At 58.5% G+C, this 57,671-nt stretch carries 50 protein-coding genes, 1 tRNA gene and 1 pseudogene (2 of these 52 cut by a window edge); 34 read left to right on the top strand and 18 right to left on the bottom strand.

Annotated features, from left to right (window positions below; genetic code table 11):
• The 5 genes and pseudogenes from ACR3XE_RS10000 to ACR3XE_RS09980 all read left to right on the top strand — a co-directional run.
• Positions 1 to 222, top strand: partial view of an O-acetylhomoserine aminocarboxypropyltransferase gene (locus tag ACR3XE_RS10000; RefSeq protein WP_486185697.1) — the 3' portion only. It extends 1,056 nt beyond the left edge of the window; only the last 222 of its 1,278 coding nucleotides appear in the window; the start codon falls outside the window, past its left edge; it ends in the stop codon at positions 220 to 222.
• Positions 219 to 1,229, top strand: coding sequence for a biotin synthase BioB (gene bioB / locus ACR3XE_RS09995; protein ID WP_473697794.1), 1,011 nt, complete (start codon positions 219 to 221; stop codon positions 1,227 to 1,229). The genes ACR3XE_RS10000 and bioB overlap by 4 nt, the downstream gene beginning before the upstream one ends.
• Before the next feature lie 8 nt (positions 1,230 to 1,237).
• Entirely contained in the window at positions 1,238 to 1,519 is a 282-nt protein-coding gene (locus ACR3XE_RS09990) for a hypothetical protein (protein WP_473697795.1), read from the top strand.
• An 8-nt stretch (positions 1,520 to 1,527) separates the two neighbouring features.
• A pseudogene (locus tag ACR3XE_RS09985) lies at positions 1,528 to 3,535 on the top strand (ATP-binding protein).
• A 4-nt stretch (positions 3,536 to 3,539) separates the two neighbouring features.
• Positions 3,540 to 3,911, top strand: a complete 372-nt coding sequence (locus tag ACR3XE_RS09980) for a tRNA-binding protein (protein ID WP_473697796.1) — start codon at positions 3,540 to 3,542, stop codon at positions 3,909 to 3,911.
• Here the strand turns inward: ACR3XE_RS09980 and ACR3XE_RS09975 are convergent, their stop codons facing one another.
• Complete coding sequence (locus ACR3XE_RS09975) at positions 3,912 to 5,300, bottom strand: peptide MFS transporter (protein ID WP_473697797.1); 1,389 nt, start codon at positions 5,298 to 5,300, stop codon at positions 3,912 to 3,914.
• Positions 5,301 to 5,438: 138 nt separating this feature from the next.
• Here ACR3XE_RS09975 and ACR3XE_RS09970 point away from each other — a divergent pair, with 138 nt between their 5' ends.
• Entirely contained in the window at positions 5,439 to 5,846 is a 408-nt protein-coding gene (locus ACR3XE_RS09970) for an MAPEG family protein (protein WP_473697798.1), read from the top strand.
• Between the two features lie 27 nt (positions 5,847 to 5,873).
• On the opposite strand, the gene ACR3XE_RS09965 is transcribed toward ACR3XE_RS09970, so the two are convergent.
• Positions 5,874 to 6,641 (bottom strand): cyclase family protein, encoded by a 768-nt coding sequence (locus ACR3XE_RS09965; RefSeq protein WP_473697799.1) that lies wholly within the window; start codon positions 6,639 to 6,641, stop codon positions 5,874 to 5,876.
• A 149-nt stretch (positions 6,642 to 6,790) separates the two neighbouring features.
• Between ACR3XE_RS09965 and ACR3XE_RS09960 the strand changes: the two genes are divergently transcribed.
• Both ACR3XE_RS09960 and ACR3XE_RS09955 read left to right on the top strand, forming a co-directional pair.
• Positions 6,791 to 8,404, top strand: a complete 1,614-nt coding sequence (locus ACR3XE_RS09960; RefSeq protein ID WP_486185696.1) for an MFS transporter — start codon at positions 6,791 to 6,793, stop codon at positions 8,402 to 8,404.
• 44 nt (positions 8,405 to 8,448) lie between these two features.
• A complete protein-coding gene (locus ACR3XE_RS09955) occupies positions 8,449 to 9,501 on the top strand; it encodes an alanine racemase (protein WP_473697800.1) in 1,053 nt (350 codons plus the stop codon).
• Positions 9,502 to 9,586: 85 nt separating this feature from the next.
• Here the strand turns inward: ACR3XE_RS09955 and ACR3XE_RS09950 are convergent, their stop codons facing one another.
• Positions 9,587 to 12,715, bottom strand: coding sequence for a TonB-dependent receptor domain-containing protein (locus tag ACR3XE_RS09950; RefSeq protein ID WP_473697801.1), 3,129 nt, complete (start codon positions 12,713 to 12,715; stop codon positions 9,587 to 9,589).
• A 536-nt stretch (positions 12,716 to 13,251) separates the two neighbouring features.
• Between ACR3XE_RS09950 and phaR the strand changes: the two genes are divergently transcribed.
• The 4 genes from phaR to ACR3XE_RS09930 all read left to right on the top strand — a co-directional run bounded on the left by phaR (position 13,252) and on the right by ACR3XE_RS09930 (position 19,703).
• Positions 13,252 to 13,794, top strand: coding sequence for a polyhydroxyalkanoate synthesis repressor PhaR (gene phaR, locus ACR3XE_RS09945; protein WP_473697802.1), 543 nt, complete (start codon positions 13,252 to 13,254; stop codon positions 13,792 to 13,794).
• Positions 13,795 to 13,843: 49 nt separating this feature from the next.
• Positions 13,844 to 15,370, top strand: a complete 1,527-nt coding sequence (gene proS, locus ACR3XE_RS09940) for a proline--tRNA ligase (protein ID WP_473697803.1) — start codon at positions 13,844 to 13,846, stop codon at positions 15,368 to 15,370.
• Positions 15,371 to 17,674 carry a ribonuclease R family protein gene (locus tag ACR3XE_RS09935; RefSeq protein WP_473697804.1) on the top strand — a complete coding sequence of 768 codons (2,304 nt, stop codon included), beginning with the start codon at positions 15,371 to 15,373 and terminating at the stop codon, positions 17,672 to 17,674. It begins immediately after the preceding gene.
• A 73-nt stretch (positions 17,675 to 17,747) separates the two neighbouring features.
• Positions 17,748 to 19,703, top strand: coding sequence for a CocE/NonD family hydrolase (locus ACR3XE_RS09930; protein ID WP_473697805.1), 1,956 nt, complete (start codon positions 17,748 to 17,750; stop codon positions 19,701 to 19,703).
• Between the two features lie 27 nt (positions 19,704 to 19,730).
• On the opposite strand, the gene ACR3XE_RS09925 is transcribed toward ACR3XE_RS09930, so the two are convergent.
• Complete coding sequence (locus ACR3XE_RS09925) at positions 19,731 to 20,186, bottom strand: universal stress protein (RefSeq protein ID WP_473697806.1); 456 nt, start codon at positions 20,184 to 20,186, stop codon at positions 19,731 to 19,733.
• Positions 20,187 to 20,345: 159 nt separating this feature from the next.
• Here ACR3XE_RS09925 and ACR3XE_RS09920 point away from each other — a divergent pair, with 159 nt between their 5' ends.
• The 8 genes from ACR3XE_RS09920 to ACR3XE_RS09885 all read left to right on the top strand — a co-directional run bounded on the left by ACR3XE_RS09920 (position 20,346) and on the right by ACR3XE_RS09885 (position 28,518).
• Positions 20,346 to 21,632, top strand: coding sequence for a pyruvate dehydrogenase complex dihydrolipoamide acetyltransferase (locus ACR3XE_RS09920; protein ID WP_486185695.1), 1,287 nt, complete (start codon positions 20,346 to 20,348; stop codon positions 21,630 to 21,632).
• A gap of 14 nt (positions 21,633 to 21,646) precedes the next feature.
• Positions 21,647 to 22,063 (top strand): hypothetical protein, encoded by a 417-nt coding sequence (locus ACR3XE_RS09915; RefSeq protein WP_473697807.1) that lies wholly within the window; start codon positions 21,647 to 21,649, stop codon positions 22,061 to 22,063.
• Positions 22,056 to 23,468, top strand: a complete 1,413-nt coding sequence (lpdA, locus tag ACR3XE_RS09910; RefSeq protein WP_473697808.1) for a dihydrolipoyl dehydrogenase — start codon at positions 22,056 to 22,058, stop codon at positions 23,466 to 23,468. Before ACR3XE_RS09915 ends, lpdA begins: the two co-directional genes overlap by 8 nt.
• A 13-nt stretch (positions 23,469 to 23,481) precedes the next feature.
• The gene (locus tag ACR3XE_RS09905) at positions 23,482 to 24,135 is read left to right on the top strand and encodes a phosphatase PAP2 family protein (protein ID WP_473697809.1); all 654 of its coding nucleotides are present in this window, start codon (positions 23,482 to 23,484) and stop codon (positions 24,133 to 24,135) included.
• Positions 24,136 to 24,180: 45 nt separating this feature from the next.
• A complete protein-coding gene (locus ACR3XE_RS09900) occupies positions 24,181 to 25,446 on the top strand; it encodes a Y-family DNA polymerase (RefSeq protein ID WP_473697810.1) in 1,266 nt (421 codons plus the stop codon).
• Positions 25,447 to 25,563: 117 nt separating this feature from the next.
• Positions 25,564 to 26,484, top strand: a complete 921-nt coding sequence (locus ACR3XE_RS09895) for an aminotransferase class IV (protein ID WP_486185694.1) — start codon at positions 25,564 to 25,566, stop codon at positions 26,482 to 26,484.
• On the top strand, positions 26,481 to 27,218 hold the full coding sequence (locus ACR3XE_RS09890) for a sulfotransferase-like domain-containing protein (RefSeq protein ID WP_473697813.1): 738 nt from the start codon (positions 26,481 to 26,483) through the stop codon (positions 27,216 to 27,218). The genes ACR3XE_RS09895 and ACR3XE_RS09890 overlap by 4 nt, the downstream gene beginning before the upstream one ends.
• A 10-nt stretch (positions 27,219 to 27,228) precedes the next feature.
• Complete coding sequence (locus tag ACR3XE_RS09885) at positions 27,229 to 28,518, top strand: Xaa-Pro dipeptidase (RefSeq protein WP_486185693.1); 1,290 nt, start codon at positions 27,229 to 27,231, stop codon at positions 28,516 to 28,518.
• A 20-nt stretch (positions 28,519 to 28,538) separates the two neighbouring features.
• Here the strand turns inward: ACR3XE_RS09885 and ACR3XE_RS09880 are convergent, their stop codons facing one another.
• Both ACR3XE_RS09880 and ACR3XE_RS09875 read right to left on the bottom strand, forming a co-directional pair.
• The gene (locus ACR3XE_RS09880; protein WP_473697815.1) at positions 28,539 to 29,318 is read right to left on the bottom strand and encodes a tyrosine-protein phosphatase; all 780 of its coding nucleotides are present in this window, start codon (positions 29,316 to 29,318) and stop codon (positions 28,539 to 28,541) included.
• Between the two features lie 2 nt (positions 29,319 to 29,320).
• Positions 29,321 to 30,124, bottom strand: a complete 804-nt coding sequence (locus ACR3XE_RS09875; RefSeq protein ID WP_473697816.1) for a crotonase/enoyl-CoA hydratase family protein — start codon at positions 30,122 to 30,124, stop codon at positions 29,321 to 29,323.
• A gap of 50 nt (positions 30,125 to 30,174) precedes the next feature.
• Here ACR3XE_RS09875 and ACR3XE_RS09870 point away from each other — a divergent pair, with 50 nt between their 5' ends.
• A complete protein-coding gene (locus tag ACR3XE_RS09870; protein WP_473697817.1) occupies positions 30,175 to 31,314 on the top strand; it encodes an acyl-CoA dehydrogenase family protein in 1,140 nt (379 codons plus the stop codon).
• Entirely contained in the window at positions 31,311 to 32,039 is a 729-nt protein-coding gene (locus ACR3XE_RS09865) for an acyl-CoA dehydrogenase family protein (RefSeq protein WP_473697818.1), read from the top strand. Before ACR3XE_RS09870 ends, ACR3XE_RS09865 begins: the two co-directional genes overlap by 4 nt.
• Before the next feature lies 1 nt (position 32,040).
• Here the strand turns inward: ACR3XE_RS09865 and ACR3XE_RS09860 are convergent, their stop codons facing one another.
• From ACR3XE_RS09860 to folK, 4 genes are all read right to left on the bottom strand, one after another.
• Positions 32,041 to 33,171 carry a CaiB/BaiF CoA transferase family protein gene (locus ACR3XE_RS09860; protein ID WP_473697819.1) on the bottom strand — a complete coding sequence of 377 codons (1,131 nt, stop codon included), beginning with the start codon at positions 33,169 to 33,171 and terminating at the stop codon, positions 32,041 to 32,043.
• An 89-nt stretch (positions 33,172 to 33,260) separates the two neighbouring features.
• Positions 33,261 to 34,943, bottom strand: a complete 1,683-nt coding sequence (locus ACR3XE_RS09855; RefSeq protein ID WP_473697820.1) for a tetratricopeptide repeat protein — start codon at positions 34,941 to 34,943, stop codon at positions 33,261 to 33,263.
• 212 nt (positions 34,944 to 35,155) lie between these two features.
• Positions 35,156 to 35,231: transfer RNA gene (locus ACR3XE_RS09850), tRNA-Lys, on the bottom strand.
• 39 nt (positions 35,232 to 35,270) lie between these two features.
• Positions 35,271 to 35,792: a 2-amino-4-hydroxy-6-hydroxymethyldihydropteridine diphosphokinase gene (folK, locus tag ACR3XE_RS09845; RefSeq protein WP_473697821.1), complete on the bottom strand. Its 522-nt coding sequence runs from the start codon at positions 35,790 to 35,792 to the stop codon at positions 35,271 to 35,273.
• 23 nt (positions 35,793 to 35,815) lie between these two features.
• Here folK and ACR3XE_RS09840 point away from each other — a divergent pair, with 23 nt between their 5' ends.
• Positions 35,816 to 36,505 carry a uracil-DNA glycosylase gene (locus ACR3XE_RS09840; RefSeq protein ID WP_486185692.1) on the top strand — a complete coding sequence of 230 codons (690 nt, stop codon included), beginning with the start codon at positions 35,816 to 35,818 and terminating at the stop codon, positions 36,503 to 36,505.
• Here ACR3XE_RS09840 and ACR3XE_RS09835 read toward each other — a convergent pair.
• On the bottom strand, positions 36,466 to 36,936 hold the full coding sequence (locus ACR3XE_RS09835; RefSeq protein ID WP_473697823.1) for an RNA pyrophosphohydrolase: 471 nt from the start codon (positions 36,934 to 36,936) through the stop codon (positions 36,466 to 36,468). The genes ACR3XE_RS09840 and ACR3XE_RS09835 overlap by 40 nt on opposite strands.
• Positions 36,933 to 37,880 (bottom strand): alpha/beta hydrolase, encoded by a 948-nt coding sequence (locus ACR3XE_RS09830; RefSeq protein WP_473697824.1) that lies wholly within the window; start codon positions 37,878 to 37,880, stop codon positions 36,933 to 36,935. Before ACR3XE_RS09830 ends, ACR3XE_RS09835 begins: the two co-directional genes overlap by 4 nt.
• A gap of 207 nt (positions 37,881 to 38,087) precedes the next feature.
• On the opposite strand from ACR3XE_RS09830, the gene ACR3XE_RS09825 reads away from it, so the two are divergent.
• The 5 genes from ACR3XE_RS09825 to ACR3XE_RS09805 all read left to right on the top strand — a co-directional run bounded on the left by ACR3XE_RS09825 (position 38,088) and on the right by ACR3XE_RS09805 (position 44,542).
• Positions 38,088 to 39,956, top strand: coding sequence for a 2-oxoacid:acceptor oxidoreductase subunit alpha (locus tag ACR3XE_RS09825; protein ID WP_473697825.1), 1,869 nt, complete (start codon positions 38,088 to 38,090; stop codon positions 39,954 to 39,956).
• Positions 39,953 to 40,987 carry a 2-oxoacid:ferredoxin oxidoreductase subunit beta gene (locus tag ACR3XE_RS09820; protein WP_473697826.1) on the top strand — a complete coding sequence of 345 codons (1,035 nt, stop codon included), beginning with the start codon at positions 39,953 to 39,955 and terminating at the stop codon, positions 40,985 to 40,987. Before ACR3XE_RS09825 ends, ACR3XE_RS09820 begins: the two co-directional genes overlap by 4 nt.
• Before the next feature lie 15 nt (positions 40,988 to 41,002).
• Positions 41,003 to 41,974, top strand: a complete 972-nt coding sequence (locus ACR3XE_RS09815; RefSeq protein ID WP_473697827.1) for a metal-dependent hydrolase — start codon at positions 41,003 to 41,005, stop codon at positions 41,972 to 41,974.
• 96 nt (positions 41,975 to 42,070) lie between these two features.
• Positions 42,071 to 43,351 carry a class I SAM-dependent methyltransferase gene (locus ACR3XE_RS09810; RefSeq protein ID WP_473697828.1) on the top strand — a complete coding sequence of 427 codons (1,281 nt, stop codon included), beginning with the start codon at positions 42,071 to 42,073 and terminating at the stop codon, positions 43,349 to 43,351.
• An 18-nt stretch (positions 43,352 to 43,369) separates the two neighbouring features.
• A complete protein-coding gene (locus ACR3XE_RS09805; protein WP_473697829.1) occupies positions 43,370 to 44,542 on the top strand; it encodes a serine hydrolase domain-containing protein in 1,173 nt (390 codons plus the stop codon).
• A gap of 35 nt (positions 44,543 to 44,577) precedes the next feature.
• On the opposite strand, the gene ACR3XE_RS09800 is transcribed toward ACR3XE_RS09805, so the two are convergent.
• Genes ACR3XE_RS09800 through purF form a run of 3 tightly spaced genes read right to left on the bottom strand, consistent with a single transcriptional unit; the run spans position 44,578 to position 47,229 of the window.
• Positions 44,578 to 44,973 (bottom strand): hypothetical protein, encoded by a 396-nt coding sequence (locus ACR3XE_RS09800; protein ID WP_473697830.1) that lies wholly within the window; start codon positions 44,971 to 44,973, stop codon positions 44,578 to 44,580.
• A gap of 59 nt (positions 44,974 to 45,032) precedes the next feature.
• A complete protein-coding gene (locus ACR3XE_RS09795; protein WP_473697831.1) occupies positions 45,033 to 45,767 on the bottom strand; it encodes an SDR family NAD(P)-dependent oxidoreductase in 735 nt (244 codons plus the stop codon).
• A 4-nt stretch (positions 45,768 to 45,771) separates the two neighbouring features.
• Positions 45,772 to 47,229 carry an amidophosphoribosyltransferase gene (purF, locus tag ACR3XE_RS09790; RefSeq protein WP_486185691.1) on the bottom strand — a complete coding sequence of 486 codons (1,458 nt, stop codon included), beginning with the start codon at positions 47,227 to 47,229 and terminating at the stop codon, positions 45,772 to 45,774.
• 141 nt (positions 47,230 to 47,370) lie between these two features.
• On the opposite strand from purF, the gene hisI reads away from it, so the two are divergent.
• The 5 genes from hisI to ACR3XE_RS09765 all read left to right on the top strand — a co-directional run bounded on the left by hisI (position 47,371) and on the right by ACR3XE_RS09765 (position 52,188).
• A complete protein-coding gene (gene hisI / locus ACR3XE_RS09785; protein ID WP_473697832.1) occupies positions 47,371 to 47,745 on the top strand; it encodes a phosphoribosyl-AMP cyclohydrolase in 375 nt (124 codons plus the stop codon).
• The gene (locus ACR3XE_RS09780; RefSeq protein WP_473697833.1) at positions 47,738 to 48,280 is read left to right on the top strand and encodes a hypothetical protein; all 543 of its coding nucleotides are present in this window, start codon (positions 47,738 to 47,740) and stop codon (positions 48,278 to 48,280) included. The genes hisI and ACR3XE_RS09780 overlap by 8 nt, the downstream gene beginning before the upstream one ends.
• Positions 48,281 to 48,345: 65 nt before the next feature.
• Complete coding sequence (locus ACR3XE_RS09775) at positions 48,346 to 48,777, top strand: MerR family transcriptional regulator (RefSeq protein WP_473697834.1); 432 nt, start codon at positions 48,346 to 48,348, stop codon at positions 48,775 to 48,777.
• A 54-nt stretch (positions 48,778 to 48,831) separates the two neighbouring features.
• Positions 48,832 to 50,634 (top strand): acyl-CoA dehydrogenase C-terminal domain-containing protein, encoded by a 1,803-nt coding sequence (locus tag ACR3XE_RS09770; RefSeq protein ID WP_473697835.1) that lies wholly within the window; start codon positions 48,832 to 48,834, stop codon positions 50,632 to 50,634.
• Between the two features lie 66 nt (positions 50,635 to 50,700).
• Positions 50,701 to 52,188, top strand: coding sequence for a phospholipase D-like domain-containing protein (locus tag ACR3XE_RS09765; RefSeq protein ID WP_473697836.1), 1,488 nt, complete (start codon positions 50,701 to 50,703; stop codon positions 52,186 to 52,188).
• Here ACR3XE_RS09765 and ACR3XE_RS09760 read toward each other — a convergent pair whose 3' ends face one another.
• Genes ACR3XE_RS09760 through ACR3XE_RS09750 form a run of 3 tightly spaced genes read right to left on the bottom strand, consistent with a single transcriptional unit; the run spans position 52,189 to position 56,219 of the window.
• On the bottom strand, positions 52,189 to 54,048 hold the full coding sequence (locus tag ACR3XE_RS09760; protein WP_473697837.1) for an acetyl/propionyl/methylcrotonyl-CoA carboxylase subunit alpha: 1,860 nt from the start codon (positions 54,046 to 54,048) through the stop codon (positions 52,189 to 52,191).
• Positions 54,045 to 54,578: a hypothetical protein gene (locus ACR3XE_RS09755; protein WP_473697838.1), complete on the bottom strand. Its 534-nt coding sequence runs from the start codon at positions 54,576 to 54,578 to the stop codon at positions 54,045 to 54,047. The genes ACR3XE_RS09760 and ACR3XE_RS09755 overlap by 4 nt, the downstream gene beginning before the upstream one ends.
• A 39-nt stretch (positions 54,579 to 54,617) precedes the next feature.
• Positions 54,618 to 56,219, bottom strand: a complete 1,602-nt coding sequence (locus ACR3XE_RS09750; RefSeq protein WP_486185690.1) for a carboxyl transferase domain-containing protein — start codon at positions 56,217 to 56,219, stop codon at positions 54,618 to 54,620.
• Positions 56,220 to 56,367: 148 nt separating this feature from the next.
• On the opposite strand from ACR3XE_RS09750, the gene ACR3XE_RS09745 reads away from it, so the two are divergent.
• Positions 56,368 to 57,671, top strand: the 5' portion of a protein-coding gene (locus ACR3XE_RS09745) for a M13 family metallopeptidase (protein WP_473697839.1). Its footprint extends 778 nt past the window's final position; the window shows 1,304 of its 2,082 coding nt (coding positions 1-1,304); the start codon lies at positions 56,368 to 56,370; its stop codon lies off the right edge, out of view.

Raw genomic sequence — 57,671 nt, 5'->3', positions numbered from 1 at the left:
GTCGCGCTGGTCTCGGCGGTCGAGATGTTCAGCCACCTGGCCAATCTGGGCGATACACGCTCGCTAATTATCCATCCCGCATCAACCACTCACCGCCAGTTGAGCGAGAGCGAATTGCTGGAGGCGGGCGCCGGTCCCGACGTCGTGCGGGTGTCGGTAGGGGTTGAACATATTGACGATATCATTGCCGACTTGGCGCAAGCGCTGGAGAAAATTGCATGACCGAGACGCGTACGGACTGGACCCGCGAGGAAATTGCGGAGCTGTTCGACCTGCCGTTCGATGATTTGATGTGGGAGGCGCAGGGCGTTCATCGGCGTCATCATGCGGCGGGTGAGGTGCAGCTTTGCACATTGCTGAGCATCAAGACGGGCGGTTGTGCCGAAGATTGCGGTTATTGCAGCCAGTCGGTCCATGCCGACAGCGGACTTAAAGCCACCAAGCTGATGGACGTTCGCGCGGTGCTGCAGGCGGCGGCGCAGGCCAAGGATTCAGGGTCGCAGCGTTTCTGTATGGGGGCCGCGTGGCGCAACCCCAAGGACCGCGACTTGCCCGCGATTGTCGAGATGATCGAGGGCGTGCGGCAGATGGGGATGGAAACCTGCATGACGCTGGGGATGCTCAGCAAGGAGCAGGCGCAGATATTGGGTGCCGCGGGGCTCGACTATTACAACCATAATATCGACACATCGCCGGAGAATTACGGCAATGTCATCACGACACGGACCTTCGAGGAGCGGCTCGATACGTTGGAGGAAGTGCGACAGGCGGGCATCAATGTCTGTTCGGGCGGCATTATCGGCATGGGCGAGACGCGCAGTGATCGCGTCGGATTTGTCCACGCGCTGGCGACGTTGCCCGAACATCCGGGCAGCGTGCCGATCAACGCGCTGGTGCCGGTGAAGGGCACCGTGCTCGGCGATATGCTCGCTGACACGCCACTCGCCAAGATCGACGACATCGAATTCGTCCGCACCGTCGCGGTGGCGCGCATCACGATGCCGATGAGCATGGTGCGGCTGTCGGCGGGGCGCGAGAGCATGTCGGAGGCGACGCAGGCTTTGTGCTTTATGGCGGGCGCGAACAGCATCTTTACGGGTGATAAGCTGCTGACAACGGGGAACCGTGGCGACAGCGCCGATGCGGCGTTGTTCGAGAAGCTGGGGCTCAAGCCGATGGAGAGCGAAGAGCCGATGCGGCAGCGTGAGGCTGTGGAGGCGGCGGAGTGAAATATCGCATGGCTGTAATACTGACTTTGACAATGACATTAGCTGGTTGTGGTCAAGCGTCTGAATGGAAGGGCTGGGTCTATCCGAACCGATCTGTTCTCACTGATGACGTCCCTATCGGCAGCTACGCATCATTGGAAGAATGTCGCCAATCAGCGAAAAACATTCTCGATCGCATTAACAACTACAAAGACGGTGTAAAAGTGCAAGGCGACTACGAGTGTGGCTTTAAATGCAAAGCGGACGACAAGCTCGGAAGCCTGAACGTTTGCGAGAAGACTGAACGATAGGAAAAGATGTGTTCAAGAAAATCCTTATCGCCAATCGCGGTGAAATCGCTTGCCGTGTCATGCGGACGGCCAAGAAGATGGGCATTGCGACCGTCGCGGTTTATTCGGACGCCGATGCGCGCGCGCCTTTCGTCCAGATGGCCGATGAGGCGGTGCATATCGGGCCGTCTCCGGCGTCCGATTCCTATTTGATCGCCGACAAGATCATCGCGGCGTGCAAGGCAACCGGCGCCGATGCGGTGCATCCGGGCTATGGTTTCCTGTCCGAGCGCACCAGCTTTGCCGAGGCGCTGGCCAAGGAAGGCATCGCCTTTGTCGGCCCGCCGGTGAACGCGATCGCGGCGATGGGCGACAAGATTGAATCAAAGAAGCTGGCGATGGCGGCGGGGGTCAATGTTGTTCCCGGCTTTGTCGGCGAGATTGACGATACCGAACATGCGGTGAAGATTTCCAACGAGATCGGTTATCCGGTGATGATGAAGGCGTCGGCGGGCGGCGGCGGCAAGGGGATGCGGCTGGCCTATGATGAAAAGGACGTTCGCGAAGGATTTGAGGCGACGAAGCGCGAGGGGCTGAACAGCTTTGGCGATGACCGCGTGTTCATCGAAAAATTCATCCTCAACCCGCGCCACATCGAGATCCAGATCCTCGGCGATCAGCATGGCAACATCCTTTATTTGAACGAGCGCGAATGTTCGATCCAGCGGCGGCACCAAAAAGTCGTCGAGGAAGCGCCATCCCCCTTTGTCACGCCCAAGATGCGCAAGGCGATGGGCGAGCAGTGTGTCGCGCTGTCCAAGGCGGTGGGCTATTATAGCGCGGGGACGGTCGAACTGATCGTCAGCGGCGCCGACCCGACGGGCGAGAGTTTTTACTTCCTTGAAATGAACACGCGGTTGCAGGTCGAGCATCCGGTGACCGAGGCGATCACCGGCATCGATCTGGTGGAACAGATGATACGCGTTGCGGCGGGAGAGAAGCTGAGCCTGACGCAGTCGGACATCGGCATTTCGGGCTGGGCTATCGAAAATCGCGTCTATGCCGAAGACCCCTATCGCGGCTTCCTGCCTTCGACGGGGCGGTTGGTGCGCTATCGCACTCCGGTTCCGGCGTGGGAGGGCGAGGAGCGCGGTGTGGACGGCGTGCGTGTCGACGCGGGCGTGATGGAAGGCGGCGAAGTGTCGATCTTTTACGACCCCATGATCGCCAAGCTGGTGACATGGGGCGAAACGCGCGACGAGGCCGCCGACAAGCAGATTGCGGCGCTCGACCGGTTCGAGATTGAGGGGGTTGGGCATAATATCGATTTTGTGTCGGCGATTATGCAGCACCCGCGATTCCGCAGTGGAGATCTGACCACCGGCTTTATTGCCGAGGAATATCCCGAAGGATTTCATGGCGCCCCCGGCGACCCCGCCACCAAGCGGTCTCTCGCTGGCATTGCGGCGTTTTGCAGTTGCGCGCAGGCCGACCGTGCACGGCGCGTTGATGGGCAGCTGGGACACCAGTTGGAGCCGCCCGCCGGCTGGGTCGTGCGTATCGATGAGGATGCGTATCGCGTCCATATTGATGGTGATGATCTGACCGTCGATGGCGAGGCGCTGGACTTGGCGCTGGCCTATACCCCCGGCGACCGGCTGGTGGTGGCAGAGATTGATGGCGAGGAACTGGCGGTCAAACTGAGCCGTTGGCGTTCGGGCTATAAGATGGTGACGCGCGGTCGCATCCACGAGGTGCATGTGCTGCCCGCGCTGGTCGCGCCGCTGACCCAATATATGATCGAAAAAATTCCGCCCGATCTGTCGAAATATCTGATCTGTCCCATGCCGGGACTGCTCGTCGCGCTGCACGTTGGTGCGGGCGATGCTGTCGAGGCGGGGCAGCCGCTGGCGACGGTCGAGGCGATGAAGATGGAAAATATCCTGCGCGCCGAAAAAAACCGGCGTGGTGAAAAGCGTAAACGCGGCGCAGGGCGACAGCCTGGCCGTTGATGCGGTGATTTTAGAGCTGGATTAGGACCGTGCATCTGTCTCACCGTCCCGACGCGCCGGCAGCGGATGTGATCGGCTTCGACAATTTCCTGAGCGTCGACATCCGTGTCGGAACCATCGTCGACGCCGAGCCCTTTCCCGAAGCGCGCAAGCCGGCGTTCAAACTGCGTATCGATTTTGGCGCGGGCATCGGGATCAAGAAAAGCAGCGCGCAGATTGTTGACCGTTACAGTCTCGACGAATTGCCGGGGCGGCAGGTCGCGGCGGTTGTCAATTTTCCGCCGCGCCAGATCGGCAAATTTATGTCTGAAGTGCTGACGCTGGGCTTTGCCGATGACGAAGGCGCGGTGATCCTGTTTGCGCCCGACCAGACTGTTCCGAACGGATCGCGCTTATTCTAATCAGTCTGCGGTTTCTGCTGTCCCCATCAGCCGGCTGGCAAGGAACAGCTTGAACAGCACGAACACCGCGCCCGATGCGGCGGCGAAGCCGGCATGTATCAGCCAGAAACTGGTCGTCGGCATTTCTTCGAACCAGCCGCCAACCCAGCCAACCAGCGCGTTGCCGGCAAAGAAGGCCAGATAATAAAGACCAATCACTGTGGCGTTGATCGATTTGGGCGCAAGGCGGGCGAACAGCGCAAGGCTGACCGGTAGCATATGGGCGAAGCCGATGCTGTTCACGATGTGGAACATGACCGGCCAGAACAGCCCGATTTTGCCGCCCGGAGGCATGGTCGCGGCGGCCATATAGAGGCAGAGCATACCGCCGATGGAAAAGATCGACCCAATGATGATCTTGGTCAGTTCATCGGGTTCCTGCCAGCGTTTGCCATACCAACGGTAAAACAGCGCAACGATGGCCAGAAAACTGACCGACACAATGGCGTCGAGCGTTACAAGCCAAGTGGTGGGCAGAACCGTGCTGCCCCACATCAGATTGAAATCGCGATCACCCCAGACCAGATAGGCGTTGAAAATCTGGTTGTTGGGAATAATCGCCACCGCCATCACGGGGATGAGCAAGATCAGCGCGGCCGTCGACAGCCAGTCCTGTTTTGACATCGGTGCGCGCGGTTCGGCGGTGCGGCTGGGGACGTCGAAATGGTCTTTGGGCAAATATTTTTGTCCATAGACATAGATGGCAAGAGCAATGAGCATCCCGACGCCCGCCGCGCCAAAGCCCCAATGCCAGCCCATTTTCTCGCCCAACGTGCCGACAATCAGCGGTGACGCGATGACGCCTGCGTTGATCCCGAGATAGAAGATCTGGAACGCATCGGCGCGGCGCAGGTCATCGGGCTTGTACAGTGAGCCGACCTGACTAGCGATATTGCCCTTGAACATGCCCGACCCAAGGATGAGGCAGAGCAGCGCGAGCAGGAAGGTGACGTTGAATGCCATCAGGAAATGGCCTGCGGCCATGGTGACGGCGCCAAGCAAAACGGTGCGGCGCTTGCCCAAGACCCTATCGGCAAGCCAGCCGCCTAGGATCGGAGTGAGATAAACTGTCGCAGCATAGGTGCCGAAAATGGCGCTGGCGAATTTCTGACCGTCAATGCCGCCATAAAGCGCGCGCAATTGCTCGATGCCCGCAACGCTATCGACCTCACCGGGCAGCAACAGATGCTTGGTCATATAGAGGACCAGCAGCGCCTGCATCCCATAGAAGGAGAAACGCTCCCACGCCTCTGTAAAGGCGAGATAGCCCAGCCCCTTGGGGTGACCGAGGAAGGCGCGGTCGGCGTGCGTTTCAATGTCGAGGGTCGGGGTGGCTTCGGCCAGAGTCATGCTATTTCGCTCCCACGCAATTATATTTTCCGAGGGGATAAGCGCGCGCGACGCGAGATTCCAGCAAAAAGGCGCGGGAGATAGGCAGCGACGCTGTTCGCGGCTATTGTCCGGCCATTGTTAGAGGGGGAATTTGCCATGAACTTACCAGTTACCGCTTTCGTTGCAGCCATTTGTGGGCTGCTTTTGCTTGTGACCGCCGTGATGACCGTTCGCCAGCGCCTGCGTCTGGGCGTCGGACATGGTGACGGCAATGACGCCAAACTGGTCAGCGCGATGCGCAGCCATGGCAATCTGGCCGAGCACGCGCCCATCGTCATCCTGTTGCTGGGCTTGCTAGAGAGCGTTCACGCTTGGCATCTGGGTTTGCTGGTTACCGGCGCGATCTTCCTGATTGGCCGCGTGGCCCATATTTGGGGCCTGCATATGGCAAGCGTACCGGGCAAAGCGCCGGTGCCACGCCAGATCGGCGTGATCGCCACTTGGGCGACACTGTTGGTGCTCAGCGGGTGGACCTTGTGGTTGCTGGTGACGGTGAATTTATAACGCCGTCGTCGGGGCAAGGCCGACGGTTTAGTCGATAATCGCCACGGCCCTTATCCAGCCCGCGCTGGCGCGTTCGATTTTGACGGGGAAGCAGCTTAGTTTCCAGCCGAAGGGGGGCAGGGCGTCAAGGCCGGTCAGTTTTTCGATCTGATAATAGGGCTGGATACGGCCCGCTTTATGACCCTCCCAGATGATCGACGGGTCGCGGGTTTCGGCCCAGCGGCGCGCGGTGTGGCTGAACGGCGCGTCCCAGCTCCACGCATCGGTGCCGACGACCTGCACGCCTCGCTCGGTGAGATAGAGCGTCGCTTCCTCCCCCATGCCGCAGCCCTGATCGGTGAAATTGTCGGTGCCATAAATGGCGCCCGATTGGACGAGTACGATGTCGAGTGGTTGCAGGGCATAGTCGATCCGCGCCAGCTCTGCTTCGACCTCTGTGGCAGTGATGACATGGCCGTGCGGTTTCCGGGAAAAGTCGAGTTTGACGCCGGGACGAAAGAAGAGGTCGAGCGGGGCCTCATCGATGCTGGGGGCAGGGGTGGCACCGCGATCGATGGTCGAATGGAAATGCCAGGGCGCGTCCATATGCGTGCCGTTATGCGTACTGAGAGTCACGCTTTCGACCGCCCAGCCTTCGCCATCGGGCAAGTCAGCCTTCGTTAGCCCCGGAAAGAACATCGCAATCTGCTGCCACGTGTCCTCGTGCGTCATATAGGTGATTTGCGGACGCATGACGTCGGGGTCCGACACAATGTCGTTGGTGATCGGGATCGAGAGGTCGATAAACTGGGTCATGATGCGATGCTGCCGCCACGGGCCTGCTTGTGCAAGCCAGAACAGCGACTATGACTAAGCCAACAAACAACATAGTTTGCCATGAGCTTGTCGAAGAACAGCCCTTCGACAAGCTCAGGACGAACGGCATATGGGGGATCGTCAGAGCGATGAGTGAATCTGTAGTCTATCAACCGTCCGCCAAGGACATACGCCTTGTCATCGCGGCCTCATCGGCGGGCACCATCTTTGAATGGTATGATTTCTTCATCTACGGCACCCTCGCGGGGATTATCGGCAAGACTTTTTTTCCGAGCGACAATGCGACGCTAGAGATTTTGCTGGTCTGGGCCGGCTTTGCGGTCGGGTTTGGCTTTCGCCCACTTGGCGCGGTGTTGTTCGGCTTTTTGGGTGACCGTCTCGGGCGCAAATATACGTTTCTTGTCACTGTCACCCTGATGGGTATTGCGACCGCCGGGGTTGGCCTGATCCCGTCGGCCGCCGCAATCGGGATGGCGGCTCCGGTGATTGTTATTGGGCTGCGGATTTTGCAAGGGCTGGCGCTGGGCGGCGAATATGGCGGCGCGGCCATTTATGTTGCCGAACATTCGCCACCCGGAAAGCGCGGGTTTTACACCAGTTTCATCCAGGCGAGCGTCGTTGGCGGCTTTGTGCTGAGCCTGATTGTCGTGCTGGGTTGCAAGGTGTTGATGTCCGACGCGCTGTGGAACGACTGGGGCTGGCGTGTGCCATTTGTTCTGTCGCTAGCGCTGCTGGGAATTTCGCTGTGGATGCGGCTCAAATTGTCGGAAAGCCCAGTGTTTCAGGCGATGAAGGCCGAGGGGGAGCTCGCCAAAAATCCGTTGAAGGAGAGTTTCACTTACCCCGGCAACAGACGCCGTATCTTTAGCGCGCTGTTCGGGATCGCAGCGGGGCTGACGGTCATTTGGTACACGGCGATGTTCTCTGGCCTGTCGTTCCTGAAGGGGCCGATGAAGGTTGATGATACGGCGGCAGAGATCGTTGTCGGTGTCGCAGCGGCGCTGGGTATGGGATTTTTCATCTGGGCCGGTCATATGTCCGACCGCATTGGCCGCAAAAAGCCGATCATGTGGGGCTATGGCCTCACGCTGATTATACTGTTCCCGACCTTTTGGCTGATGGGCAGCGCCGCAAACCCGGCACTGAAAGCCGCCGCAGATCGCGCGCCTATTGTCGTCACGGGCGCGCATTGCAGCTTTGACCCCTTTGCAAAGGTTCAGTCCACGGCCTGCGGGCGGACATTGGGCGAGCTTACCAAATTGGGTGTTCCCTATACCGTCGTCGATGGTGAAGGATCTGCCGATAGCGTTTCCGTCACGGTTGGCGGGCGCGAACTGGCGAGCGTCGAGCCGGAAATCTTTGAACCAGCACTTGAGGCATCGGGCTATGACTTTAACAAGCAAATCCCGAAAATCGGAGGCATTGCGGTCATTGTGCTGTCGCTGCTCGTGCTGAGCGCACTCTCTGGTTTTACATATGGTCCGGTCGCCGCGTTGTTGGCGGAAATGTTTCCGCCGCATGTGCGCTATTCGTCGCTGTCGATCCCCTATCATCTGGGGACGGGCTATTTCGGCGGATTTCTGCCGCTTATTGCGAGCTTCATCATCGCCAAGACAGGCAATGCCTATGCCGGGTTATGGTATACTTGGGGCGTTGTCGCGATGGCGTTTCTGGTCACATTGTTCTGGTTGAAAGAGCCGGTTGAGGGACAATGGGACAAGGCGCCGAAAACACCAGGCTGAGACTGGCCATTGGCGGCTTTGGCAAAGGTCGTTAGGGCGACGTTATGATCTCTATCCTTTCCCCGCTGCGCTTGCGTATCGACGCCTCAGCGCTTGTTGCAAACTGGCATTGGCTGGCTCTTACTGGCGGCGCAGATTCTTGCGGCGCGGCGATTAAGGCCGATGGCTATGGGCTGGGTGCGCGGGCGGTGATGGAATCGCTTGCGGCGGCTGGCTGTCGCGATTTCTTTGTTGCGACATGGGCCGAGGCGGCGGCCTTGATGCCCTTGCCTGCGGGCGTTTCGCTGTCGGTGCTGCACGGCGTTGGCGTCGATGATATGGCGGCAGCGCGCTTGCTTCCGGCGCGACCAGTGCTCAATAGCATCGAACAGATAGCGCGCTGGCGCAGCGCGGGCGAAGGGCAACCATGCGATGTCATGGTCGACACCGGCATGAACCGGTTAGGCCTGAGCATCAGCGACGTGGCGGGTGGTGCGCTGACGGGGCTGAAGATCGAGACGGTAATGAGCCATCTGGCCTGCGCCGATGAAGATAATGTGATGAACGTGCGTCAATTGGCGGCTTTTCGGGCGGTGCGAGAGCGGGTGGCGGCACGACGCTATAGCTTGGCGAACAGCGCCGGCATATGTTTGGGGGCGGACTATGGCTTTGACCTGACGCGCCCGGGGATCGCGCTTTATGGCGGCGTCCCGCGCGCCGAAGCGGCAGGGCATATTCGCCAGGTGGTATTTCCAGAGGCGCGCGTGCTGCAAATGCGCGACGTCCCCGCAGGCGAAACGGTCGGCTATGGCGCGACCTGGACTGCCGGGCAAGCGAGCCGGATTGCCATCGTCAACATGGGTTACGCAGACGGCTATTTGCGCTGTCATTCGGGGAATGGTGACGCGATATGGCAAGACCATATGTTGCCGCTGGTTGGCCGCGTGTCGATGGACTTGCTGGCCTTTGACGCGAGTGCGGCGGCGGGTTTGGGAGAAGAGGATTGGCTGAAGGTCAGTTATGACCTGCCCGAAACGGCGCGTCGCAGTGGCTTGTCGCAATATGAACTGCTGACGGGATTGGGCGCGCGTATGGGACGGGTGTGGGTGCCAGCCTAAGTTTTCGTGCGCCGGGTTGTGGCTCAGATACGAAAAGGGGCGCAGAATTTTCTGCGCCCCCCATCAATTTTCGAAAGTTCTGGGTTTAGAAGCTGCCTCGAATGTTCATGAAAATGCGACGACCCAGATAGTCATATTGCGATCCGAACGCCGGTGCTTGGCCGATTGCAGTAATGCCTGCAAAAACAGTCGATGCGCGCGGCGGTGGTGTGTCGAAGATATTAGACATACCTAGGGTAATCTGGAATTCGTCACCAATCCGGCGCGTGATTGACGCGGAATGATAGAATGTCGGCGACAAGCGAGTGTCGGGGCAGAAACGGCCACCCGGACGGAATACCGAGGTCCGGCAGGGGTCCCCACCTTGAACATCAAGCAGGTCCTGAAGATCCGACGTGCCGCCCGTGACATCCAGTCCGTAGAAGAGTGTCCACGGACCCTTTTCCCATGACAGATTGAAGTCACCAACCCATTTTGGCTCGCTGGCTTCGCCATTGTCGTCGATCACTGTGCCCTCGAACAAGGCAACCTTATCAGATATCTGCCACGTCATTTGTGCCTGGAAAGACAAAGAACCCAATTTACCCAAGTCTTGATCGATACGGGCCGTGACATCGATGCCACGGTTCCGTTGACGGTTGATATTGACGAAGGTGTCGAGCACCTGAGTAATATTCTGTGCAGCAGGATCTCCGGCAGGAGCGCGTGTGATCAAGTTGCAGAGCGGTTCGTTAGGGAAGAATTCCGAGTTGTAGCAGCCGTTGATAATGTTGCCTGCGCCGAGCGTAGTAATTTCGTCCTTCACTCGGATGTCAAAATAATCGACGGCGAGACTAGTCCGCAATCCACCCCATAAGATGCCGCTAAAATCAGGCGTCAAAATGACGCTTGCTGTCTTGGCGGTCGAGGTTTCCGGGGTCAGATTTCCGATGCCGCCGCCCGAAACGATCGTTGCCGATCCAGTGGCGCCAGTAAAGTTAGGCCCGATCCCATCAGCAGCGCAGTTATCGAAAATGCGCTGGTTGATGTTGCCCTGAGCCAAGTTCGATGCGGTGTTGATGCAGATATCAATATCTTGCTGGGCCTGAAAGCCGGTTTGATTTTCCAGGAACAGTTCGAACAAAGCAGGGGCGCGGAATGATGTGCCCCATGAACCCCGGAAGCGGAGCCAATCAGTGACTTCCCAATTGAGGCCAGCTTTCCAAGTTGTGTCGCTAAAACTGTCCTTTACACCATCGCGCCGCGTTGCATCGACATTGGTATAGCGACCTGCGCCTGACAATGTCAGCTTCTGGATGAATGGAGTGTTGTAAATCAGCGGTATTTCAACTTCGCCAAAGATTTCTGACGCGACAGTCTTACCGGCCGTGATGCCCGATGATGTACGCAAAGCGGCGTTACCAGCTCGCGTGAACTCACCCGGAACATCGCGGATTTCGTCGCGGCGGATCGTGCCACCAAATGCTGCACCGACATTGCCGGCCGGCAATGCAAATAGATTGCCAGACAGTGTCGCCTCGGTAGACATCTGTTTGAACAAGGTGTTGCCTGTTTCCTTACCGAACAGGAATGCCCGCTCTTGCGGCGTAAATTCGCCTTTCAACACGCGGGGATCTGTAAAGTCGATGTCAATACAAGGCGTGTTGGAGATTGCAGTCGTTTGTCCGACGCATGAACGCGTACGGAAGCTTTGCGAATCCAAAGCATCCTGAAAAATGACATCCTGCGTGTAATCAGCATCCGAGCGGCTGTACTGGCCATAGATATCCCAGTTCCAGCCAGAGAGGAATCCGCCAAAGTCTCCACGGAAACCGAGAACGCCCCGATAATAATCGATATCGGTAGAAAAGTCGGATTTGGTCAAAATCAATGGGCGAAGCAAGAAGTTGCCCGTGAATTCACTATTAAATGGATCGCCGGCATCCCCAGGATCACAATTGTCTGTGGGGCCACAAAAGAAGGCTGGTAAATCTGAATCGCCAGTAAACTGGAACACATTGAGCTGCTGAAATCCATTGTTATAGGATTTCCGATTGTTGAATAGCAGTTCGGTATAGACTTCTATATTATCTGTTATCTCATAGGAGCCTTCCAAATATCCGGTGATGCGTGATACTTTTGAAAAGACATCTGAAAACTGTTCGAGCGGTTCGAATTGATTCAGTGCGCCCGTTGATGGACCGTCAAAATTGAGGCCAAAAAAGTCTGCGGGAGCCGATACGCCAAGATTGGCGAAATCATTATAGGAAACACCGACCTGGCTTAGATTTGCACCATATTGGCCGATGAAGAGCTGACGACCATTGGGAGCGAGCAGTCCCTGCGAAAATCCTGGCCCAGTAAAATCATTGTTGGTCAGTATCAAATTGCCGATGGAGCCGTTGCAAGCTGGCTGACCAGTACGGAAATCGACAATGTCGGCACGGCTGCCATCCGCTTCACGCTTCAAGAACTCTTCTTGGCAAAAGAGGAAGTCACGGTCGTCTCGGCGCAGGTTTTGCTGCTGAAAGTAATCGACTGTAGCCATGATGTGGCCGCGGCTAAACCGTTTGCCATAGGTCAGGTTGAAGTCATACGTCTCACCACCCCCATGGGTAGGAACCGATGTAAATCCGCCGACTTGGAAGCCATCACTGTTATCTTTAGTCAAAATGTTGACAACACCGGCGACGGCATCCGAACCGTAAATCGACGAAGCGCCGGTTTTGAGAATCTCAACCTGACGCACAACCGATAATGGCAGCACGTTAAGATCGAATGAGGCGACGGCTCCACGAACGCCTGCAGGGCCAGCGCGACGACCGTTGAGCAAAACCAATGTGCGCTCGGCGCCAAGACCGCGCAACGAGATCGTCTGTGCGTCAGCACCGCCATTGGTAACAAAGCCATTGGAGATGGACGAAGTGATCTGAAGCGAACCCTGAGCAACAGGTGATGACTGTAGCAATTCTACCAGTTGATTCTGGCCTTGCTTCAGTCCGATTTCAGGGCTGATAACCTGGATAGGGTCGGGGCTGTTAAACTCGGTCCTTCTGATGCGTGAACCGGTGACAACGATCGAGTTGTCTGCGCTCTCATTTGAATCGCAAACACCGTTATTATCTGCATCGACGCAATCAATCGAAGCTTGCTGGTCTTGGGCGAGCACAGGCTGGCTCACCGAGGCGGCTACTGCAAAGGCAGCAGCACCTAAAAATAGGTGCGATTTGGTCATGAAAAACTCCCCGTTTGCCGTTCAAGAAACCAAGGTGAACAGCTTAGAGGCTAAAAAGACGGATTTTGTGGCGGAAACAAGCCCTAGCGTATAAATAATGGGCCAAAGCGAAGGGTTTGCTGATGAACTGTGTCATTTCCGCCACATTGGTTGGCGTATATATCCATACTTAAAGACCTCAGACATCGACAACTTCTCGACATGAAATCTATTTGGGAGGCGCCTACGCAATCCTAAAATTGCTAAGAATGAGCATAAGTTTGAAAAATAATTTCGCAGGTGTGTTGCTGTATTAATGAAGTGCCTGACAAAGCAGAAAAATTCACGGCTGGCGTTCCCGATTTGCGAGGGCTGCACTTTTTGAGTTTCCTTCGATCTAATTGTGGCGATTCGGTAATGGTGTTCGCAGCTTTATGGTCAAGCGCATATGTTGCGACGCATCATATTTTGGTGCTACTGCTAAAGCAGGCAAATTATCAAAAATCAGAACAGGACGGGCGCAGCTTTGCTCCCTGTCGACAGGAGCGCGAGTAAATATGGCCAAATCAAAGGCTGCGGCTGACGGCGACGTCGTCATCATCAAAAAATACGCCAATCGTCGTCTCTATGACACCGAACGCAGTTGCTACATCACGCTGGAGGATCTGGGGACGATGGTCCGCGATGGCCGCGACTTTCGGGTTCAGGACGCCAAGAGCGGCGAGGACATTACGCATAATGTGCTGACACAGATCATCATGGACGAGGAAACGCGCGGCGAGACTTTGCTGCCGGTCAATTTTCTGCGCCAGCTGATCGGCATGTATGGCGACAATATGCAGGGTATGGTTCCGCAATATCTGGAAGCATCAATGGCGGCGTTTCGTAAGAACCAAGTGCAATTCCGGTCGGCGGTCGAAGGAGCGCTGGTCAAAAATCCGATCGCAGAGATGGCACGCCGCAACATGGAAATGTTCCAGCAGGCCGCCGGCGCGCTGATTCCCGGAGCCGCCGCCAACAAGGCGCAGGATGCCGAAATCGCAGCCTTGAAAGCAGAAGTGGCCGCGCTAAAGGCTGCGCTTGCCAAGCAAGGCAAATAGGCTCCACAAGGGCGGGCCTTAGGCTTCAAACAACAGAAAATACGAATCAATGGTCAAACATGCGCTGAGCGTAACCCGGCAGGCCGATTTCGCGGGCTGGTATCAGGATGTCATTGCCGAAGCCGATATGGCCGAGGAATCGGGTGTGCGCGGCTGCATGGTTATCAAGCCCTGGGGCTATGGCATATGGGAACGCATCCAGACGATTATGGACGCCGGTATCAAGGATATGGGCGTCCAGAACTGTTATTTCCCGCTGTTCATTCCGCTGTCCTTCTTTGAGAAGGAAGCCGACCATGTCGATGGTTTTGCAAAGGAAATGGCGGTTGTCACCCATCATCGCCTGATTGCGGACGGCAAGGGCAAGCTGATCCCCGACCCTGACGCCAAGCTGGAAGAACCGCTGATCGTGCGGCCGACGTCTGAAACGGTGATCGGTGCAGCGATGAGCCGCTGGATCCAGTCGTGGCGCGACCTGCCGCTGCGCGTCAATCAATGGGCCAACGTCGTCCGCTGGGAAATGCGGACCCGCATGTTCCTGCGCACCGCAGAATTCCTGTGGCAGGAAGGGCATAGCGCCCATGCGACAACCGAAGACGCGGTGGCGGAAACGATGCGCGCGCTCGATCTGTATCGCCGTGTAGCCGAAGAGGCGCTGGCGATTCCGGTCGTTGCCGGCGAAAAGCCGGAGAATGAGCGTTTTCCGGGCGCCGTTGCCACCTATTCGATCGAAGCGATGATGCAGGATGGCAAGGCGCTGCAAGCCGGGACCTCGCATTATCTGGGAACCGGATTTTCCGAAGCGGCTAATATCCGGTTCCAGAACCGCGATGGCGGTCATAGCCTGTGCCATACGGTCAGCTGGGGCTTTTCGACGCGGACAATCGGCGCGGTGATTATGACGCATGGCGACGATGACGGACTGCGCTGTCCGCCCCGCATTGCGCCGCATCAGATCGTCATCATTCCCATGCTGCGCGACAATGACGAGGATCGGGCGGTTCTTGATTATTGCAAACAGTTGGAAGGCGAATTGAAGGCGCTGGATGCCTTTCGCGAGCCGGTACGCGTTCTGTTCGACACTGGCGCCAACAAGGCCGCGACCAAGCGGTGGAGCTGGGTCAAAAAGGGCGCACCGATCATCGTCGAAGTGGGGCCACGCGATGTGGCCGGCGGCAATGTCGCGGTGGTACGCCGTGACCGGTTGTACAAGGATGATGGTAAGCTCAATTCCGCCTTCATCCCGCGCGGCGACTTTGTCGGGCAGGCGGTGCCGACTCTGGAGGATATACAGGCCTCGCTTTACGCTGATGCCAAAGCTCGACTGGATGGAAACATTCGCCGCGATGTAACCGATTTGAAAAAACATTTCAGCGGTGAAGACAAGTTCGTCGGCTGGGTCGAGGTGCAATGGTCGCGCCCGACGGGGGCGGTGCTCGATGGCATTGTCGAGCAATTGAAGGCGCTGAAAATCACTATGCGCAACACCGCGCTCGACGCCGCGCCCGCCGATGGCGTGTGTTTCTTTACCGGTGAGCCCGCCGTTGAACGGGTGCTAATCGGGCGGACCTATTAATTGGCAAAACGGCAACAGCCCGCTGGCCTACCCAACCGTGACCAGATCCTGCGCTTTATCGAAACGAGCAGCGATCCGGTCGGCAAACGTGAGATTTCCAGACATTTCGGACTGCATGGCGCGGACAAGATCGCGCTGAAGGCGTTGCTCAAAGACATGACCGACGAGGGATTGGTCGATCTGGCTGCGGGGCGGGCCTTTCACAAACATGGCGGGTTGCCGCGGGTGACCGTGCTGCGGATCGCGGCAGTCGAAGGCGATGTCCTTTGGGCCGTACCCGAACGCTGGGAAGCGGCGACTCCGCCACCCCGCTTGCGGGTGATGGAAAAGGGCCGCAAGGGCGCGCTGGGGGTCGGCGATCGCATTCTTGCCCGCACCGAAGAACGCGGCAACGGCCATGTCGCGCACCCGATGAAAAAGCTGCAAGCCGGCGGTGAAACGGTGATTGGTGTGCTGGTGACCGATGTGGGGCCGGGCGGCAAACCGATGACCTGGCTGCGCCCCGCCGACAAGCGCGCCCGCTATGATTTCGCCGTTGCCGATATGGGCGACGCCGCGCTGGGCGAACTGGTCCGCGCCGAACTGAGCGGACGTGGTCAAGCGACCAAGGCACGGGTCATTGAGCGGATCGGGGATCCCTTCGCCCCCAAATCGCTGAGCATGATCGCGATTGCCAAGCATGAAATTCCGCATGTCTTTGCGGAAGAAATGCTGGCCGAGGCGGAGAAGGCAGCGCAGCTGCCAATGAACGCAGGGGGTCGCGAAGATTTGCGCGACTTGCCCATCGTGGCGATCGATCCCGTCGATGCGCGCGACCATGACGATGCGGTCTGGGCCACGCCCGATGATGACCCGGCGAACAAGGGCGGCTGGCGCGCGCTGGTCGTCATTGCCGATGTCAGCTATTTTGTGCGGCCCGACAGCGCACTTGACCGCGAAGCGCGGCGGCGCGGGAACAGCGTGTACTTCCCCGATCAGGTGGTTCCGATGCTGCCCGAAACGCTGTCGGCGGGGGTCTGTTCGCTAAAGGCTGGCCAAGATCGCGCAGCCATGGCCTGCCATCTGGTGATTGATAGCTATGGAAAAGTGACGTCATGGCGTTTCAGCCGCGCGCTGGTGCGCTTGCGGGCCAATATCGCCTATGAGGCGGCGCAAGCGGCAATCGATAGTGAAAGTGTTCCAGACGGAGAGAATTGGGCCGCCGACGTCTTGCCCGCGCTGCGTGATTTGTGGGACTGTTGGCGCTTGCTGGCCAAAGCGCGCGCAGCGCGGGCACCGCTCGATCTTGACCTTCCCGAACGGCAGGTCATCCTTGATGATGCAGGCGGGATCGCCGAAATTCGTGTCCGTGACCGGCTCGACGCTCACCGGCTGATCGAAGATTTTATGATCGCCGCCAATGTCGCCGCTGCCAAGGCGCTGGAGGCCAAGAAGTCACCGGTCATGTACCGCGTTCACGAGCCGCCAAGTCGCGAAAAGCTGGTGAGCTTGAAAGACTATCTGGCGACCTTTGATCAAAGTTTTGCGCTAGGACAGGTTATCACGCCGGCGACTTTCAACCGGTTGATCGACGGGTTTTCGGACGACGACCGCCTGTCAGAGATCATGACCGCCATTCTGCGTAGCCAGACGCAGGCCTATTATGGTCCTGCCAATGCGGGCCATTTCGGACTGGCTCTGGGCAGTTACGCGCATTTTACCTCGCCTATCCGCCGCTATGCCGACTTGCTGGTGCACCGCGCTTTGGTCGATGCCTATCGGTTGGAAGTGCCGGGCAAACCCAAGGACTTTTCCGCCCGCACCGGCCTAGGCGACGCCGATACCAAGGGACTGGCGTTGATTGGCGAGACGATCAGCGGGCTGGAACGCCGCGCCATGGAGGCCGAGCGCGAGACGATCGACCGCTATGTCGCGGCCTGGCTGTCGGGCAAGGTCGGCGAAGTCGTTGCAGCGCGGATCACCGGCGTGCAGCCCTTTGGCTTTTTTGCGACCGTCGAGGGGCTGGGAGGCGACGGGCTGGTGCCGGTATCGACTCTGGGCCGCGAACGCTTCCTTTATGACGAGGCGGCGCGAGCTCTAGACAGCGAGCTTGGCAAGGTCAGCTATACTATCGGGATGAAACTCGATTTGCGGTTGGTCGATGCCAACCCGATCAGCGGAGCGCTACGCTTTACGCTGCCCGACGCGCCCGATGACGGCGACCGCAAACGCCCGCCGAGGCGCGATGGTGTAAAGAAGCACAAAAGCAAGCATATGAAGGGTAAGCGCGGCCGCCCCGCCAATATACGTCATCGCGGACGATAATCGCAGCGACTGCTTGCCAATCGCCGTGAGCGTTGGCAGAAACGCGCCCTAGAATAAGCAATCGGGGGTACGCATGTTTCGATCGATACTGTTTGTGGCGCTGGGCGTCTTCGCCTTTTCGAGCGCTTCGGCGAATGACGATTCCAATAGCGTCGCGCCAAAGGCCAAGCAGACGAACGGCGATATTCCTGCAAGCTTTACCACGCCAACAGACCGCAACGATTATGACAAGCGTGTCGTGATGATTCCGATGCGCGATGGAAAGAAGCTTTATACGGTCATCGTCGTGCCCAAGGGCGTCAAAAATGCCCCGATCGTGCTGACCCGCACGCCCTATAATGCCAAGGCGCGTGCCAATCGCAGTGATAGCACCTCAATGCTTTCGACGTTGCCCTTGTCCGATGAGATTTTCGCTAAGAGCGGTTATATCCGGGTTTATCAAGATATTCGGGGCAAATATGGATCAGAAGGCGTCTATATTGTTACCCGCCCGCCAGTCGGACCGCTGAACAACAGCAAGGTCGATCACACCACCGATGCGTGGGACACGATTGATTGGCTGGTAAACAAAAAGAATCTGCCTGAATCGAACGGGCGCGTCGGGATGATCGGGTCGTCTTATGAGGGCTTTACAGTCGCCATGGCGTTGCTGCACCCGCACCCCGCTCTCAAGGTAGCGGTTCCCGAAAGCCCGATGATCGACGGCTGGCGAGGTGACGACTGGTTCCACAACGGGGCCTTCCGGCTTGCCAACATCGCGTGGATTGGCGCGCAGACGGGGTATAAAGGTGCAGGCAAAGCTCCCTCTACCGGCGGCTATGACGATTATGATAATTTCCGCGAAGTCGGGTCCGCCGGAGATTGGGCGAGGCAATCTGGTTATGACCAATTACCCTTTTGGGAAAAGATGCTGGCTCACCCGGCCTATGATGAATTCTGGCAGGATCAGGCGCTCGACAAGCTGCTCGCGGCTAATCCGTCCAATGTCCCGACGCTTTGGGAACAGGGGCTGTGGGACCAAGAGGATATGTATGGCGCCATCATGTCGTGGGAAGCGCTGAAAGCCAAAGGCAAGATGGGCAATAACTACCTTGTCATGGGCCCTTGGCGGCACAGCCAGATCAATCGCGAAGGCCGTTCGCTTGGCCCGTTTCAATGGAATGGTGACACCGCTGCGCAGTTTAGGCAGGACATGGTGCTGCCTTTCTTTAACCAGTATCTGAAAGATGGCCCCGCAGTTAAAATGCCCGCAGCAACCATCTATAACACTGGCGAAAATCACTGGGACCGGTTTACCAACTGGCCGCTCGCCTGCGCCAGTGGGTGCGAAACGCCCCTGACCCCGATTTATGTCGGCCCCAATGGGAAACTGGGCTTTGACGTGCCGCAAGCGGGCAGTACCGACTATGTGTCGGACCCGGCTAAGCCGGTGCCGCATCTGCCACGGCCTGTGAATTTTCGCGATGGCCGCTGGGCCGATTGGCTGGTCAGCGATCAGCGGTCGGTTGACGGACGCCCCGATGTGCTGACCTATAAAACCGGTGTGTTGACCCAGCCGGTGCGCGTGTCGGGCGCGCCGATTGCCGACTTATTCGCAAAGATTAGCGGGTCGGACGTCGACTTTGTCGTTAAACTGATCGACGTTTTTCCGGCTGAAAATGCAACCGATCCAAAAATGGGCGGATATCAATTGGCGATCAGCATGGACATTTTCCGTGGACGCTATCGCGATAGTCTGTCGAAACCGACGGCTATTCCAGCGGGCGTGACGCAGAAGTATCAATTCCGCCTACCTACCGTGAACCATATCTTTAAGCCCGGTCACCGGATCATGGTGCAGATTCAGTCGAGCTTGTTCCCTCTATATGATCGCAATCCGCAGAAATTTGTCGACAATATCTTTCTGGCCAAGCCAGAGGATTATCAAAAAGAGCAAGTTTCCATCATGCAAGGTGGAACCGAAGCGAGCAATGTGCAGTTGCCAATCGTGCCGGTCGATCAATCGGCGATGATGGCGAAAGCGCACTAGACAGCCCTGACTCCCGGGCCTTTGATTTCAGCTGAGTTCTTCCAGCCGTCCCAGATCCATGCCGCCGGGGACCAACATGACCGGGCAGGGCAGGGTGCCGGCGTCATGTCCGGCAAAATGCGCGACCAGCGGCCCCGGCGCGCCATGGGCGGCGGTGCCTAGAACAAGCGCCGATATGTCGGCGTCCTCACTGATAATCTCCCGCACGATTTCGGCGGGGTCGCCCGATTTCACTCGAATCTTCGGGACGATATTGGCTTCTTTGGCCACCGCATCGGCCGCCGCCGAGACGAGTTCCTCGGCATGTTCGCGCGCTTCGGCTTCGATTGTTGCCTGTATGCCGCCAAAGGCAAGGAAATCCTGTGGCGCGATGATCGCCAACACCGTGACGCCGCCGCCTGTCCGCGCCGCGCGCCGTGCGGCAAAGCGCAGCGCCAATGCCGCTTCCGGGCTATCGTCGATCACCACCAAATATGTCCGCATACCCCCGACCCCTTTATCTTTTTGTCTGTGGCAGATTGCTTCACATTCGTATGAAAGGCAAGTTTCAGCGGATAGACCTTGACCAACGCGGTGCTTATGGTGAGGAACAATCCGTAGCGGCAGGCCGACCCTGCCAGACTGACAGGGATATGCCGTACCATGCCGATCGAACTCAAAATGCCAGCCCTTTCACCGACGATGGAGGAGGGGACACTCGCCAAATGGTTGGTCAAGGAAGGCGATGAGGTCAAATCGGGCGACCTGCTCGCTGAAATCGAGACCGATAAAGCGACAATGGAATTTGAAGCGGTCGATGAAGGCGTCATCAGCAAGATCACCGTCGCCGAGGGCACCGACAATGTGAAAGTCGGCACGGTCATCGCGCTGATTACGGGTGAGGATGAAGATGCGAGCGCGGCCAAAGCGGCTCCCCCTCCGTCGCCTGCACCCGCGCCAGCACCTGCGCCTGCCGCGGAGAAGACGTCGGCTCCAACTCCTGCGCCGTCACCGGCGCCCGCCCCGGCACCCGCTCCCGCACCCACTTCATCATCAGGTGATCGAATCAAGGCCAGCCCGCTGGCCAAGCGGCTTGCTGCGGAAAAGGGCATTGATCTGTCGACGCTGAAAGGATCCGGTCCGGGCGGTCGAATTGTGAAAGCCGATCTAGAGGGTGCTCCGGCGGGTGCGGCAGCATCTCCGCCTGCAGCGGCCCCAAGTGCAGCACCAACGCCCGCTGCGGCCCCGGTCGATACCGATATTCCGCACAGTACCGAAAAACTGAGCAATATGCGCAAGACGATTGCGCGCCGCCTGACCGAGAGCAAGCAGCAGGTGCCGCATATCTATCTGACCGTCGATATTCAGCTCGACAAGCTGTTGAAATTGCGTGGCGAGCTCAACGCAGCGCTCGAACCCTCAGGCGTGAAATTGTCGGTCAATGATCTGATGATCAAGGCGCTCGCCAAAGCGCTGATCGCGGTGCCGAAATGCAATGTGAGCTTCGCGGGCGATCAGCTGATCAGCTATGACCGCGCCGACATCAGCGTCGCCGTCAGCATTCCCGCTGGCCTTATCACCCCGATCATCGTCGATGCGGGCGGCAAGGCGATCAGCACGATTTCGACCGAGATGAAGGATCTGGCGGGCCGCGCCAAAGAGGGCAAATTGCAGCCGCAGGAATATCAGGGCGGCACGGCCAGCCTGTCGAACATGGGCATGTATGGCATCAAGCAGTTCGAAGCCGTCATCAATCCGCCGCAGGGCATGATCATGGCAATCGGCGCAGGCGAAAAGCGCCCCTATGTCGTCGACGATGCTCTTGCCATTGCCAGCGTGATGAGCGCGACCGGCAGCTTTGATCATCGCGCCATCGACGGGGCCGACGGGGCGCAACTGATGCAGGTATTCAAGCAATTGGTGGAGAACCCGTTGGGTCTGGTGGCCTAGATGGGCAACGGGCAATGAGCCCCGCTGCTATCCTTCACTGGATCACCCGGCGTCTGGCGTTGCCCACGGTGATCGCAGCGGTGGTGGGGCGGTCGGCGTTTACGATTGCACAGGTCGGGTTCGACGGATTTGACGGAGTTTTTACCGACTGGCAGGACGCGGCTTATACGCTGGTCATGGTGTTTGTGACGATTGCGGCGGTCACGATCATAGCGGCGGGACTGGCGCGCACGCCCCTGCACACAGCAGTGCGCGCGATATTGTTGTTCGTGGGAGGAGCCATAGCGGCTTGGGCTTTGGTCTATTTCCTGACCGACGTCATCGCTTATGCCAATCTGGCGATTGTTCCGGCGATCGCGACCACCATCGTGTGGATTTTGTGCAATCTGGATCTTTTGAAACGCAAGAAAAGGGAAATACCCCATGGCTGAATCCTATGACCTGATCGTTCTTGGCTCGGGGCCGGGCGGCTATGTCGCGGCAATCCGCGCGTCGCAGCTAGGGCTGAAAGTTGCGATTGTTGAGCGCGAGTTGCTCGGCGGTATCTGCCTCAACTGGGGCTGCATCCCGACCAAGGCGTTGCTGCGGTCGGCCGAGATTTATCATTATATGCAGAATGCGGGCGCCTATGGGCTGAAAGCGGCGGAGATCAGCGCTGACATCGACGCGGTGGTGAAGCGGTCGCGCGGGGTCGCAAAGCAGCTTAATCAGGGCATCACCCATCTGATGAAGAAGAATAAAATCACGGTTCATATGGGCGACGGCAAGCTGACCGCGCCGGGCAAGCTGAGCGTGACGAAGGACAGCAAGACCGAAGAACTGACCGCGAAGCACATCATCGTGGCGACCGGCGCGCGTGCCCGCGATCTGCCGTTTGCCCCCGCCGACGGCAAGCGCATCTGGACCTATCGTCATGCGATGGTGCCGCCCGAAATGCCGACCAAGTTGCTGGTCATCGGGTCGGGTGCCATCGGGATTGAATTCGCCAGCTTCTATAAGGATATGGGGGCCGAAGTGACCGTGGTCGAAATGCTCGACCGCGTGGTTCCGGTCGAAGATGCCGATGTGTCGACCTTCCTTGAAAAGGCGCTCAAGAAACAGGGCATGACGATTCTGACTAGCGCAGGGGTCGAGGAATTGAAGGCCGGCGCCAAGGGCGTATCGGCGAAGATCAAGACCAAGGACGGCAAGGTCGAAAGCTCCGAATTCAGCCATGCGATTGTCGCCATTGGTATCGTCCCCAATACCGAGGAGATCGGGTTGGAGGCGTTGAAGGTCAAAACGACGAAGGACCATATCGACACCGATCCGATGTGCCGCACCAATGTGTCGGGCCTGTGGGCGATTGGCGATGTCACCGCGCCGCCGTGGCTGGCGCACAAGGCGAGCCATGAGGGCGTCATCGCCGCCGAAGCGATTGCGCAAGCCCTCGGCAATAAGGACGTCCATCCGCACGCTATGGACCCGCTCAACATTCCGGGCTGCACCTATTGCCATCCGCAGGTTGCGAGCGTCGGCATGACCGAGACAAAGGCCAAGGATGCGGGCTATACCGTTAAGGTCGGCAATTTCCCCTTCATCGGCAATGGCAAAGCGATTGCGCTGGGCGAAGCCGAAGGCTTCATCAAGACGGTGTTTGACGCCAAGACCGGCGAACTGCTCGGCGCGCATATGGTGGGCGCCGAAGTGACCGAGCTGATTCAGGGCTATACCGTCGGCAAGACCGCCGAACTGGTCGAGGTCGATTTCATGAACACCGTCTTCCCGCATCCGACGCTGAGCGAGATGATGCACGAAAGCGTGCTCGGCGCTTATGGACGGGCGCTTCATATTTGATCTTGCCTAAGGCTTGACCCCTTCCTTTCGCCTCTTGTCGGCTGCGGCGGTGCTGTTCGGTGCTGTGCTGCTGCTTGGCTGGTTGGTCGGTCGTGGCGATTTGCAAGGCTTTGACCTGGCGGTGTCCCACGCGCTCAATCTGGAGCGCGGGCGTTCGTCGGATGCGTTGCTTGCAGTGATGCAGGCGATCAGCTGGATCGGCGGCGGCCTCCAGCGTTACATCATCGTCGTTTTGCTGGCGGCAGTCCTGTGGCGTTGGTGGGGTTGGGTCGCGGGGTTGACGATGGGTTTTTCCGCCTTGCTGTCGAGCGGGGTGTCAAGCCTGTTGAAACAGGGTTTTGCCCGCGTTCGCCCCGACCTTGTCCCACAACTCGACCCGATTCACAGCTTCGCCTACCCCAGCGGCCACGCCACCAACGCGGCGGTCGTCTATATCCTTTTCATCATGCTGGTGCCGCAGGCGCGTCATCCGGTGTGGCAGGCGCTTGCCGCGGTGATGATCATGGCAACCGGTCTGTCGCGCGTCATGCTGGCCGTGCATTGGCCGAGCGATGTGGTTGGCGGCTGGATGCTGGGCGGCGCTTTTGCCTGTGCTGCTGCTTTTCTGCTGTCCTTATCCAGCGATCGCCATGGACCCGCGACCAGCGTGCTTGATAAGAACAAATAAAGAACATATAAGAGTGGGCTGTGAATTTTTGCAATCGGATTCCTCATGTCGCCCAGCCCGCTCAAATGGCTTTACCTTGATTTCAACAGCTATTTTGCCAGCGTAGAACAGCAGTTGCAGCCGGATCTGCGCGGCAAGCCGGTGGCCGTGATTCCTGTCGAAACCGACAGCACCTGCGCGATTGCGGCGAGTTATGAAGCCAAGGCTTTCGGGGTCAAAACCGGGACCCCGATATGGGAAGCACGGCAAAAATGCCCGGAGCTGATCTGCGTTCTTGCCCGACACGAGGCCTATGTTGATTACCACCATCGCGCGATTGACGAGATTAATCGGCACATACCGGTAACTGCTGTTTGCTCGATTGATGAAATGGCCTCGCAATTGTTGCGCAATGAGGCACCGGCGGCGGCGGTGTTGAAAATTGCGCTGTCGATCAAGGCAGGGCTGGCCGCCAACCTTGGTCCCTATGTGCGCTGTTCCATTGGTGTTGCGGCCAACCGCTATCTGGCCAAAGTTGCGACCGACCTAGAGAAACCCGATGGACTTACCATCCTGATGCCCGACGATGTCGAGCGGCGGTTGATGGAACTTGAACCAATGGATTTGCCGGGCATCGGGCGCAATATGGAGCGGCGGTTGCGGCATCAGGGCATTGTCACGATGCGCGACATATGGGCGCTGGACCGACGGGCGATGCGGCAGGCCTGGGGCAGCATTTGGGGCGAGCGGATGTGGTATCTGCTGCGCGGCCATGATCTGCCCGAACTGGAAACAAAGCGGCGCAGCATCGGGCACAGTCATGTTCTAGGGCCTTTGCTGCGTCCGCCGGATCAGGCTATCAACGTCGCGCGCCGTTTGACCTTGAAAGCGGCCAGTCGCCTGCGTCGGCTGGGATATTGCGCCACCATATTCGGTTTTTCGGCGCGACTGGAGGATGGGCGGCGCGTCCGTGCCGAAGCCCGTTGCCGTCCGGCTCAGGACAGCATGATCTTTCTTGATATGCTGCTGGTTTTTTGGGGCAATTATATTCCATCAGAAAAGGGTATTCTGGTGAAAAAACTGTCGGTTGTCCTGCATGGACTGGTGGAGGAAACCCTTGTGCAGCCCGATCTGTTTGATGCGATGGGGGGCGGTGCATCACAAGTGCATCGCGACAAGATGAGCAGCCTGTCCCGCGCGCTCGATCGGATCAATCACCGTTTCGGGCGTGACAGTGCGTTGATCGGTATGTTGCCGTCGGCAGGGCGCAGCTTTTCCGGAACCAAAATTGCTTTCACCCGCATTCCGGACCGCGAGGAGTTTCTTGAATAGATTTTTCTGGTCGCCTTTTCCACAGTTTGCCACCAAGGTAACGGGCAATCGAAGCAGGGGTGATCCTATGCGAAAAACCGCTTTCCCATCGCTGCTTAATCCTTAAGGTTCCGACCCATGGCGCACGGCACGCACGATTATACCCCGGATCCGCGCAACGACGCGATCCTGATCAACGTCAACGGCACGCTGTTGCCGCGTGTAGAGGCAAGCGTGTCGGTTTTCGACAGCGGGTTCATGCTGGGTGATGGCGTGTGGGAGGGTATCCGCGTCCATAAGGGTCGCATGGTCTTTCTCGATACCCATATCGACCGGTTGTTCGAGGGGGCAAAGGCGATTGCGATGGATATCGGGATCAGTCGGGATGCGCTGGTCGAACGGCTCTATGCGACCATCGCCGCGAACGCGATGGAGGCGTGCCATATCCGGTTGATGGTGACGCGGGGTATAAGATCGACCCCCTATCAGGACCCGCGCGTCGTCATTTCACCGGCCACCATAGTGATTATCGCCGAGCATAAAGACCCGTTGCCCGCGACGGTTGAAAAGGGACTGTCCTTGTTCACCGTCCATGTCCGTCGCGGCGACCCGGCAGTGCAGGATCCAAAGCTCAACAGTCACAGCAAGCTCAATTGTATAACAGCTTGCATTCAGGCGACCGAGGCGGGCGCCGACGAGGCGCTGATGCTCGATCCGCATGGCTTTGTCGCCACTTGCAATTCGACCCATTTCTTTATCGTTCGCAAGGGTGAGGTCTGGACATCGTCGGGCGATTATTGCCTCGGCGGGATTACGCGCAGCAATGTTATCAAGCTGTGCCGCGAGAATGATATTCCGGTGTTCCAGAAGAATTTTTCGCTGACCGATGTTTATGGTGCCGATGAAGCTTTTGTCACCGGCACTTTTGCGGGTGTCGTCCCTGCGCACACGATTGACGGACGCGTGCTGACCGTAGGGCGGGGACCGATGGTTGAGCGGCTACAGTCGCTTTACAAGGCGTTGATTGCTCGCGATGCCGCAGAGGCGGACGCGCGGTGAGCGATGCTATTCGGATCGCCATGTGGTCAGGCCCGCGTAACCTGTCGACCGCAATGATGCGCAGCTTTGGCAGCCGCGCCGATACCGTCGTCAGTGACGAACCTTTTTATGGCGCTTATCTGAAGACGAGCGGTGATCCGCAGGTGATGGCGGAACAGGTGATCGCGTCGATGGACTGCGATTGGGACTCGGTCGCGAAAGTGATGAGCGCGCCGCATCCAAGCTACGCCCCGATCTGGTATCAAAAGCATATGGCGCATCATATGGTTGGGCCAATAGGGCATGACGATCTGTCCAACATGCGTCACGCCTTTTTGATCCGTGATCCAGCCCGGGTCGTTGCAAGCTATGCCGCCAAACATGTCGTCGTGACGCCAGAGCATCTGGGGACGGCGCGGCAGGTGGAGTTTTTCGACCGCGAATCCGACCGGCTGGGCTATGCTCCGCCTGTCGTCGATAGCGCCGACATATTGGCGGATCCGGCGGGGATGCTGGAGCAGCTTTGTGATGCACTGGATATTGCATGGGACCCCGCAATGCTGCGGTGGGAGCCGGGCCTGCGTGACACTGACGGCATATGGGCGACGCATTGGTATGACGCGGTGATGGAAAGCGGAGGGTTTGGAAAACCCGACCTTCGCCCCGTGGCGCTCGGTCCGCGCGATCAGGCTGTCGCCGACGCCTGCCAATCCGACTATGCGAAGCTTTCGCGGTATAAAATTTCAGGTAAATAACAGGAGACGGATGATGAGATTGCGCGTTTTGATGCTGCTGGCTGCCAGCGCCTTTGTTCAACCCGCATTGGCGCAAGGCAGCGGGCAAACGGTTATCACAGCGGCGCATATGGTCGATGTGCTGAAGGGCACGACGGTTGATTATCCCGCCATTTTCGTCGGGGCCGACGGTCGTATCACCAGCGTCGGCGATTCGCGCACGGTCAAATGGCGTAGCGACGTCAAGCATATCGACCTGGGTGACAAGACGGTGCTGCCCGGCCTCATCGACATGCACGTCCACTTGACTTCGCTGGCCACAGTCGGCGGTTATCAAGGGCTACGCTATACCGATAGTTTCTGGACCGCGGTCGGGGTCGCCAATGCGAAGAAGACGCTCGATGCCGGTTTTACCACGGTGCGCAATGTCGGCTCCGAAGGCTTTGAAGATGTCGGACTGAAACAGGCGATTGAGGGCGGTTTCATTGACGGGCCGCGCATCATTCCGGCGGGCTATGCGATTGGCGCGACGGGTGGTCATTGCGACAATGGCGGACTGCCGCCGTCAATGGATGTCAAAGGTCCTTCTGTTGTCGATAGCCCCGAAGAGGCGCGGGCCAAGGTGCGCTGGCTGCATAAATATGGCGCGCGTGTGATCAAGATTTGCGCGACAGGCGGCGTCTTCTCATTGGGTGACAGCGTGGGTGCGCAGCAACTATCCTTTGAAGAAATGAAAGCGATTGCCGACGAGGCGCATATGCTGGGGCTGAAGGTCGCGGCGCACGCCCATGGCGACGAAGGCATACACACTGCGATTTTGGCGGGCATCGACACCATCGAACATGCCAGCCTGGCCAGCGATGCGACGATCAAGCTGGCGATCCAGCATGGCACCTGGTTCGACATGGATATTTACAATGACGATTATATCCTCGCGACCGGCACATCCAACGGCACCGAGCAAGAAAGTCTAGACAAGGAAAAAGCGATCGGTCTGGCCCAGCGCCAGACATTCCAGCGCGCGGTCAAGGCGGGCGTCCATATGCTGTTCGGCACCGATGCCGGTGTTTATCCACATGGTGACAATGGCAAACAGTTCGCCAAGATGGTGCAATGGGGAATGACCCCGATGCAGGCTATACGCGCGGCGACCGAGAGCGGAGCCGAAGTGCTGGGCATGACAAGCGATATCGGGGCGATTGCGGTTGGCCGCTATGCCGACATCATCGCGGTCGACGGTAATCCGCTAGAGGATGTGACCCAGCTGGAACATGTCGATACGGTGATTAAGGCGGGGGTGATCGAGAAGGGCGGGGCATAATCTGGCCTTTCGCCGCCAAATCACTCCACCAATTTCTCGATCATCGCCTCGTGCATGGCGGGTGTCAGGTTGAGTACGGATTCGGCATAGCTGGCGATGTCGCCATGGTCGCGGCGTACCGTGGCCAGCGCGGCGTCTAGGAAAATCGGGTTGACCGACATCAGCGTTCGCACGGCATCGTCGGGAATCACCGCGCCATAACGTGCGCGGATGACTTCACCGCCTTGCGCAATGCGCTCCTCTATCTTGCCCGCGCTGTTGGTGAGCAGATAGTCGTGCATGATATCATCCTCATGCACCCCGAGAAGCCGGTGGACGATAGCGACCGCGAAACCGGTGCGATCCTTCCCCGCGACGCAATGGACGAGGCTGGGCGCGTCATATTCGGCGAGCGCGGCCAGATAGAGCCGTAGTGTGTTCACCAGCACGGGACGATAGGGCATTCCGGCGTAAGTATCGATCATCCGCGCCCGCGCAGTGGCATCGTCGATGGTGCCGCCCGCGGCCTGAAGGTGCGGCGCGAGACCAGCGGTCTGCCCTTCTGCAAACAGCACCCGCGCGGAGAAGCCGTCCGGGCGTTTGCAGGGATGCGCCGCACGTTCGTCGTCACCGCGCAGGTCGACGATCGTTTCTATGCCCAGTTTATCTATGGCAGTGAGGTCCGCCGAGCTAGCCTCCTGATGATGTGCCGAGCGCCAGAGCAAGCCGGTGCGCAATTTACCACCATCTTCGACATTATAGCCGCCATAATCGCGGAAATTATGGACGCCTTGAAGCGGCAGGATGCGTTCGGCGAGCATCGTCAGTCTCCTGTAAATTTGGGCGGGCGCTTTTCGACAAAAGCGTTGATAGCTTCGCGATTGTCAGCGGTTTCATGAACAATGGCCTGATAGGCCGCACTCAGTTCAAGGATGTCGTTCATCCGGCTATGCTGGGCTTCGCGCATCAGCCGCTTGGTGAGACGCAGCGCGCGCGGCGGGTTGCAGGTGATGCGCTCGGCTATGGCGATGGCGCGGTCGAGCAATTCCGCGTCGGGAACCACTTCGGTCACAAGGCCATAGTCCTTGGCCTGAGCCGCATCGAAACGGTCGCCTGTGAGGAATAATTCGGCGGCGCGCGGATAGCCGAGCACGCGCTGGAGAAGCCACGCGCCACCATCACCCGGCACAATGCCGACCTTGATGAAGCTGCACGCGAACTTGGCACTTTCGGCAGCAATGCGGATGTCACAGGTGCAGGCGAGATCGCAGCCAAGCCCGATGGCGTGGCCATTGACGGCGGCAATCATCGGGATTTCGCAATCCATCAGCGCACGAATGACCGCCTGAACGCCCTTGCGGTAATTGGCGCGGGTCGAATCGGGCTGATCGAGAACGCCGATGCCGGTTCGGTCCTTCATGCCTTTGAGATTACCTCCGGCGCTGAATGCTTTTCCGCTGCCGGTCAGTATGATCGCGCTGATGCCCCGGTCGTCGCCAAGCTCTTTCAACGTTGATATTATGTCTTCGCAATCATCATGTGTACCAATGGCATTCATGCTTTCTGGCTTGATCATCGTCAGAATGGCGATCTTGTCGCGGCGAGCGACGTCGAGAAATGCGCCCATAGTCAAAATTCCTTTGCATATGGGATAAGCTATTGCATGGCAGGGGCGGCATGCAAAGCTTTGACCTCTATCCTTTTGATCCTCCCGGCGATGTTGCAGCACTGCGCACCGAGTTGCGGGCCTGGCTTGCGACGAACCAGCCACGGGGTGATATATTGGCGCGCGCCAATTGCTGGGCGAGTTTCGATGCGGATTTCAGCCGCCTGTTGGGGACTGCCGGCTATGTCGGCATGACATTGCCCAACCGCTATGGAGGTGGCGACCGGCATCCACTCGAACGCTATGTGGTCCTAGAGGAATTACTCGCCGCGGGGGCACCCGTTGGCGCGCATTGGATTGCAGACCGGCAGACGGGGCCGCTGATCCTGCGTTATGGCAGCGAAGAGCAGCGCGAGCGATATTTGCCTGGCATTGCCAAAGGCGAGCTTTACGCCTGCATCGGACTGTCCGAACCCGGCGCAGGGTCCGATCTTGCCGCCGTCCGCACCACCGCGCGCGCGACGCCTGACGGATGGCGGATCAACGGGCAGAAAATCTGGACCACCGGCGCGCATCTGGCACACATCATGCTGACGCTGGTGCGCAGCGAAGATGGCAGCGAACGCAATGCGGGACTGAGCCAGTTTCTGATTGATCTCGATACGCCCGGCATTACGATTCGTCCGATCATCGACATGGCAGGCAACCATGATTTCAACGAGGTTTTCTTTGATGATGTCCTGATACCGGCGAACGCCCTGGTCGGGGAACGCGGGCAGGGCTGGAAGCAGGTGACCGCTGAATTGGGGCTCGAACGCTCCGGACCAGAACGATATTTGTCGAGCCATGCGCTGTTCGTCGCGCTGATCGACGCGGCGGACAATACGCCTGCTCCGGCGATTGCGTCATTGATTGGTGAACTCACCGCCGAAATGTGGACGCTGCGCCAGTTGTCGCGATCAACCGCTGCCAAGCTGGCAGCCGGAGAAGACCCCATGGTCGAGGCTTCGGTCGTCAAGGAATTGGGTAATGCGTTCGAACAGGATATGCCGCGCCGGATTCAAGCGGTGGTGGACTGCGAATGGGATGGTTCTGATGACCTCTCCCGCCTGCTTCGTGCTTTACTCATTGCATCACCCAGCTTCTCCTTGCGCGGAGGAACTCGCGAGGTGATACGCGGGATCATCGCACGCGGATTGGGTCTGCGATGAGCGCGGCTCGCGAAATGCTTTGCGATACGGCGAAGGCCGTGTTTGCCGAAGCGGCGACAGCCGGGATGACGTCTATTGAAGAGGCCGGATTTGGACTGTTGTTAGTGCCTGAGGACGAAGGTGGTTTTGGCGGCGATTGGGGCGATGTGCATGCCGTGTTGCGACTTGCTGGTGTAGCAATCCCAGACTTACCGATAGCCGAGAAAATTTTGGCAGTGCTAAAGGCCCCTTCGGAAGACTTGTTGGCTGCTGCAACGGTCAGCCTGATGTCTGGTGCCATGGGTCAGGCGCTGCAATTGTCCATCGATCATGTCAATATGCGCCAGCAGTTCGGGCGGCCGCTTGGTAAATTTCAGGCGGTGCAGCAGGCACTGGCGGCAATGGCTTGTGAAGTCGCGGCGGTTGATGTGGCGGCGGCCGCCCTAGCGACCCGACTCGACGCCACAGGTTTTGATGCCGAGCAGGCGGGTTTTGAGATTGCCGCCGCAAAGTTGCGAGCCAATCGCGCCGTTGGCGTTGTGACAGCGGTCGCGCACCAAGTGCATGGAGCCATCGGGTTCACCGCCGAATATGACCTGCACAAGCAGACTATTCCGTTGATGCGCTGGAGAAGCGCGCATGGGAATGATGCTCATTGGGCGAATAAATTGGGTCAAATGGTTGCGGTCGATAGTGGCGCTCGACTTTGGGCCACGCTGACTGAACGGAGCGACATAGCTATCTAGGCTAACGAACGGCACCGCCCGATTTGAGCGCCGCAACCTTGTCAGTATCATAGCCCAGACTGGCGAGAATTGCGTCGCCATCCGACCCGACCATCGGGGCAGGCTGCGGCGCTGCATTCACAGTGGCCGAATAACGAGGCGCCGGTGCGGGCTGCGGCACGCCGCCGATCGTTTGAAAAGTCCCGCGTTCGACATTATGGGGGTGGTGCGGTGCCTCGCTGAGTGACAGGACGGGCGCAAAACAGACGTCTGTCATTTCCATCAACGCACACCATTCATCGCGGGTTTTGGTGGCGAACAGGTCGGCAATTTTCCTTTTGAGAGCGGGCCATTGCGCCTCGTCATTCTGTGCATCGAAATCGGGGTCTGCATCGAGGCCCGTTTTTTCGCGGAGTAGCGCATAAAATTGCGGCTCGATCGACCCAATCGAAATGAATTTGCCATCGCTACAGGTGTAAGTGTCATAGAAATGAGCACCGCCGTCGAGGCGGTTAACCCCTGGTTCGTCCTTGAGCATATTGGCGCCATGAAACCACCAGGTCATTCCCGCCAACAAGGCAGAACCGTCGGTCATCGCACAATCGATAACTTGTCCTTCGCCTGTCTTTGATGCGTGGAGCAGCGCGCTGGACATGCCAAAAGCCAGCATCATGCCGCCTCCGCCGAAATCGCCCACATAATTGGCCGGCGGCACGGGCTTCCCGCCGCGCACGCCGATGCCGTGAAGCACACCCGACAGCGAAATATAATTGATGTCATGCCCTGCCGCCTGCGCATAAGGACCGAATTGGCCCCAGCCGGTCATGCGGCCATAAACAAGTCTGGGATTGTCCGCGAGGAGGACGTCGGGACCGAGCCCTAATCGCTCCATCACGCCAGGCCGATAGCCCTCGATAATCCCGTCGGCCCCGCGACACAGATCGCGCGCCAGATCGACCGCGCCTTCTTTCTTCATGTCGAGCATGATCGATTTCCGGTTGCGTGAAAGCGGGTCACGCGGGTCCATGAAACCGCCGGGGCGGTCAATCCGGATCACCTCTGCTCCATGATCTGCAAGCATCATGGCACAAAAGGGGCCTGGGCCAATGCCGGCAAATTCAATGATCCTGATGCCCGTCAGCGGTCCTGCCATAGTTAAACTCCTTTTGCGATGGCGTTGCTTTGCCGGTCAATCAGCATAGAGGCAAGGGGCGGGCGGCGTTGCGGGCAAAGGATCCCGTTCTAATCCGGTTTCTTCTGCGCTTCGTCCATGATGGCCAAAGTCGCTGGATCTTTGGGACGGAGTTTTAACGTGGCTTCGGCTTCTCGAAGGGCCCCGGCTGTATCGCCACTGGCCAAAAGCGTGGCGGCAAGATCTCGTCGCACCGGATACCAAAAAGCCGGCGGGTCGGAGAAAAGCTGAAAATCGGGGGTCTCTTCGATTGCCGCACCATCGCGATAGGCATTAGCAGCATCAGCCCAACGATTCTCCAGTGCCGCGATGCGCCCTCTTAGCACGGCTCTTGTGATGCCCAGCAATTGTTCTGGCGCGCGGCTATCTTTGTCGATGGTGCCTTTGACCAGCGTTGCCGGGATGGCGTCCATCTCGGCCTTTATGCCATTGACATCCTTTTGATAGGCAAAGGCTTCTCCTCTGGCATAGTGCCACGCAGCTTTGAGATAGGGGAGCTTTGGTTCCTTCAGGGCAATCACGGCCACCGGGTCATCAAAGCGGGCGACGGCAAAATATCCGGCAGCGGAAAATAGCTGCATGAACGGAGACGCTTTCTCTTTATCCTGCGCATTTTCGATAAGCGGTCTGGCTAGAATCAGGGCGCCACGTGAATCGCCCGCCATCATCGCTCCGCCAAGACCGAAGATGACATTGTGCGCGTGGTAAGGAAGTTCAAAGGCTCCACCATGCTCGGTATGGCCCAGCCGCGCGGCGTTCGCCTGGTCAATGCGGACCGCGCGCAAATTGGCGTCGGCGGCGTCCTGATATCGTCCGACCCAATACCAGGTGTGTGACGGCATATGGACAAGATGGCTTGCCGCTGGCGCGAGCGCAGTCAGGCGGTCGGCATAGGATTCGGCATCGGTGGAACGACCCGCAACCTCGCTGGAGTGGATATAAAAATGAATGGCGGGCGTGCTGTCGGGAGATCGTGCAAGCACAGGTTCAAGAAAGGCCATTGCCTTGAGCCCTGCGGCTTTGAACTCTTCCTCTTTTGTCGCGGTGATCAGCGTCGCATCGGCGGCGAGGACGTTGATGCTGTCATCATTGGGGTAGCGGCTGGCGAGGCCCGCCATGGCGTCGGCATAATCCTGGTCGCGCTTTTTGGTGTCACCATGGCGAAAACGAGACAGCAAGGCATGGGTAAGGGCGCGTTCGCGCTCGGTTCCATTCGCACGTGCCAACTGGTCGGCCTTGCGTGCCATTGTCAGCAGCTCGACTCGTTCGTCCGCATCTTTGCCATAGTTGAGCGTCGGTCCCGACGTATATGCCAGACCCCAAAGACACATGGCGCAATCAGGGTCGAGCCGCGTCGCTTCTTTCATGGCCGCAATCGAGGCCTTGTGCGCAAAGGCAGAGGCCAAAACCATGCCGTTGGTGAAATAAGCCTGTGCTTCGGCCACATCGGTCGTGATTGGAAAGCCGCCGTTTCCATAGCCATCGAGGAGTTTCGGTGGCGCGTCATCGGGTTGTACGGCTGGAGCCGGAGCATTTTTGTCCGGGTGGACCGTTTCGGGGGATGCCGAGGGCGGGCTATGGTCTTTGGCTGAATGATCACCCGTTTCAGCGGGGGCAGTCGCCGTTTTGACCGTCGGCTCAGCAGTCTGTGCCACAGCGGCATTACCACTCGCCGCGAACCCCAAAACTCCCATGCAGGACGTGAGCAACAGACGTTTTGTCATAAGCGCCATAATATCCCCCAAAGATTATCAGCGCATTCCAAACCGGATAAAAATAAGCATAGAAAACATGCCCGCCCCCGTGCGCATCACATCGTCGTAACCCCTAATATGGAGCATGACCACCGGACAATGATCGCCAACGCTTCGCGCCGCCTTGCCTTATGGTTTATGGATGTTTGCAGGTTGCGCGAAAAACGGGTGTGCTCGAACGAAAATGATGGTGGTGAGCCCTGCTGGGTTCGAACCAGCGACCTACTGATTAAAAGTCAGTTGCTCTACCGACTGAGCTAAGGGCCCATCGCGGCGTTCGGTGCCGTTCGCGATTGCGGGGTCGCCCTAGAGGGACAGGGGGCGGCGGTCAACCGGCTTTGGACGTGCAAGTTGTGCAGCGAGCTGGCGGGGGGTGCGCGCGAGCAGGGGGTGGCGCCATTCGGGCACGATTAACGACATGGGGCCAAGGACGAAATCGCGCTCGGCCAGCGCGGGATGCGGGACGGTCAGCGCGGCATCGCTCCACACGCCGCCGGACCACAACAATATGTCGAGATCGAGGGTGCGTGCGCTCCAGCGTTGACCTGTGCGGCGGCCGAAACTGGCTTCGATTTGTTGCAATCGGTCGAGCATCACATCAGGGCTCAGCGGTGACGCGACGAGCGCGACGGCATTGGCATAAAGGCGACGCGACGGCCCGATGGGCGCGCTGGTGATGATCGGGCTGGCGTCGACCGCTTCGATATCATCGGCTTCCAACGCCTCCATCGCCGCCATCAACACACGGCGCGGGTCGCCGTAGCGGACGTGCCGCCGGTTTGACCCAAGACCGATTACATAGAGGGGGAGGGGCGTTGCATTGGCCATGGCGCCTCGCCTATCTTAGAGATGTGGAGATAGCCAGCCCGCTTTCCGGCGCCGAGCCGCCGCACGATTGTGCGCTGTGCTCGCGACTTGTCGCCCTTCGCGAACAGTGTCGGGTGGAACATCCCGACTGGTGGAATGCGCCGGTGCCGGTCTTTGGCGATTTAAACGCGTGGCTGGCGATTGTCGGGCTGGCTCCGGGGATGCGGGGCGCCAATCGGACGGGTCGGCCCTTTACCGGTGATCAGGCGGGCGATCTGTTGTTTGCTACTCTGGCCGATTTTGGGTTGAGCAAGGGCTTATATGACGGCCATGCCGACGACGGGTTGCGGCTGGACGGGGCCATGATCTTTAATAGCGTCAAATGCCTGCCGCCGCAGAACAAGCCAAATCCGGCCGAAATAGCCGCGTGCCGCCCGTTTCTGGAGCAGCAGCTGGCGGCTTTGCCCAAGCTGCGGGTGATGATTGCGCTTGGCAAGATAGCCCATGACGCGCTGGTGCGTAGTTTTGGCGGGCGGCTTGCGGCCTTTCCCTTTGGTCATGGACGGGTACATGCGATTCGCGAGGGCCGCCTCATGGTCGATAGCTATCATTGCTCGCGCTACAACACGAACACCGGGCGGCTGACACCCGCGATGTTTGCCGAAGTGTTTGCGACGGCAACGGTGCTGCGTGATCAGACGAGCGGGCGGAACTCTTCGACCACTGCGCGATAGAGGATGCGCTTGAACGGCACGATCAACTTGTCCAGTTCATCAAGATCCGCCCAGCGCCACGCGCGGAACTCCTGATGCTTGGTGGTGATATCGACGTCGCTATCGTCTCCAAGAAAACGCATTAAAAACCAATGTTGGCGCTGGCCGCGATATTTTCCGCCCCACATTTTGGTGACCAGATGGTCGGGCAGGTCATAAAAATGCTCGGTTTTGCTGCGCGCGATTATATCTACGAGTTTGGCGGGAACACCGGTTTCTTCATGCAATTCGCGCAGCGCCGCCGCTTCGACATCTTCGCCGGGATCGACGCCGCCTTGCGGCATTTGCCACGCTTCGTTCGTCGTATCGAGTCGCTGGCCCACAAATACGCGACCGTCGCGGTTGGCGAGCATCACCCCGGCGCAGGGGCGATAGGGAAGGTCGTCGGTCATCCAGCGCGGGCCGTGTCGGCGAGCAAGGTTTTGAGCGCAGCAAATCCGGCGGCAATGTCGCTGTTCGACGAGGGGATGCCTTTGCGCAGGCAGATATAACCGTGAATATTGCCGACCGCCTCGCGATAGGTGACCGGAACCCCCGCAGCGGCGAGCTTGCCGACATAGGCGCGACCCTGATCAAGTAGCGGATCGAGGCTGGCGGTTACGACAACAGCAGGCGGCATACCCGCCAGATCATGGTCGAGCATGTCGCAGCGTGGATCGCCCGCTACCCAGCGATAATGCTCGCCAAAATAATCCATCGCAGCCTGGGTTAGCAAATAGCCGTCGGCGAAATCGCGGGCGCTTTGCCAGTCGCTGCTCGACGTAACGGCGGGATAGATGGCATATTGGGCGATCACGGGTTTGCTGGCCGGTTTGTCGCGCAGGGTTAGTGCAGTTGCAACGGTCAGGCTGCCACCCGCACTGTCGCCTGACAAAATCAGGCCTGTGCAGGGCATATTGTCCGCAACCCAGCGCGTTGCCGCTTCGCAATCTTCGGGGGCGGCGGGGAAGGGGTGTTCGGGGGCAAGGCGGTAGTCGACTGACACGACGGGCATGTCGAGTACGCGTGCCGCCTCTGCGCAATAGGCATCGTGGGTATCGAGGTCGCCGATGACAAAGCCGCCGCCGTGATAAAAAACCATAACCGGTCCCGCTTCGCGATCAGGGCGGTTGTCATAGATGCGGACGGGAATATCGCCAGCGGGACCGGGGATGGTGCGATCCTCCACCTTGACGATTTCACCGCGCTCGGCGTCGGCAAGCTGACCCATCGTCAGCATCATTTGGCGCGCGTCGGCAGGGAGCATTTCGTCCATGGTCGGCCCTTCCTGTGCATTCAGAAATGCCAGGAAAGCCGTGGTGTCGGGGCGTACAAAAGGCGTGCTGTTGTCGGTCATGCTATCCATCCCTTTTATGTTCGTTGGCCATCCTATTCGGCATTGCGACTGATAATTCAATGGCGAATGGCAACCTTTCCGCTTAGGGTGAGTGGCCGGATTGGGCGCGATTGAAGTTTGCGGCGCACAATTTTTTCTGAATTGCGGCGCGGGTCGGAACGACCTAGGCCGCGGGACACAGGTTCGCATAATGAGGCAGAATAGATAATGGCGACAGCGGTAGTGGACGAGGCCGGACAGCGACCGGCCCCTCTTTCCGAAGCAGTGGTGGTGCGATTTGCCGGGGATAGCGGCGACGGTATGCAACTCACCGGTGGGCAATTTACTCTGTCGACCGCGCTTGCCGGCAACGATCTTGCGACCTTTCCCGACTTCCCAGCCGAGATTCGTGCGCCGCAAGGCACGTTGTTCGGTGTGTCGGCGTTCCAGATCAATTTCGGATCAAGCCAGATCGATACCGCGGGCGACGCGCCCGACGTGCTGGTGGCGATGAACCCTGCCGCGCTGAAAACCAATGTCGGTGCGCTCAAAATTGGCGGGCTGATTATCGCGGACGAGGGCGAGTTTAACGACCGCAACCTTGCCAAAGCGAAATATGAGAGCAATCCGCTTGAAGATGGCAGCTTGGCCAAATGGCAGTTGCTGAAGCTGAACATCAGTCAGGCGACGTTGGATGCGGTCAAGCCCTTTGGCCTCGGCAACAAGGAAGCGCTGCGGTGCAAGAATATGTGGACGCTGGGCCTTGCCCTGTGGATGTTCGACCGCGATCGCGCGCCGCTGATCGAATGGCTCAAGAATAAATTTGCCAAACTGGCCGACATTGCGGACGCCAATGTCGCGGCGCTGAATGCTGGCCATGCCTATGGCGAGACGGCAGAGCTTTCCGGCCCGCTGAAACAGCATCATGTCGATCCATCCGAATCCGCGCCGGGATTATATCGCATCCTGACCGGCGCCGAAGCGATCGCGCTCGGTCTGGTTGCCGGAACGCAACTGGCCAAGCTGCCGATGTTCTTTGGCGGCTATCCGATCACGCCCGCGTCGGCGATCTTGCACCATCTGTCGCGGCTCAAGGAATATGGCATCACGACCTTTCAGGCCGAGGATGAAATCGCCGCGATCTGTGCGTCGATTGGCGCCAGCTATGGCGGATCGCTGGGTGTCACCTCTTCATCCGGCCCCGGCATCGCGTTGAAGGGCGAGGCGATGGGTCTGGCGATTATGACCGAGTTGCCGCTGATTATCGTCAACAGCCAGCGCGGCGGCCCCTCGACCGGCCTGCCGACCAAGACCGAACAGTCCGATCTGTATCAGGCGGTCTATGGCCGCAACGGCGATGCGCCGCTGCCCGTCATTGCCGCGCGGTCGCCTGGCGATGCGTTTGAATGCGCGATCGAAGCGGTGCGGATTGCGACGCGCTATATGACGCCGGTAATGCTGCTCACCGATGGCTATATCGCCAATGCTGCCGAACCTTGGGCGGTACCCGACTTGTCGGATTATGAGCCCTTTCCGGTTCAATTCATGGAAGAAGCGCCAGAAGGTGGCTTCCTGCCCTATGGTCGTGACAACAAACTGGCGCGTCCGTGGGTCAAGCCCGGCACGCCGGGACTGATGCACCGGATCGGCGGGATCGAAAAAGAAATCGACACCGGCCACATCAATTATATTCCCGAAAACCACCAAGCGATGACCGATCTGCGCAAAGCAAAGATCGACGGGATTGCGAACGACATTCCCGATCAGATCGTCGAGTTGGGAGCAGAGGGTGGCAAGCTGGCGGTCGTCGGCTGGGGTTCGACCTTTGGCCCGATCCATCAAGCGGTGCGCCGCAAGCGTGCCGAGGGCGCCGACGTCAGCCATATCCACATACGTCATGTTTGGCCGCTGCCCAAAAATCTGGGTGAACTGTTGAAGAGTTTTGACCGGGTCATCATCCCTGAAATGAACACCGGCCAATTGAAAACCGTGCTGCGCGACCAGTTTCTGGTTGATGCAAAGCCCGTCAACAAAGTGTCGGGTCAACCTTTCCAAATCGCCGAGATTGAAGCGGCGATCGAGGAGCATTTGCAATGAATGACATGTCTCCCGTCGCAAAGACCACATTGAAAGATTGGGAAACCGATCAGGAAGTGCGCTGGTGCCCCGGTTGCGGTGACTATGCGATTTTGAAGGCCATTCAGCGCACCATGCCCGAAATTGGTACCGCACCTGAAAACACGGTGTTTATTAGCGGCATCGGCTGCTCGTCGCGCTTTCCCTATTATATGGAAACCTATGGTTTTCACACGATCCATGGTCGTGCGCCCGCCTTTGCGACCGGTTTGAAGCTCGCCAATCCCAAGCTCGACGTATGGATTGTCACTGGCGATGGCGACGGTCTGTCGATTGGCGGCAATCACACGATGCACTTGATCCGCCGCAATCTTGATTGCCAGATCATGTTGTTCAACAATGAAATTTACGGTCTGACCAAGGGACAATATTCACCGACCAGCCGCGTCGGCACGACGACGCCTTCGACCCCCTATGGCTCGGTTGACCGTCCGGCCCAGCCGTGCGCCTTTGCCTTGGGCTCGGGAGCACGCTTCGTGGCACGCGGGTTTGATGTGTCAAAGGAACTGCCCAAGGTATTGAAAGCCGCCCATGCCCATAAAGGCTCAGCATTCATCGAAATTTTCCAGAATTGCATCGTTTATAACAAGGATGTGTTCGCCGATTTCACCGAAAAGGCGAATGCGGCGACGGGCCAGCTTTGGCTGACAGAAGGCGAACCCATGCTGTTTGAAAAAGGCGCCAAGGGTATCGCGCTCGATGTGGAAGCCTTGACGCTGAAAGTTGTTGATGTGGTTGATGGCGATTGGCAGGCGGCGGGCGTGATCGTCCATGACGTCACCAACCGCAGCGTCGCGCATATGCTGGTCGAAATGTCCTTTGGCGAATTTCCGATGGCGCTGGGCGTGCTGTACGACGACCCGCGCCCGACCTTCGAAGCCGATGTCTGGCGCCAGAACGAGGCGGCGTCGGCAGGCAAGACGCCGAACCTGCAAGCGCTGGTCAGCAAGGGGCAGACCTGGACGGTTACAGAGGACGGCCCTGAACTGTAGCAGCGGCGCAGGCCGATGGACAATCTAACGCACAGCCTTGTCGGCGCAGTGCTTGGTCAGATGGGGCTGAAGCGCAAGACCGGGCTGGCGATGCCGACGCTGATCATAGCGGCGAATTTGCCCGACATTGATGCGGCCTGTGTGGTGTATGGACAGGCCTCGCTATCGATGCGGCGCGGGATTACGCATGGGCCGATTGCGCTATTGCTCCTTCCTGTCCTGCTCTGGGCGCTAATGCTGGGCTTTGATCGCTGGCAAACGCGGCGCGGGACGCGGCCAGCGGGACGACTTCCCATCGAAAAGGGCTGGTTGCTCGCGCTTGCCTATATCGGATGCCTCAGCCATCCGGCGCTCGACTGGCTCAACAATTATGGAGTCCGGCTGCTCGAACCATTCAGTCACCGCTGGTATTATGGCGACACGCTGTTCATCATCGATGTGTGGATCTGGTTGGCTCTAGGTCTGTCGGTGTGGCTGTCCCTACGCAGAGAAAGGCGCGGGTTCGTTGGCTGGACGCGGCCAGCCTGGGTCGGTTTTGCAGCTGTTTGCGCCTATATCGCCGCCAACGGGCTGTTCACCGGCGTGGCCGAGGCTCGGGTCGCCGATATGTTGGCCGACAATGGTGGCGGAAAGTCGCTCGTGGTGGCCAGCCCGCCGCCGCTCGCCTTTTGGCGCCGCGATATTTTCTGGCGACGCGGAGCGGCTTATGGCGCGACAAAAATCAACCTGTTCGGCGCAAACGCTCCTGAACTCAAAGCCCATCCAACGGGTATGGATGACCTTCGTATCGCACCCTTGCTGGCAACAAGCCCCACGGCCCGCGCTTTTCTGTTTTGGGCGCGTATGCCGGTTGCGACATTTGACGCGCGGGGTGTGATGACACTATCCGATCAGCGGTATGATAACCCGCTCAGCCGTAATCAATTTACGGTGAGTGTGGTGCCCGAGGGGACGTCCAGCAGTCCGCCAGACCTAATCCAGCGATAGGGTCGATTTAGCGCCGACTGTAGCGGACGCCGTTGACGCCATGAAATCACGCGACAATTGATTGTCACGCGCCCTGCTTTGGGGCAAAGTCGGCCTATGAACACACATGTCAGCCCGAAGCGCGGGCGGAAATTATTGCAAGCTGATCGCGCCTTCCGTTCCGGAGGGCTGATCGCGCGATTGATGGCATGGGCGCCGGCGGGCTATTTTCACCGTCAGCTCGACAAAATCGACGCGGGTCTCGATTTCGGCACGATCGAAGGGCATTTGCCCTGCGGTCAGGTGCGCATCCTCGGCGGACGGGGAGAAGGACCGACGGCGGTTGTTCATCTGCACCATTGGGGTGCGCTTGTGCGACTGGCCCTATCGGGATCGGTGGGTTGGTATCGTGCTTGGGACAAGGGTGAGTGGTCCTCTGCTGATCCGGTGCCGCTGTTCGACCTGTTCATGCGCAACGGAGTGTCGCTTGGAAACGCGGCGCGTGCGCGCGGACCGTGGCGGTGGCTCTTTCGCATGATCCATCATTTCAATCGCAATGACCGACGCGGAGCGCGCCGGAACATTCACGCCCACTATGATTTGGGTAATGATTTCTATCGCTTATGGCTCGACGCGGGCATGAATTATTCAAGCGCGATGTTCGTAATGGAAGGTCAGACACTCGAAGACGCCCAAACGACTAAGCTTGAGGCTATCCTTGACCGGCTTGATTTGCGATCAGGTAGCCGATTGCTGGAAATAGGTTGCGGCTGGGGCGGACTGGCCGAGCGGGCGGTCGAGCGGCATGACGTGCTGTATACCGGTATCACCCTGTCACCTGCACAGGCCGAAGTGGCGGCGGCGCGGCTTCGTGAGGTGGACCTGACCTTTCGCTCACAGGTCGAGCTGTGCGACTATCGCGATGTTGAAGGCCCCTTTGATGCTATTGCCAGCGTCGAAATGGTCGAAGCGGTGGGACAGGCCTATTGGCCCGCCTATCTGGATAGTGTGGCGGGGCTGCTTCGCCCCGGCGGCAAGGCGGCGATCCAGTTTATCATGATCGATGATGACCTGTTTGAACGCTATGCCGAGAGCACTGATTTCATTCAGGCCTATGTCTTTCCCGGTGGATGCCTGATGTCGGAAAGCCGCTTTCGGAAATTAGCTGAGGCGCGCGGGCTGGTGTGGCGCGATTTGCAATGCTTTGGCGGCGATTATGCCGAGACATTGCGCCAGTGGCGTGAGCGGTTTGACGCAGTTGCAGAGGCAGGACAATTACCAGCCGGGTTTGACGACCGTTTCGTCCGCCTGTGGCGCTATTATTTGCAATATTGCGAGGGCGGGTTTCGCGGTGGCGGCATCAACGTCGCGCAGGTCACGCTTGAAAAGAAAGCATAAAGCAAAAGGGAGAGCGACATGCGACATTTATGGGCGGCGGCGCTGATATGCGCGGGCCTGACGGGATGCAGCGCATCCGCACCGAGCGAGAAGAACACTATGCCAAAGGATCAGAATGTGCTGTTTTGGAGCCAAGACCAACGCGACGCCGCTTTCCGCCAGATGGAGCAGGTTCCCAAGGTGGTTGTGCACCAGATCAAGGCTGGCGGCACCGTTTATCCGTTGCCCGCGGGCCAGCCGTTGGCCATTGGCATGGATGTTGATGCCTATATGGCGCACCAACGCAATGCCGGGTTGATCATTTTGCAGGATGGCAAAATCCGGTTTGAAAAATATGCACTTGGCTATGGCCCAAAGGGGCGGTGGACGAGCTTTTCGGTGGCCAAAAGCTTTACTTCGTCGCTTGTCGGTGCGGCGTTGAAAGACGGCTATATCAAGAGTCTCGACGACAAGGTGACGGTATATATCCCCGGCTTGCGCGGGTCGGCTTATGACGATGTATCGGTCAAGCAGTTGCTGACGATGACCTCGGGCGTCAAATGGAATGAAGATTATACCGATCCCAAATCGGATGTTGCCTTGTTCAATCTGCAACAGCCAGTTGAAGGGGAAGACATCACGGTCAGCTATATGAAGACGTTACCCCGCGAAGCTCCGGCGGGATCAAAGTGGGTGTACAAGACCGGTGAGACCAATTTGATTGGCGTGTTGGTGTCGAGTGCGACGGGAAAAACCCTGTCGGATTATCTGACCGAGAAGGTCTGGAAACCCTTTGGCATGGAGCAGGATGCGGTGTGGATGCTAGGCGCGACCGGGCATGAAATCAGCGGGTGCTGCATATCCGCCAGCCTGCGCGATTATGCGCGGTTCGGGCAGTTCATATTGGGCGGCGGGGTTGCCGGGGGAGAGAAGGTTTTCCCAGATGACTGGCTGCCCGCCGCGACAACCAAACAGGCGGGGATTGACCAGCCTGGACGCGGTTATGGCTATCAATGGTGGACCAACGACAACGGCAGCTTCGCCGCGCAAGGCATTTTCGGACAAGGAATTTTTATTGACCCGACCCGCAAGCTGGTGATTGCGTCCAACGGCGATTGGCCTACTGCGACAGACCCCGAAGGCGTTGGGGCAGAGCGAGAAACATTCTATCAGGCAGTGCAGGCGGCGGTGGACGCAGAAGCGAAGAAATAGGGCGCTGCTTTCTGCGATTGCAGACGCGCGACCTGTTAGGCCGTCGTCGTCGCTTCGGTCGTTGCGCGCTGCGCCACCCATGTTGCGGAGAGCGGGAAGATCAGGCCCAGTGCCATGATCCACCACGTGTCCGCGAGGGTGGCAGCGCGATAAAGCGCGGCGCCAATCACGGCACCGGCGACGACCCAGCCAGCCCAATGGCTACCCGATACGCGCATCGCCAGCCAGCCACCGGCAAATGTCCCGATGAACCAACCAACAAGCAAGGCAATCGTCGAGCCAACTGGAATGAGCACATCACCCGTTTCAGGATCATAGATGTCGGGAGACAGGTTGTTACCTGCATATTGGAACAGATAGATAAGGCCAAAGGCTATGATGATGCCAATCGCTGTCGCCAGCGCCCATCGCAATATGTCTTTGGTCATCATGCTTCCTTCGCCGTCTTTCACTTGGCACGAAGATATAGCTGGCGAAAGCAAATTTGGCGTTAAAACGCGGGCATCACTTTGGGCAGGGCGTGAAAGGCCGTGCTGTCAAAGCCTTCGACCATCATTTTGGCAATAAATTCGCCAACCGTCGCGGGTTCCTTGATGCTTTCGGGGTCTTCGCCTGGATAGGCGCGGGCGCGCATCTGTGTGCGGGTTCCGCCGGGATCGACGATGGCGGTGCGCACCGTCGAAATATTCTGCATTTCTGCACCATGGCTCGCCACGAGAGCTTCGAGTGCTGCCTTTGATGCGGCATAGGCGCCCCAATAGGGGCTCGTCTTGCGCGCGACGCTGCTTGACAGCGCGATAAGTCGCCCCGCATCCGACCTACGCAAAAGGGGGTCGAAGTTCGCAATCAACGCCTGTTGCGCGATCAGGTTGAGGGTCAGGACGCGGTTGAATTCCTTGCCGTCGATTGCGGCAACCGGAGTCAATGTTCCCAACATCGCGGCGTTGAGCACCAGCATGTCGAGTTTATTCCAGCGTTCGGCCATCGCGCTGGCCAAGCGGGCAATGCTGTCGCCATCGGTGAGGTCGAGCGGCGCAATGGTTGCGCTGCCGCCGGCATTGTGGATTTTGTCTTCCAGTTCTTCGAGCCCGCCAGCGGTCCGTGCCGTGATGACAACATGCGCGCCGCGCGATGCGAGCGAGAAGGCAGTGGCTTCGCCGATACCACGACTGGCACCGGTGACGAGCGCAACCTGATCGGCAAGCGGTTTCACTTCTTCGTTCATGGGGTCAAACCACTCGTTCAGCCAGCAGCGACAATTGGTCGTCGGGCGCAGTTTCGTCAAAATCGGTCAGGGTTGTGGGATAGTCGCCGGTAAAACAGGCATCGCAATATTGCGGACTATCATAGGTCCGGTCGGCCTCGCCAAGCGCGCGATAGAGACCGTCAATTGTGATAAAGGACAGGCTGTCGGCGTTGATGAAATTGGCCATTTGACCAACTGTCATTTGCGCGGCGAGTAGCTTGGAGCGTTCTGGCGTGTCGACACCATAGAAGCAGCTGTGAGCCGTCGGGGGGCTGGCGATCCGCATATGGACTTCGGTCGCGCCTGCTTCGCGCATCATCTGAACGATTTTCAGGCTGGTGGTGCCGCGCACGATCGAATCATCAATCAAGATAACCCGCTTGCCCGCAATCAGGGCGCGGTTTGCATTATGCTTGAGCTTGACCCCCAGATGGCGAACCTTGTCGCTAGGCTGGATGAAGGTGCGTCCCACATAATGCGAGCGGATGATCCCGAGTTCGAAAGGAATGCCGGATTCCTCAGCATAACCGAGCGCCGCGGGCGTCCCTGAATCGGGAACAGGAATGATCAGGTCGGCATCAACCGGATTTTCGCGCGCCAGTTCAGCGCCAATCTCTTTGCGAACCGAATAGACACTGGTGCCGTCGACAATTGAATCAGGGCGCGAGAAATAAACATATTCAAAGATGCATGGGCGCGCCTTGTGGTCGGTGAAGGGGCGATGCGATGTCAGTTCGCCATCGCGTATGATGACCAGTTCACCGGGATCAACCGACCGAACAAATTCCGCACCGACGACGTCAAGCGCCACCGTTTCGGATGCGAGGATATAGGTCCCGTTCAACCGGCCAATAACCAGCGGACGAATGCCCAGTGGATCGCGGCACCCGATCATGCCCTCGGCCGCCAGACACACAAGCGAATAGGCGCCTTCGACCTGTTTCAGCGCGTCGATGAAGCGATCAAGCAACGTCCTAAACGTCGATGTCGCAAGCAGATGGATGATGACTTCGGTGTCGCTGGTCGATTGAAAAATCGAACCGCGCCGCACAAGTGTCTTGCGCAAAGCGGCAGAATTCGAAATGTTGCCATTATGCGCGATGGCAAAGCCGCCATTGGCGAGATCCGCGTACAGAGGCTGGACGTTGCGTAATGCGGTTTCGCCCGTGGTCGAATAGCGAACATGGCCGATGGCCGATTCGCCCTGCATCTGGCGCATGATGTCATCGCGGTCGAAATTGCCCGCGACATGCCCCATCGCGCGGTGGGTATGGAAATCCTTGCCGTCAAAAGCCGTGATACCGGCGGCTTCCTGCCCCCGATGCTGGAGCGCATGAAGCCCCAGCGCTACGACAGCGGCGGCGCTTTCCGCGCCATGGATTCCAAAGACTCCGCATTCTTCGCGGAGCTTGTCATCATCAAATGGGTGTGTGGTGAGCATTTCGGTCCAGCAGCTAGGGCAGTGACTGGGGCGCATATAGGGGCGCTGTGCCCGATTGTCGCCCCCCTATTATCGACAGTGTAGCATAAGGCGGCGTTGTGAGGGTGACAGCGGCTTGTCGCTTGCTCTAAAGCTGAGGCTATGAGCGATCCGCGAGACACATCCACCCAATTTGATCCCCGTTTTGACGCCAAGGGTCTTTTGACCGCCATAGTCGTCGATGAGGCAAGCGGCGCGATCCTGATGGTGGCACATATGAATGCAGAGGCGCTCGCTCTGACACGGACGACAGGGCAGGTGCATTTTTATTCGCGTTCGCGTCAGGCGCTTTGGCGGAAAGGGGAGACGTCGGGTAATGGTTTGACGCTGGTCGAACTGCGCGTCGATTGCGATCAGGATGCGTTGCTGGTCACGGCAATAGCTGCCGGACCTGCGTGCCATACCGGACGACCATCATGCTTTTACCGGCGTGTTGAAAGTGATGACGTGCTGACGTTCTTGGCCACCGATGAATAGGACTGGCTGGCTGATCGGTTTGCTGGCTTCGGTGCTGCTTTCCAGTTGCGGTCGCCCGGCGTCAGAATCTGGTGACGGGCAGGGTGATGCAAATAATCCGTTGGAAATGGCAGCCCGTGAGCGTGGTATCGTTCGTGAACAGGCAGCAGATTTGACCGGTGTCTTTGAACGCCGCCATGAATTGGGCCGCGATGCCCTTTGCGTCGTTCCTGATGGGGATGGGCAGTGGCGCTTTGCTTTGACGGCTGCTTTTGGTCCGGGGCTGTCGTGCAACGGCAGCGGCCACATCACGCGCGAAGGCGGCGGGTGGAAACTGAACTTCACGCGCGTCAAGGGATGCGAGGTCATCGTCCGTGAACAAGAGGATGAACTACGATTGCCCGGCAACCTGCCCGAACAATGCAGTAAACTATGCCCCAGCCGCGCATCTCTGGCCGGATTGCGCCTGCCTCGGGCCAGTTGGGCAGAGGCTGATGCACGACGCTTGCAGATGCGAAACCGATCCGGTAAAATAATTCGACCTTGTGCTAGTTGACAAGTTTGCACCGTAACTTCCATCAGCCTTGACGTTCACGTCAACGTAAATTAGTCCTACATGGTATGACAGACGATTACGGCCACTCCCATATCGATACACCCGATCATCTGGGACGCGAACAATTCAGTATTACCGATCTTTCGTCCGAATTTGAGGTTACGGCTCGTGCGCTGCGCTTTTATGAGGATGAAGGGTTGATCAGCCCGTCGCGCAAGGGATTGTCGCGCATCTATTCCAAGCGTGACCGAGCGCGGCTGGCTTGGATATTGCGCGCAAAACGCACCGGATTCAGCCTGGCCGATATTCGCGAGATGATCGATCTGTATGACGTCGGCGATGGACGTAAGCTCCAGCGTCAGGTGACGATCGAAAAATGCGAGGAACGCATTTCACTGCTACGCCGACAGCGCGAAGATATCGACAGTGCGGTCGATGAACTGTCGCGATTTATTGATATGGTGAAAGAGGTCGACGCCCGCGAGTCGGCTGACTGACCACTCCCCAGGCAAGTTTGTTTTGCCCAGTTCAGATTTTCAGAAAGGGACTCCATGCCCATCTATCGCGCGCCCGTAAAAGACACATTGTTCCTGATGAACGAGGTTCTTGGCCTTGATCGCTATGCCGATTTACCGGGGTTTGAAAATGCGACCCCCGATATGATCGAGGCAGTGCTAGGCGAAGCCGCTAAATTCTGTGAGGAAGTGCTGTTCCCGATCAACCAGTCGGGCGATCTGGAAGGCTGCACCCGTCACGAGGATGGCAGCGTGACCACACCGCAGGGCTTTAAAGAGGCTTATCAAGCCTATTGCGAAGCCGGCTGGCCCTTGATGACCCAGCCCGAGGCATTTGGCGGACAGGATTTGCCGCATGTGCTGGGTTTTCCGATCGAGGAATTTCGCATGGCTGCCAATCAGGCTTTTGCCATGTATCCCGGTCTGACGCAGGCCGCCGTATCCGCCATATTGGTCAAGGGCTCGGACGAGCAAAAAGCCAAATATGTCCCCAAGATGGTGTCGGGTGAATGGGGCGGGACGATGAACCTGACCGAACCGCATTGCGGCACTGATCTGGGCCTGATCCGTACCCGTGCAGTCCCCAACGCCGATGGCAGCTATGCGATCACCGGCACCAAGATTTTCATCTCGTCGGGTGAGCATGACCTGACCGACAACATCATCCATCTGGTTCTGGCCAAAACGCCCGATGCGCCCGACAGTGTCAAAGGCATTTCGCTGTTTATCGTGCCCAAATTCCTCGTCAATGACGATGACTCGCTGGGTGACCGCAACGGCGTCACCTGTGGGTCGATCGAGCACAAAATGGGTATCCACGCCAATTCGACCTGTGTGATGAACTATGAGGACGCAACCGGCTGGCTGGTCGGCGACGAAAATAAAGGCCTCGCGGCCATGTTCGTGATGATGAACGCAGCGCGGTTGGGCGTCGGGATTCAGGGCCTGTCACAGGGCGAGATCGCGTATCAAAATGCCGTCGCCTATGCGCAGGACCGTCGTCAGGGTCGGGCGCTGACCGGGTCGCAAGATCCCGAAGAGAAAGCCGATCCGCTGTTCGTCCATCCCGATGTGCGCCGCATGTTGATGGACGCCAAGGCGACCACCGAAGGCTTGCGCGCGCTATGCGTTTGGGGGGCCTTGCAGGTTGATCTGGCACACAAGGCCGCCACCGAGGAAGGTCGGCAGGCCGCCGACGACCTCGTCAGCCTGCTCACACCGGTCATCAAAGGCTATGGCACCGACAAGGGATATGACGTGGCGACCAATGCGCAGCAAGTATTTGGCGGCCATGGCTATATCGAGGAAACGGGCATGTCGCAGTATGTCCGCGATGCCCGCATTACGATGATTTACGAAGGCGCCAACGGTGTTCAGGCGATGGACCTCGTCGGGCGCAAGCTCGCGAAAAATGGTGGGCGGGCAGTGCAGGCCCTGTTCGCGCTGGTCGATGAGCAATGTGCCGTAGCCAAGGATAAGCCGACGTTAGCTGATATTGCGACCCAGTTGGAAAAAGCCAATGGCGAGCTGAAAGCCGCGACGATGTGGTTCATGCAAAACGGAATGACCAATCCCAACAATGTTGGCGCGGGTGCTCATCATTATATGCATATGATGGGCATTGTGGCGCTGGGTTCGATGTGGTTGATGATGGCCGATGCCGCGCAAAAATCGCTCGACGAAGATCGCGGCGACAAAGCATTTATGGGGGCCAAGCTGGTCACCGCGCGCTATTTTGCCGAACGCTTTGTTCCCGACGCGGGCGCACTCCGTCGCAAGATCGAGGCGGGTAGCGAAGCTATGATGGCGCTGGCACCGGAACAATTCCACGCCGCCTGACGCAATCTGGACATACGCAACGCATCACGCGCGCAACCTTCACAGGTGCTACGCGTGATAGCAGAGATGGCCGACCAAGAGATTTCTCCGATTGTTGTGGCCGGCCATAATTGCTGGCGGATTGAACGCGCCGACAAAGCGCGCATGATCGTCGATGCGGCGGATTATTATGCTTTGCTGGCGAAGCTGATGGCGGGCGCAAAAGAGCGTATCTTGCTCATCGGTTGGGACTTTGATCCGCGCATCACGCTGACACCGGACAAAACAGGGCAGGGGGAGCCGCTGGGTGACTTGCTGTTGCGGCTGGCAAAGAAACAACCCGCACGCGATATTGATATCTTGCGCTGGAATTTTGGTGGCCTGCGCCAAATGTTTATCCCGCGCATCCTGGCTTATGTGCTGTGTTGGAAGGTCACCCGTTCGATCAGTTTTCGTCTCGACGGGCATCATCCGGTCGGGTGCAGCCACCATCAGAAGGTCGTTGTGCTCGACGACCATTTGGCGGTGTGCGGCGGTATTGATGTGGGCGCGGCGCGCTGGGACACGCGGGAGCACGGCGACAAGGATCCGCGTCGCCAATTACCCGATGGCAAGCCCTATTGCCCCTGGCATGATTCGACGATGATCCTGGCGGGACCGGTCGGCACCGCGCTCGCCGAACTTGGCAATGAACGCTGGCAACGAGCCACAAAGAAAGAATTGTGCAAGGTAGAAGGCGGGGGCGAGAATTGGCCCGATGATCTGAAGCCTGATTTCCGAAACGTCGATGTCGCCATTTCGCGGACGCGTGCGGAGTATGACGATTGCAACGAGGTCCGCGAGATCGAGCAGCTTTATTTGGACTGCATCATGGCCGCGCGGCGCTTTGTGTATATCGAGAATCAATATTTCACCTCTGCCAAATTGGGCGCAGCGATCGCGGTGCGGCTGGACGAGGAAAACCCGCCTGAATTTATATTGGTGATGCCCAAAACCGCCGATGGCTGGCTCGAACAGATGGCGATGGACGGCGCACGTGTTGAACTGGTGCGGATGATTGCCAAGGCGCGGCATGGTGACCGCCTGCAGGTCTATTTCCCGCGTACTAAGGGCGGCGAACCCATCTATGTTCACTCCAAGACCCTGGTGGTCGATGATCGACTGATACGGATCGGGTCGTCCAATATGAACAATCGTTCAATGGGGCTCGACAGCGAATGCGACGTTACCATTGATGCGGGGTTGCCTGCCAATGGGACAGTTGGGCCAACAATCAGGCGGCTGCGAGAGGATTTGATGGCCGAACATTTGGGCGTTGAACGTGCCGATGTAACCCGCGAATTTGCGAAAACAGGGTCACTAATCGGCACGATCAAAGCGCTGCAAGGAGAAGGGCGGTCGCTTGAGCGGCTCGACCTTATCAGTCCGGGACCGCTCGATGAATTTATCGCTGAAAATGAGCTACTCGACCCGACGAGTCCCGATGCGATGTTCGAGGATATCCAGCAACGCGGCCTACGTCGTAATTGGGAACGCGGGTGGGATTGGATGCGTAGGCATCGTCCGAAGGCCTAGCTAGGCGGCGACCTCCGCCTCGTCCGCTTCGATCCGCACTAGCAAAGCTTCGACCTGCACCTGCGCGCCTGCCGCTGCATTCAGTTCCGCCACCACGCCGCCGAACGGCGCGGTCAGGCTATGCTCCATTTTCATGGCTTCGAGCGTGAGAAGTTTCTGTCCCTTCACGACCGCATCTCCAACCGCAACCTCGACCGCGATTATCTTGCCGGGCATCGGGGAGAGGATGGTGCCTGAGGAGGCGCTTGCACCTGTACCGCCCGCTGCGCGCCAAGGAGCTAGTTGCCACACAGAGCCGCGCTCTGCGATCAACATGGTGGACATCGGCGTTTCATCGTTCCCCTCGCCCTGCAAGGCCACGTCGATGCGTTCGCCGTCGAGTAGAAAGGGGGCCGACCGTATGGAGGCGGAGTTGAGGCGGAAGCCCGCTTGCGGGGTGTGCACTACCATCGCCATTCCTGCATCGGTCAGTGCCTGCTCTGATGGAGCGGGTCGTGCCGCCATGGCGTCGCCATCGCGGCCAATCAGGCCGGTATCAATGTTGCCCGCAACAAAATCCGGATGATCGAGCGCGTTGATCAAAAAGGCGGCGTTGGTTTTCACAGGCCAGACGGCGCTGTCCTCAAGCATATCCGACAGTGATAGTCGCGCATCGTCGCGGTTGTCACCATGCGCGATCAGCTTAGCGATCATCGGATCATAAAAGGGCGACACCTCAGCGCCTTCATAGACACCGGTATCGACGCGCCCGCCGGGAAGTTCAGCCAGTTGGAACAATTCGAGCGTTCCGATGGAGGGCAAAAATCCCTTTGCCGGGTCCTCGGCATAGAGCCGCGCCTCCATTGCCCAGCCATTGATGCTGAGTTCTTCCTGCTGCAACGGCAACGCTTCTCCGTTCGCCACCCGCAACTGCCATTCGACCAGATCGACTCCAGTGATTTCCTCGGTCACCGGATGTTCGACCTGCAGTCGCGTGTTCATTTCCATGAACCAGATGCGGTCGGCGCGCAGGCCCTCACTGGCGTCGGCGATAAATTCGATCGTGCCAGCCCCGACATAATCCACCGCTTTGGCCGCCTTGACCGCCGCCGCACAAAGCTGTTCGCGCGTTACCGCGTCCATACCGGGCGCGGGGGCTTCCTCGATCACCTTTTGGTGGCGGCGTTGCAGGCTGCAATCGCGCTCGAACAGGTGGACGACATTGCCTTGGCTGTCGCCAAAGATTTGCACTTCGATATGACGGGGACTGAGAATATATTTCTCGATCAGCACATGCGCATTGCCGAAGGATGCGGTCGCCTCGCGCTGGCAACTGAGCAGCGCGTCGGCAAAATCCGCCGCTGCATCGACCTTGCGCATCCCCTTGCCGCCGCCGCCCGCAACCGCCTTGATGAGCACCGGATAACCAATTTCTGCCGCCTGTTCGGCAAGGAAGTCGGGGTCCTGATTCTTGCCCAGATAGCCGGGCGTGACCGGCACACCCGCAGCGGTCATCAGCGACTTTGCCGCATCCTTTAGCCCCATCGCCGTGATGCTGGCAGGAGGCGGGCCAACCCAAATCAGCCCTGCATCCATCACCGCCTGCGCAAATTCGGCATTTTCAGACAGGAAGCCGTAACCCGGATGGATCGCTTCGGCCCCGCTTGCCTTGGCTGCGGCGATGATCTTGTCACCCACCAAATAGGATTCGGCCGCCGGTGACGGTCCGATATGCACCGCCTCATCGGCAGAGCGCACATGCAACGCTTTGGCATCAGCATCGGAATAGACGGCAACGGTGCGAATGCCCATCTCGCGCGCAGTGCGGATGATACGACAGGCGATTTCGCCGCGATTGGCGATAAGGAGCGATTTGATCATTCCGCGCTCTCCGGCGCGGCGAGGTCTTGGCATGTCGACACCGGTTCCATCGTAAAGCTGATCGAGGTGATGACCCATTTGTCTTCGTGTCGCGCGAGCACAAAATTATTAATGCCGCAGTGCGTCCGCTTCCCTCCCATCCAAAAACTATAGGGTACCCAAACTTGCGCCAATGCTCCGCGCTGCATCACAGTAGGGATGCCCAGCATTTCACGCATGGGGGCCGTGGGCTGATCCAAACGCGACAGCAAGGTTTCGCGGTCAATCACGCTGACCTTCGGTGCCATATCCGCATCCCGCCTATCGACGATCGTTGCGTTGGCCTGTTCGTCAAAAACCGCGTCCATTTCGCTGCGCGATGTGGAGGCCACAGCATCGGTGAAGCGGTGCACGGTGTAAAGAATGGCCGTGCGATCGTCGCCCTCGAGCGGCGGCGGAGTAAAAAGCAAAAGCGCGGACAAAAGCGTCATAATGTAGCTGTTCCTGATGGCAAAACCCCGGCGACATTGCACTGTGCTGGGCCGGATCACATTCATTGCAGGCAAAGAGGAAGCGGTGCAGGGTCATCATCACATCCGGAACACCCCAAAGCGGGGGGCCTCCTCTATGGGCGCGTTGAGCGCGGCGGCGAATGCCAGCCCCAGCACGTCGCGGGTCTGCGCCGGGTCGATGATGCCGTCGTCCCACAGCCTTGCGGTGGCGTAATAGGGGTTGCCCTCATCCTCATATTTCTGGCGGATCGGGGCTTTGAAGGCTTCGGCCTCGCGCTCGTCCCATTTGTCGGCGTCGCGGTGAACCGTCGCCAGAACCGACGCCGCTTGCTCGCCGCCCATCACGCTGATCCGCGCATTGGGCCAGGTGAAGAGGAAACGCGGGCTGTAGGCGCGCCCGCACATGCCGTAATTGCCTGCGCCAAAGCTGCCGCCGATCAAGACGGTAATCTTGGGCACACTCGCCGTGGCGACGGCGGTGACGAGTTTAGCGCCATGCTTCGCAATGCCCTCGGCCTCATATTTGCCGCCGACCATGAAGCCGCTGATATTTTGCAGAAACAGCAGCGGTATGCGACGCTGGCAGGCAAGTTCGATGAAGTGTGCGCCTTTGACCGCAGATTCGCTGAACAGCACGCCATTGCTGGCGAGGATGGCAACCGGTTGGCCCCAGATATGCGCGAAACCGCACACCAAGGTTGAGCCATAGAGCGCCTTGAATTCGTGAAATTCGCTGCCGTCGACGATCCGCGCAATCACCTCATGGACATCATAGGGCGCGCGGACATCCTGCGGGACGATGCCGTATAATTCTTCGGCGTCATATTTGGGCGGACGCGGGTCTTTGAGATCGATGTCGGGCCGATGGACGGGACCAAGGTGCGACACGATATCGCGCACGATGGTCAGCGCATGTTCGTCATTTTCGGCGACATGGTCGACAACGCCCGATTTGCGCCCATGCAAGTCGCCGCCGCCCAGATCTTCGGCACTGATTTCTTCGCCCGTCGCCGCCTTCACCAAGGGCGGTCCGGCAAGGAAGATGGTGCCTTGATTGCGCACGATCACGCTCTCGTCGGACATGGCGGGGACATAGGCACCACCCGCGGTGCAGCTGCCCATCACACAAGCGATCTGCGGGATTTGTTTGGCCGACATATTGGCCTGATTGAAAAAGATGCGCCCGAAATGGTCGCGGTCGGGGAAGACCTCGTCCTGATGCGGCAAGTTCGCGCCCCCGCTGTCGACCAGATAGATGCAGGGCAGGTGGTTAGCCTCGGCAATTTCCTGCGCGCGTAGATGTTTCTTGACGGTTAGCGGATAATAGGTGCCGCCCTTCACAGTCGCATCATTGCAGACGATCATGCACTGTCGCCCCGACACACGACCGATGCCACAGATCAGTCCCGCACCCGGCACCTGATCGCCATACAGTCCGTTCGCAACCAGCTGGCCGACTTCCAAAAAGGGTGACCCTGGATCAAGCAGCCGTTCGACACGCTCGCGCGGAAGCAGCTTGCCGCGGCTCGTGTGGCGCTCGCGCGATTTTTCGGTGCCGCCGGTCGCGGCAGCTGCGACCTTGGCCCAAAGCTCGTCTTTCAGCGCACGGTTATGCCCTGCATTAGCTCGGAAATCCTCTCCATCAGGATTGATCATCGTTCCCAGTACTGGTGCGCTCACGTCTTGCTCTCTCCGCTGATGGACCCGTGGGTTAGCCTGTCATTCGTCGAATGAAAAGCGCCGCACAGCGATTTTAGTTGGCGTTGAAACTATTTTGCAAAGCTTCTAACTGTTTCGCATCTTCCCTAGCAAAGAGAGTCGCAACGTTATGAAAACTCGCCTTCTTGCCATATTGCTTACCAGCGCTGCCGTCATGGTCGGTCCCGTCGCCTGCACAAGCAGCAACTCCACCGACGCCAGCTATGTCGTCGGCACTGACCTTGGTATCAGCAAAGCCGCGATGGACACCAGCGCCAAGCCCGGCGATGATTTTTACGCTTATGCCAATGGCAACTGGCAAAAGGTGACCGAAATTCCGGCGGACCGATCAAGCACTGGCGCTTTCCTAACCGCGTTTCAGACGACCGAACAGCACAACCGCGATCTGGTCGATGCCATTGTCAAAGCCGACAACAAAGCCGGTAGCAACGAAGCGCGCATCGCGTCCTTCTATAAGGCCTATACCGACACCGCGGCGATTGACGCTGCCGGAATGAAGCCATTGGCCGCCGATTTTGCGCGCTTCGATGCGATCAGCGACAAAGAACAATTGTCCAAAGTTCTGGGTGAACAGACCCGCGTCGATGTCGACCCGCTCAATGCCACCAACTTCTTCACCGAAAATCTGTTCGGCATCTTTGTAACGCAAGGATTGTCGACCCCTGGCGAAGTGCTCCCTTATGTCTTGCAAGGCGGGCTGGGATTGCCCGAGCGCGAATATTATCTGTCGTCTGACCCCAAAATGGCTGAGATTCGCACGGCCTATAAAGCCTATATCGCCAAACTGCTGACCACCGCCGGTATTACCGATGCCGACGCAAAGGCGGCGAAAATCTATGATCTAGAGGTCAAGATAGCCAAAGCCAGCGCGACACGCGAGGAGAGCGAGGATTTTGTCAAATCGGCTAATGTCTGGGCCAAGGATGATTTTTCCAAAAAGGCACCCGGCATAGATTGGACGGCTTATTTTGCAGCGGCGCATCTGGATGGATCCGCGAAATTTGCGGCTTATCATCCGGGGGCGATTACCGGTCTGTCGGCACTCGTCGCCTCGGAACCGCTTGATGCATGGAAAGACTGGCTGACTTTCCACCAAATCAATAGTCACGCCGACGTGCTACCAAGCGCCATCGATCAGGCGCATTTTGCCTTTTACGGTACCAAATTGTCGGGCACCCCCGAAATGCGCAGCCGCGACAAGCGAGCGCTGAGCGCGCTCAATGTCTATTTGGGGGACGCAGTCGGCAAAGCTTATGTCGACAAATATTTCCCGGCATCAGCCAAGGCCGAAGTTGGCGACATGGTCAGTAATATCAAGTCGGCCTTTGCGACGCGGGTGCAGACGATAGACTGGATGGCACCGGAAACCAAAAAGGAAGCGATTAAGAAGGTCGAAACGATTGTTGTTGGCGT

It is taken from the genome of Sphingopyxis sp. 10G20-10, assembly GCF_057365075.1.
Note: the sequence above shows the minus strand (reverse complement) of the source record. Positions and strands in the feature narration are given on the sequence as shown.

Bases quoted from the DNA above. Each gene is read 5' to 3' on its own strand.
- bioB (WP_473697794.1), top strand. From the start codon at position 219: ATGACCGAGACGCGTACGGACTGGACCCGCGAGGAAATTGCGGAGCTG.
- ACR3XE_RS09990 (WP_473697795.1), top strand. From the start codon at position 1,238: ATGGCTGTAATACTGACTTTGACAATGACATTAGCTGGTTGTGGTCAA.
- ACR3XE_RS09975 (WP_473697797.1), bottom strand. From the start codon at position 5,300: ATGACTCTGGCCGAAGCCACCCCGACCCTCGACATTGAAACGCACGCC.
- ACR3XE_RS09970 (WP_473697798.1), top strand. From the start codon at position 5,439: ATGAACTTACCAGTTACCGCTTTCGTTGCAGCCATTTGTGGGCTGCTT.
- ACR3XE_RS09965 (WP_473697799.1), bottom strand. From the start codon at position 6,641: ATGACCCAGTTTATCGACCTCTCGATCCCGATCACCAACGACATTGTG.
- ACR3XE_RS09960 (WP_486185696.1), top strand. From the start codon at position 6,791: ATGAGTGAATCTGTAGTCTATCAACCGTCCGCCAAGGACATACGCCTT.
- ACR3XE_RS09955 (WP_473697800.1), top strand. From the start codon at position 8,449: ATGATCTCTATCCTTTCCCCGCTGCGCTTGCGTATCGACGCCTCAGCG.
- ACR3XE_RS09950 (WP_473697801.1), bottom strand. From the start codon at position 12,715: ATGACCAAATCGCACCTATTTTTAGGTGCTGCTGCCTTTGCAGTAGCC.
- phaR (WP_473697802.1), top strand. From the start codon at position 13,252: ATGGCCAAATCAAAGGCTGCGGCTGACGGCGACGTCGTCATCATCAAA.
- proS (WP_473697803.1), top strand. From the start codon at position 13,844: ATGGTCAAACATGCGCTGAGCGTAACCCGGCAGGCCGATTTCGCGGGC.
- ACR3XE_RS09930 (WP_473697805.1), top strand. From the start codon at position 17,748: ATGTTTCGATCGATACTGTTTGTGGCGCTGGGCGTCTTCGCCTTTTCG.
- ACR3XE_RS09925 (WP_473697806.1), bottom strand. From the start codon at position 20,186: ATGCGGACATATTTGGTGGTGATCGACGATAGCCCGGAAGCGGCATTG.
- ACR3XE_RS09920 (WP_486185695.1), top strand. From the start codon at position 20,346: ATGCCGATCGAACTCAAAATGCCAGCCCTTTCACCGACGATGGAGGAG.
- ACR3XE_RS09915 (WP_473697807.1), top strand. From the start codon at position 21,647: ATGAGCCCCGCTGCTATCCTTCACTGGATCACCCGGCGTCTGGCGTTG.
- lpdA (WP_473697808.1), top strand. From the start codon at position 22,056: ATGGCTGAATCCTATGACCTGATCGTTCTTGGCTCGGGGCCGGGCGGC.
- ACR3XE_RS09900 (WP_473697810.1), top strand. From the start codon at position 24,181: ATGTCGCCCAGCCCGCTCAAATGGCTTTACCTTGATTTCAACAGCTAT.
- ACR3XE_RS09895 (WP_486185694.1), top strand. From the start codon at position 25,564: ATGGCGCACGGCACGCACGATTATACCCCGGATCCGCGCAACGACGCG.
- ACR3XE_RS09885 (WP_486185693.1), top strand. From the start codon at position 27,229: ATGATGAGATTGCGCGTTTTGATGCTGCTGGCTGCCAGCGCCTTTGTT.
- ACR3XE_RS09880 (WP_473697815.1), bottom strand. From the start codon at position 29,318: ATGCTCGCCGAACGCATCCTGCCGCTTCAAGGCGTCCATAATTTCCGC.
- ACR3XE_RS09875 (WP_473697816.1), bottom strand. From the start codon at position 30,124: ATGGGCGCATTTCTCGACGTCGCTCGCCGCGACAAGATCGCCATTCTG.
- ACR3XE_RS09870 (WP_473697817.1), top strand. From the start codon at position 30,175: ATGCAAAGCTTTGACCTCTATCCTTTTGATCCTCCCGGCGATGTTGCA.
- ACR3XE_RS09865 (WP_473697818.1), top strand. From the start codon at position 31,311: ATGAGCGCGGCTCGCGAAATGCTTTGCGATACGGCGAAGGCCGTGTTT.
- ACR3XE_RS09860 (WP_473697819.1), bottom strand. From the start codon at position 33,171: ATGGCAGGACCGCTGACGGGCATCAGGATCATTGAATTTGCCGGCATT.
- ACR3XE_RS09855 (WP_473697820.1), bottom strand. From the start codon at position 34,943: ATGGCGCTTATGACAAAACGTCTGTTGCTCACGTCCTGCATGGGAGTT.
- folK (WP_473697821.1), bottom strand. From the start codon at position 35,792: ATGGCCAATGCAACGCCCCTCCCCCTCTATGTAATCGGTCTTGGGTCA.
- ACR3XE_RS09835 (WP_473697823.1), bottom strand. From the start codon at position 36,936: ATGACCGACGACCTTCCCTATCGCCCCTGCGCCGGGGTGATGCTCGCC.
- ACR3XE_RS09830 (WP_473697824.1), bottom strand. From the start codon at position 37,880: ATGACCGACAACAGCACGCCTTTTGTACGCCCCGACACCACGGCTTTC.
- ACR3XE_RS09825 (WP_473697825.1), top strand. From the start codon at position 38,088: ATGGCGACAGCGGTAGTGGACGAGGCCGGACAGCGACCGGCCCCTCTT.
- ACR3XE_RS09820 (WP_473697826.1), top strand. From the start codon at position 39,953: ATGAATGACATGTCTCCCGTCGCAAAGACCACATTGAAAGATTGGGAA.
- ACR3XE_RS09815 (WP_473697827.1), top strand. From the start codon at position 41,003: ATGGACAATCTAACGCACAGCCTTGTCGGCGCAGTGCTTGGTCAGATG.
- ACR3XE_RS09810 (WP_473697828.1), top strand. From the start codon at position 42,071: ATGAACACACATGTCAGCCCGAAGCGCGGGCGGAAATTATTGCAAGCT.
- ACR3XE_RS09805 (WP_473697829.1), top strand. From the start codon at position 43,370: ATGCGACATTTATGGGCGGCGGCGCTGATATGCGCGGGCCTGACGGGA.
- ACR3XE_RS09800 (WP_473697830.1), bottom strand. From the start codon at position 44,973: ATGATGACCAAAGACATATTGCGATGGGCGCTGGCGACAGCGATTGGC.
- ACR3XE_RS09795 (WP_473697831.1), bottom strand. From the start codon at position 45,767: ATGAACGAAGAAGTGAAACCGCTTGCCGATCAGGTTGCGCTCGTCACC.
- purF (WP_486185691.1), bottom strand. From the start codon at position 47,229: ATGCTCACCACACACCCATTTGATGATGACAAGCTCCGCGAAGAATGC.
- hisI (WP_473697832.1), top strand. From the start codon at position 47,371: ATGAGCGATCCGCGAGACACATCCACCCAATTTGATCCCCGTTTTGAC.
- ACR3XE_RS09780 (WP_473697833.1), top strand. From the start codon at position 47,738: ATGAATAGGACTGGCTGGCTGATCGGTTTGCTGGCTTCGGTGCTGCTT.
- ACR3XE_RS09775 (WP_473697834.1), top strand. From the start codon at position 48,346: ATGACAGACGATTACGGCCACTCCCATATCGATACACCCGATCATCTG.
- ACR3XE_RS09770 (WP_473697835.1), top strand. From the start codon at position 48,832: ATGCCCATCTATCGCGCGCCCGTAAAAGACACATTGTTCCTGATGAAC.
- ACR3XE_RS09765 (WP_473697836.1), top strand. From the start codon at position 50,701: ATGGCCGACCAAGAGATTTCTCCGATTGTTGTGGCCGGCCATAATTGC.
- ACR3XE_RS09760 (WP_473697837.1), bottom strand. From the start codon at position 54,048: ATGATCAAATCGCTCCTTATCGCCAATCGCGGCGAAATCGCCTGTCGT.